The 56,455-nt window shown below is 57.6% G+C and carries 54 protein-coding genes and 1 pseudogene (1 of these 55 cut by a window edge); 30 read left to right on the forward strand and 25 right to left on the reverse strand.

What is annotated here, in order from left to right; all coding sequences use genetic code 11:
- Positions 1-81: 81 nt before the first annotated feature.
- Entirely contained in the window at positions 82-897 is an 816-nt protein-coding gene (locus ABLU87_RS11770) for a helix-turn-helix domain-containing protein (RefSeq protein WP_014227222.1), read from the reverse strand.
- A 252-nt stretch (positions 898-1,149) separates the two neighbouring features.
- On the opposite strand from ABLU87_RS11770, the gene ABLU87_RS11775 reads away from it, so the two are divergent.
- Positions 1,150-2,550 carry an MFS transporter gene (locus tag ABLU87_RS11775; RefSeq protein ID WP_122116748.1) on the forward strand — a complete coding sequence of 467 codons (1,401 nt, stop codon included), beginning with the start codon at positions 1,150-1,152 and terminating at the stop codon, positions 2,548-2,550.
- Between the two features lie 10 nt (positions 2,551-2,560).
- On the forward strand, positions 2,561-4,522 hold the full coding sequence (locus tag ABLU87_RS11780) for a glycoside hydrolase family 127 protein (RefSeq protein ID WP_025106771.1): 1,962 nt from the start codon (positions 2,561-2,563) through the stop codon (positions 4,520-4,522).
- A 113-nt stretch (positions 4,523-4,635) separates the two neighbouring features.
- Here ABLU87_RS11780 and selB read toward each other — a convergent pair whose 3' ends face one another.
- The 5 genes from selB to ABLU87_RS11805 form a co-directional block, all read right to left on the reverse strand.
- On the reverse strand, positions 4,636-6,477 hold the full coding sequence (gene selB, locus ABLU87_RS11785; RefSeq protein ID WP_122116747.1) for a selenocysteine-specific translation elongation factor: 1,842 nt from the start codon (positions 6,475-6,477) through the stop codon (positions 4,636-4,638).
- Entirely contained in the window at positions 6,474-7,862 is a 1,389-nt protein-coding gene (selA, locus tag ABLU87_RS11790) for an L-seryl-tRNA(Sec) selenium transferase (RefSeq protein ID WP_038423854.1), read from the reverse strand. The genes selB and selA overlap by 4 nt, the downstream gene beginning before the upstream one ends.
- Positions 7,863-7,957: 95 nt before the next feature.
- On the reverse strand, positions 7,958-8,566 hold the full coding sequence (locus tag ABLU87_RS11795) for a glutathione S-transferase (RefSeq protein WP_014227226.1): 609 nt from the start codon (positions 8,564-8,566) through the stop codon (positions 7,958-7,960).
- Between the two features lie 91 nt (positions 8,567-8,657).
- The gene (locus ABLU87_RS11800) at positions 8,658-9,794 is read right to left on the reverse strand and encodes an HlyD family secretion protein (RefSeq protein ID WP_004855442.1); all 1,137 of its coding nucleotides are present in this window, start codon (positions 9,792-9,794) and stop codon (positions 8,658-8,660) included.
- Between the two features lie 3 nt (positions 9,795-9,797).
- The gene (locus tag ABLU87_RS11805) at positions 9,798-10,169 is read right to left on the reverse strand and encodes a DUF3302 domain-containing protein (RefSeq protein WP_032692970.1); all 372 of its coding nucleotides are present in this window, start codon (positions 10,167-10,169) and stop codon (positions 9,798-9,800) included.
- 535 nt (positions 10,170-10,704) lie between these two features.
- Here ABLU87_RS11805 and mtlA point away from each other — a divergent pair.
- From mtlA to mtlR, 3 genes are all read left to right on the forward strand, one after another.
- Entirely contained in the window at positions 10,705-12,615 is a 1,911-nt protein-coding gene (mtlA, locus tag ABLU87_RS11810) for a PTS mannitol transporter subunit IICBA (protein WP_004855446.1), read from the forward strand.
- A 127-nt stretch (positions 12,616-12,742) separates the two neighbouring features.
- Positions 12,743-13,891, forward strand: a complete 1,149-nt coding sequence (gene mtlD, locus ABLU87_RS11815) for a mannitol-1-phosphate 5-dehydrogenase (RefSeq protein WP_014839780.1) — start codon at positions 12,743-12,745, stop codon at positions 13,889-13,891.
- Positions 13,888-14,484 carry a mannitol operon repressor MtlR gene (gene mtlR / locus ABLU87_RS11820; protein WP_014227228.1) on the forward strand — a complete coding sequence of 199 codons (597 nt, stop codon included), beginning with the start codon at positions 13,888-13,890 and terminating at the stop codon, positions 14,482-14,484. Before mtlD ends, mtlR begins: the two co-directional genes overlap by 4 nt.
- On the opposite strand, the gene ABLU87_RS11825 is transcribed toward mtlR, so the two are convergent.
- On the reverse strand, positions 14,473-14,697 hold the full coding sequence (locus ABLU87_RS11825; protein ID WP_004855451.1) for a hypothetical protein: 225 nt from the start codon (positions 14,695-14,697) through the stop codon (positions 14,473-14,475). The two genes, mtlR and ABLU87_RS11825, sit on opposite strands and share 12 nt — an antisense overlap.
- A 275-nt stretch (positions 14,698-14,972) precedes the next feature.
- On the opposite strand from ABLU87_RS11825, the gene ABLU87_RS11830 reads away from it, so the two are divergent.
- The 5 genes from ABLU87_RS11830 (at position 14,973) to trmL (ending at position 19,949) form a co-directional block, all read left to right on the forward strand.
- Complete coding sequence (locus tag ABLU87_RS11830) at positions 14,973-15,335, forward strand: YibL family ribosome-associated protein (protein WP_014227229.1); 363 nt, start codon at positions 14,973-14,975, stop codon at positions 15,333-15,335.
- 353 nt (positions 15,336-15,688) lie between these two features.
- A complete protein-coding gene (gene lldP, locus ABLU87_RS11835; protein WP_014227230.1) occupies positions 15,689-17,344 on the forward strand; it encodes an L-lactate permease in 1,656 nt (551 codons plus the stop codon).
- Positions 17,341-18,114 carry a transcriptional regulator LldR gene (gene lldR, locus ABLU87_RS11840; protein ID WP_014227231.1) on the forward strand — a complete coding sequence of 258 codons (774 nt, stop codon included), beginning with the start codon at positions 17,341-17,343 and terminating at the stop codon, positions 18,112-18,114. The genes lldP and lldR overlap by 4 nt, the downstream gene beginning before the upstream one ends.
- Positions 18,114-19,349 carry an FMN-dependent L-lactate dehydrogenase LldD gene (lldD, locus tag ABLU87_RS11845; RefSeq protein ID WP_025106767.1) on the forward strand — a complete coding sequence of 412 codons (1,236 nt, stop codon included), beginning with the start codon at positions 18,114-18,116 and terminating at the stop codon, positions 19,347-19,349. The genes lldR and lldD overlap by 1 nt, the downstream gene beginning before the upstream one ends.
- Before the next feature lie 126 nt (positions 19,350-19,475).
- Positions 19,476-19,949, forward strand: a complete 474-nt coding sequence (gene trmL, locus ABLU87_RS11850) for a tRNA (uridine(34)/cytosine(34)/5-carboxymethylaminomethyluridine(34)-2'-O)-methyltransferase TrmL (protein WP_122116746.1) — start codon at positions 19,476-19,478, stop codon at positions 19,947-19,949.
- Positions 19,950-20,053: 104 nt separating this feature from the next.
- Here the strand turns inward: trmL and cysE are convergent, their stop codons facing one another.
- The 5 genes from cysE to ABLU87_RS11875 form a co-directional block, all read right to left on the reverse strand.
- Positions 20,054-20,875 (reverse strand): serine O-acetyltransferase, encoded by an 822-nt coding sequence (gene cysE / locus ABLU87_RS11855; RefSeq protein ID WP_004106845.1) that lies wholly within the window; start codon positions 20,873-20,875, stop codon positions 20,054-20,056.
- Positions 20,876-20,955: 80 nt separating this feature from the next.
- Entirely contained in the window at positions 20,956-21,972 is a 1,017-nt protein-coding gene (gene gpsA / locus ABLU87_RS11860; protein ID WP_004855462.1) for an NAD(P)H-dependent glycerol-3-phosphate dehydrogenase, read from the reverse strand.
- Positions 21,972-22,439, reverse strand: a complete 468-nt coding sequence (secB, locus tag ABLU87_RS11865; protein ID WP_004106849.1) for a protein-export chaperone SecB — start codon at positions 22,437-22,439, stop codon at positions 21,972-21,974. Before secB ends, gpsA begins: the two co-directional genes overlap by 1 nt.
- A 59-nt stretch (positions 22,440-22,498) precedes the next feature.
- Positions 22,499-22,750, reverse strand: a complete 252-nt coding sequence (grxC, locus tag ABLU87_RS11870; RefSeq protein WP_004106850.1) for a glutaredoxin 3 — start codon at positions 22,748-22,750, stop codon at positions 22,499-22,501.
- 111 nt (positions 22,751-22,861) lie between these two features.
- Positions 22,862-23,293, reverse strand: coding sequence for a rhodanese-like domain-containing protein (locus tag ABLU87_RS11875; protein WP_004126582.1), 432 nt, complete (start codon positions 23,291-23,293; stop codon positions 22,862-22,864).
- Between the two features lie 245 nt (positions 23,294-23,538).
- Between ABLU87_RS11875 and gpmM the strand changes: the two genes are divergently transcribed.
- From gpmM to ABLU87_RS11890, 3 genes are read left to right on the forward strand one after another with little or no spacing between them, the layout of a single operon-like run.
- Positions 23,539-25,083 (forward strand): 2,3-bisphosphoglycerate-independent phosphoglycerate mutase, encoded by a 1,545-nt coding sequence (gpmM, locus tag ABLU87_RS11880; protein WP_014227235.1) that lies wholly within the window; start codon positions 23,539-23,541, stop codon positions 25,081-25,083.
- A gap of 9 nt (positions 25,084-25,092) precedes the next feature.
- Entirely contained in the window at positions 25,093-26,364 is a 1,272-nt protein-coding gene (gene envC, locus ABLU87_RS11885) for a murein hydrolase activator EnvC (RefSeq protein WP_025107808.1), read from the forward strand.
- Between the two features lie 3 nt (positions 26,365-26,367).
- Complete coding sequence (locus tag ABLU87_RS11890) at positions 26,368-27,303, forward strand: divergent polysaccharide deacetylase family protein (protein WP_038423860.1); 936 nt, start codon at positions 26,368-26,370, stop codon at positions 27,301-27,303.
- Here ABLU87_RS11890 and ABLU87_RS11895 read toward each other — a convergent pair.
- The 3 genes from ABLU87_RS11895 to kbl form a co-directional block, all read right to left on the reverse strand.
- Positions 27,300-28,097 carry a glycosyltransferase family 2 protein gene (locus ABLU87_RS11895; protein WP_014227237.1) on the reverse strand — a complete coding sequence of 266 codons (798 nt, stop codon included), beginning with the start codon at positions 28,095-28,097 and terminating at the stop codon, positions 27,300-27,302. The two genes, ABLU87_RS11890 and ABLU87_RS11895, sit on opposite strands and share 4 nt — an antisense overlap.
- A gap of 161 nt (positions 28,098-28,258) precedes the next feature.
- A complete protein-coding gene (gene tdh / locus ABLU87_RS11900) occupies positions 28,259-29,284 on the reverse strand; it encodes an L-threonine 3-dehydrogenase (RefSeq protein ID WP_004855475.1) in 1,026 nt (341 codons plus the stop codon).
- 9 nt (positions 29,285-29,293) lie between these two features.
- Positions 29,294-30,487, reverse strand: a complete 1,194-nt coding sequence (gene kbl, locus ABLU87_RS11905; RefSeq protein WP_014227238.1) for a glycine C-acetyltransferase — start codon at positions 30,485-30,487, stop codon at positions 29,294-29,296.
- Between the two features lie 214 nt (positions 30,488-30,701).
- On the opposite strand from kbl, the gene rfaD reads away from it, so the two are divergent.
- The 5 genes from rfaD (at position 30,702) to ABLU87_RS11930 (ending at position 35,847) form a co-directional block, all read left to right on the forward strand.
- Positions 30,702-31,646 carry an ADP-glyceromanno-heptose 6-epimerase gene (gene rfaD / locus ABLU87_RS11910; protein WP_014227239.1) on the forward strand — a complete coding sequence of 315 codons (945 nt, stop codon included), beginning with the start codon at positions 30,702-30,704 and terminating at the stop codon, positions 31,644-31,646.
- 115 nt (positions 31,647-31,761) lie between these two features.
- On the forward strand, positions 31,762-32,820 hold the full coding sequence (gene rfaF, locus ABLU87_RS11915; protein WP_014227240.1) for an ADP-heptose--LPS heptosyltransferase RfaF: 1,059 nt from the start codon (positions 31,762-31,764) through the stop codon (positions 32,818-32,820).
- Positions 32,821-32,823: 3 nt separating this feature from the next.
- A complete protein-coding gene (rfaC, locus tag ABLU87_RS11920) occupies positions 32,824-33,795 on the forward strand; it encodes a lipopolysaccharide heptosyltransferase RfaC (RefSeq protein ID WP_009652757.1) in 972 nt (323 codons plus the stop codon).
- Positions 33,795-34,703 carry a sugar glycosyltransferase gene (locus tag ABLU87_RS11925; RefSeq protein WP_014227241.1) on the forward strand — a complete coding sequence of 303 codons (909 nt, stop codon included), beginning with the start codon at positions 33,795-33,797 and terminating at the stop codon, positions 34,701-34,703. The genes rfaC and ABLU87_RS11925 overlap by 1 nt, the downstream gene beginning before the upstream one ends.
- The gene (locus ABLU87_RS11930) at positions 34,681-35,847 is read left to right on the forward strand and encodes an O-antigen ligase family protein (RefSeq protein WP_196942126.1); all 1,167 of its coding nucleotides are present in this window, start codon (positions 34,681-34,683) and stop codon (positions 35,845-35,847) included. Before ABLU87_RS11925 ends, ABLU87_RS11930 begins: the two co-directional genes overlap by 23 nt.
- Before the next feature lie 26 nt (positions 35,848-35,873).
- On the opposite strand, the pseudogene ABLU87_RS11935 reads toward ABLU87_RS11930, so the two are convergent.
- Together ABLU87_RS11935 and ABLU87_RS11940 are read right to left on the reverse strand one after the other, a co-directional pair.
- Positions 35,874-36,954, reverse strand: a pseudogene (locus tag ABLU87_RS11935) (glycosyltransferase family 9 protein).
- Positions 36,955-36,975: 21 nt separating this feature from the next.
- Positions 36,976-37,938, reverse strand: coding sequence for a polysaccharide deacetylase family protein (locus tag ABLU87_RS11940; RefSeq protein WP_014227244.1), 963 nt, complete (start codon positions 37,936-37,938; stop codon positions 36,976-36,978).
- 111 nt (positions 37,939-38,049) lie between these two features.
- Between ABLU87_RS11940 and rfaQ the strand changes: the two genes are divergently transcribed.
- The 7 genes from rfaQ (at position 38,050) to coaD (ending at position 44,983) form a co-directional block, all read left to right on the forward strand.
- Positions 38,050-39,126 carry a putative lipopolysaccharide heptosyltransferase III gene (rfaQ, locus tag ABLU87_RS11945; RefSeq protein WP_122116745.1) on the forward strand — a complete coding sequence of 359 codons (1,077 nt, stop codon included), beginning with the start codon at positions 38,050-38,052 and terminating at the stop codon, positions 39,124-39,126.
- On the forward strand, positions 39,123-40,250 hold the full coding sequence (locus ABLU87_RS11950; protein WP_032718809.1) for a glycosyltransferase family 4 protein: 1,128 nt from the start codon (positions 39,123-39,125) through the stop codon (positions 40,248-40,250). Before rfaQ ends, ABLU87_RS11950 begins: the two co-directional genes overlap by 4 nt.
- A 2-nt stretch (positions 40,251-40,252) precedes the next feature.
- On the forward strand, positions 40,253-41,347 hold the full coding sequence (locus ABLU87_RS11955; protein ID WP_032718810.1) for a glycosyltransferase: 1,095 nt from the start codon (positions 40,253-40,255) through the stop codon (positions 41,345-41,347).
- Positions 41,348-41,377: 30 nt separating this feature from the next.
- A complete protein-coding gene (locus tag ABLU87_RS11960) occupies positions 41,378-42,367 on the forward strand; it encodes a glycosyltransferase (RefSeq protein WP_014227248.1) in 990 nt (329 codons plus the stop codon).
- A 92-nt stretch (positions 42,368-42,459) separates the two neighbouring features.
- Positions 42,460-43,734 carry a lipid IV(A) 3-deoxy-D-manno-octulosonic acid transferase gene (gene waaA / locus ABLU87_RS11965; RefSeq protein ID WP_014227249.1) on the forward strand — a complete coding sequence of 425 codons (1,275 nt, stop codon included), beginning with the start codon at positions 42,460-42,462 and terminating at the stop codon, positions 43,732-43,734.
- Positions 43,734-44,504 carry a glycosyltransferase family 2 protein gene (locus ABLU87_RS11970; protein ID WP_014227250.1) on the forward strand — a complete coding sequence of 257 codons (771 nt, stop codon included), beginning with the start codon at positions 43,734-43,736 and terminating at the stop codon, positions 44,502-44,504. The genes waaA and ABLU87_RS11970 overlap by 1 nt, the downstream gene beginning before the upstream one ends.
- 2 nt (positions 44,505-44,506) lie before the next feature.
- A complete protein-coding gene (gene coaD / locus ABLU87_RS11975; RefSeq protein WP_004106901.1) occupies positions 44,507-44,983 on the forward strand; it encodes a pantetheine-phosphate adenylyltransferase in 477 nt (158 codons plus the stop codon).
- 123 nt (positions 44,984-45,106) lie between these two features.
- Here coaD and mutM read toward each other — a convergent pair whose 3' ends face one another.
- From mutM to radC, 4 genes are all read right to left on the reverse strand, one after another.
- Entirely contained in the window at positions 45,107-45,916 is an 810-nt protein-coding gene (mutM, locus tag ABLU87_RS11980) for a bifunctional DNA-formamidopyrimidine glycosylase/DNA-(apurinic or apyrimidinic site) lyase (protein WP_014227251.1), read from the reverse strand.
- A 199-nt stretch (positions 45,917-46,115) separates the two neighbouring features.
- The gene (gene rpmG / locus ABLU87_RS11985) at positions 46,116-46,283 is read right to left on the reverse strand and encodes a 50S ribosomal protein L33 (RefSeq protein ID WP_003024094.1); all 168 of its coding nucleotides are present in this window, start codon (positions 46,281-46,283) and stop codon (positions 46,116-46,118) included.
- A gap of 20 nt (positions 46,284-46,303) precedes the next feature.
- Positions 46,304-46,540 (reverse strand): 50S ribosomal protein L28, encoded by a 237-nt coding sequence (rpmB, locus tag ABLU87_RS11990; RefSeq protein ID WP_002436699.1) that lies wholly within the window; start codon positions 46,538-46,540, stop codon positions 46,304-46,306.
- 216 nt (positions 46,541-46,756) lie between these two features.
- Positions 46,757-47,422 carry a DNA repair protein RadC gene (gene radC, locus ABLU87_RS11995; RefSeq protein WP_004126657.1) on the reverse strand — a complete coding sequence of 222 codons (666 nt, stop codon included), beginning with the start codon at positions 47,420-47,422 and terminating at the stop codon, positions 46,757-46,759.
- Between the two features lie 175 nt (positions 47,423-47,597).
- Here radC and coaBC point away from each other — a divergent pair, with 175 nt between their 5' ends.
- The 3 genes from coaBC (at position 47,598) to slmA (ending at position 50,019) form a co-directional block, all read left to right on the forward strand.
- A complete protein-coding gene (gene coaBC / locus ABLU87_RS12000; RefSeq protein WP_014227252.1) occupies positions 47,598-48,809 on the forward strand; it encodes a bifunctional phosphopantothenoylcysteine decarboxylase/phosphopantothenate--cysteine ligase CoaBC in 1,212 nt (403 codons plus the stop codon).
- Entirely contained in the window at positions 48,787-49,245 is a 459-nt protein-coding gene (dut, locus tag ABLU87_RS12005; protein ID WP_004855506.1) for a dUTP diphosphatase, read from the forward strand. Before coaBC ends, dut begins: the two co-directional genes overlap by 23 nt.
- A gap of 177 nt (positions 49,246-49,422) precedes the next feature.
- Positions 49,423-50,019 (forward strand): nucleoid occlusion factor SlmA, encoded by a 597-nt coding sequence (slmA, locus tag ABLU87_RS12010; protein ID WP_004855507.1) that lies wholly within the window; start codon positions 49,423-49,425, stop codon positions 50,017-50,019.
- A gap of 152 nt (positions 50,020-50,171) precedes the next feature.
- Here slmA and pyrE read toward each other — a convergent pair whose 3' ends face one another.
- Together pyrE and rph are read right to left on the reverse strand one after the other, a co-directional pair.
- Positions 50,172-50,813 carry an orotate phosphoribosyltransferase gene (gene pyrE, locus ABLU87_RS12015; protein WP_004855508.1) on the reverse strand — a complete coding sequence of 214 codons (642 nt, stop codon included), beginning with the start codon at positions 50,811-50,813 and terminating at the stop codon, positions 50,172-50,174.
- Positions 50,814-50,878: 65 nt separating this feature from the next.
- Positions 50,879-51,595, reverse strand: a complete 717-nt coding sequence (gene rph / locus ABLU87_RS12020) for a ribonuclease PH (RefSeq protein ID WP_004106921.1) — start codon at positions 51,593-51,595, stop codon at positions 50,879-50,881.
- Positions 51,596-51,718: 123 nt separating this feature from the next.
- On the opposite strand from rph, the gene ABLU87_RS12025 reads away from it, so the two are divergent.
- Positions 51,719-52,582: a YicC/YloC family endoribonuclease gene (locus ABLU87_RS12025; RefSeq protein WP_004855510.1), complete on the forward strand. Its 864-nt coding sequence runs from the start codon at positions 51,719-51,721 to the stop codon at positions 52,580-52,582.
- Between the two features lie 73 nt (positions 52,583-52,655).
- Here the strand turns inward: ABLU87_RS12025 and ABLU87_RS12030 are convergent, their stop codons facing one another.
- Positions 52,656-53,915, reverse strand: a complete 1,260-nt coding sequence (locus ABLU87_RS12030; RefSeq protein WP_038423864.1) for a chloride channel protein — start codon at positions 53,913-53,915, stop codon at positions 52,656-52,658.
- Positions 53,916-54,189: 274 nt separating this feature from the next.
- On the opposite strand from ABLU87_RS12030, the gene ABLU87_RS12035 reads away from it, so the two are divergent.
- Complete coding sequence (locus ABLU87_RS12035) at positions 54,190-54,807, forward strand: trimeric intracellular cation channel family protein (RefSeq protein WP_014839797.1); 618 nt, start codon at positions 54,190-54,192, stop codon at positions 54,805-54,807.
- Between the two features lie 5 nt (positions 54,808-54,812).
- Here ABLU87_RS12035 and ligB read toward each other — a convergent pair whose 3' ends face one another.
- Positions 54,813-56,455, reverse strand: partial view of an NAD-dependent DNA ligase LigB gene (ligB, locus tag ABLU87_RS12040; protein ID WP_038423865.1) — the 3' portion only. The gene runs 34 nt beyond the window's last position; only the last 1,643 of its 1,677 coding nucleotides appear in the window; its start codon lies off the right edge, out of view; it ends in the stop codon at positions 54,813-54,815.

A 56,455-nucleotide genomic window follows, 5' to 3' on the forward strand; every position in this document is an offset into this window, starting at 1 on the left:
GCCGGAGAAAGTATCGGCAACTAAAAATGGTTGCAGGCGTTCACAGTATCTACGCATCCCCGGCGGGAAAACCCATCAACCCTACGCCGAATTAATATGTTCCTTGCAGTAACGACGCTTCCACGCCGCGGGCGTCAGGCTGGTATGCTTACGGAAAATCTTGCGAAAATAGCCGACATCGTTAAATCCGCATTTCATCGCCACCTCGGTGAGCGACAGGGAATCGCTGATAAGCAGCTTTTCCGCCGCCCTCACCCGCTGACGGTGCAGCGCTTCGGTTAAGGTCAGCCGGAAAACATGGCGATAAATCCGCCCCAGATAATCGGCGTTGCAGTGCAGCTCCTGCGCCAGCGTGGATGCGGAAAGGGGCAAATGAAACCGGGTACGAATGATTTGCTGCGCTCTCCACGCCAGCGCATTGCCGGGGCTGTCGGCGGGCTGTTCGCCCGCTGCCGCCGAAACTTGCTGCAGAATCAGCAGCAGGATCAGCTCCAGCGCCACGCTACGATGAATATTTTCCTGCTCGCGTAAGAATTGGCGGAACAACGAAATAATATACTGCGGCTCGCTGACGCGCGTGTGCTGCGGAATCGACAGCAGCGCCTCAGGCAGCGAAACGTTTTCACCTGAGGTCACTTCAAAATGCAGCCAGTAGAATTTTAAATCTGCCGGAAATTGCCCGATTCCGACGTGTAAACGCCGCGGCCAGAGCAATAAACTTTCCCCGGCGTTGACGCTAAAAATCTCGTTGTTTTCGCGGATCGTTAATGTTCCTTTTTCCACAAAGATTATTTCCCAGGAGTGAAGCTGACGAGCCGGATGGCTGCCGATGCCTCGGGAAATAAACAATCCACCATTTTGCACCTTAATCGGAAGTGACATGGACAATTCAAGCATAGACATTCAATATTCCGCTTTTAATAGCATTAATAACCCCTGTTACCTTTGATTATTCACGATAAAATAGTTGTCTGCTGGATCAAAATCACATTTTTACCATCAGGTCGGAATCGTCCTCTTTTTATACTTTTTCCTTCCCTTGTTGCCCCCAACATTTAGTGCAGAATAAATAACGTAATTTGCAAATAACACAATTAAAGCCCGCACTTCAGCGGGATATTATTCGCACATCATCTCCGGGAGTTATTTATGACTTCGGCTCCGATTACCACAACTGATTTGGCACAGCGTGCCCAGGACGACAAATTATCCCTTCGGGAAAAAATAGGCTACGGATTGGGCGACGCGGGCGGGACGGTGATTACCTGCCTGATCATGAACTTTTTAACTTTTTTCTATACCGATGTCTTCGGCCTGACGCCCGCGCTGGTCGGGACCCTGTTTCTGGCCCTGCGCGTTTTCGACGCCGTTTCCGACCCGATTATGGGCGTGCTGGCCGACCGTACCCAGAGCCGCTGGGGACGCTTTCGTCCCTGGCAGCTGTGGATTGCCGTGCCGATCGGCGTTATCGGCGTCCTGACGTTTACCGTGCCCGACGCCAGCATGGGGGTAAAAATCGCCTGGGCGTTCGGCACCTATCTGCTGCTGTCGGTGAGCTACACCGCGATAAACGTCCCCTACTGCGCGCTGATCAACACGATGACCACGCGTCATAGCGAGGTTATCTCGTGCCAGGCATGGCGCTTTGTCCTGTGCGGCGTGGCGGGATTCTTAGTCTCCGTTGGGCTGCCGTGGATGGTAAAAGCGCTCGGCCAGGGCGATACCGCACAGGGGTATCAGTACGGCGTCGGCGTACTCTGCGCCATCGCGGTAGCGATGTTCCTGTGCTGCTTCTTCTGGGTTCGCGAACGCGTCTCGCTGGATGTCATGAGGAAATTTACCCTGCGCGAGCACATCGCCGGGCTGCGTAAAAACGACCAGCTGCTGCTGATGCTGGTGATGTCATTTCTGCTCATCAACGTCTTCAATATCCGCGGCGGCGGCTACATGTACTTCATCACCTACGTGCTGGGCGGCTCTACCGGCTACACCTCGCTATTCTTCACCATGGTAACCTTCGCCTCGATTGCGGGCTCCGTCATCATCAACCTGCTCTCGCGCCGCTTTGATACCGTTAAACTCTACTACTACACCAACCTGGTGCTGGCCGCGCTGGCCGTGGCGATGTGGTTTTTGCCAACCGGGCAGGCGTACCAGATCCTGTGGCTGGTCGTCATTCTCGGCAACGGCATTATTCTCGGCTTTACCCTGCCGCTGCACTTTTCGCTGATGGCCTTCTCCGACGACTACGGCGAATGGAAAACCGGCGTGCGTTCTTCCGGGATGAACTTCGCCTTTAACCTGTTCTTTATCAAGCTGGCGTGGGCCTCCAGCGCCGGCATTATCAGCCTCGTGTTTATCTACGTGGCCTATCAGCCGGGCGTGGAAAACCAAACGGCATCATCACTGGCGGGTATCGCCTCCATGGAGACCCTGCTGCCCGCCCTGTTCCATCTGCTGCTGGCCCTTTCCATTCGCGCCTGCAAGCTCAACAATCCGATGATGGCGCGCATCGCCAGCGATCTGCGTACGCGTCATGTTCAGCCTTAAGGAGTCCGCCATGTCTGTTATGGAAGTCGATCTGCACAAACTGAAAATCAACGACCCGTTCCTCGGCCAGTACCAGCAGCTGGTGCGCGATGTGGTGATCCCTTATCAGTGGGATGCGCTTAACGACCGTATCGAGGAGGCGGACCCGAGCCATGCGATAGAGAACTTCCGCATCGCCGCCGGGCGACAGGAGGGCGAATTCTACGGCATGGTCTTTCAGGACAGCGACGTGGCGAAATGGCTGGAGGCGGTGGCCTGGTCGCTGTGTCAGAAGCCGGACGCCGGGCTGGAAAAAACCGCCGATGAGGTGATTGAACTGGTCGCGGCCGCCCAATGTGAAGATGGCTATCTGAATACATATTTCACGGTCAAAGCGCCAGAGGAGCGCTGGACCAACCTCGCCGAATGCCACGAACTGTACTGCGCCGGGCACATGATTGAAGCGGGTGTCGCCTTCTTCCAGGCCACCGGCAAACGTCGTCTGCTGGATGTCGTCTGCCGCCTCGCCGACCACATCGATAGCGTGTTTGGCCCCGGAGATAACCAGCTGCACGGCTACCCTGGCCATCCGGAAATCGAGCTGGCGTTAATGCGCCTGTATGACGTCACTCAGGAGCCGCGCTATATCGCGCTGGTGAAGTACTTCGTTGAGGCGCGCGGAACGCAGCCGCATTTTTACGATATCGAATATGAGAAGCGCGGCAAAACCTCCTACTGGAACACCTACGGTCCGGCGTGGATGGTGATGGATAAACCCTACAGCCAGGCGCATCAGCCGATTTCCGAACAACCGGTCGCCATCGGCCACGCGGTGCGTTTCGTCTATCTGATGACCGGCGTTGCCCACCTCGCCCGTTTAAGTCAGGACGAGGGCAAGCGCCGGGATTGCCTGCGCCTGTGGAAAAATATGGCCCGGCGTCAGCTGTATATCACCGGCGGAATCGGTTCGCAGAGCAGCGGGGAGGCCTTCAGCAGCGACTATGACCTGCCAAACGACACGGTCTATGCCGAAAGCTGTGCTTCCATTGGCCTGATGATGTTTGCCCGCCGGATGCTGGAGATGGAAGCCGACAGCCAATATGCCGACGTGATGGAGCGCGCGCTGTATAACACCGTGCTGGGTGGAATGGCGCTCGACGGCAAGCACTTCTTCTACGTCAATCCGCTGGAAGTGCATCCAAAATCCTTAAAATTCAACCATATTTACGATCACGTTAAGCCCGTCCGTCAGCGCTGGTTCGGCTGCGCCTGCTGTCCGCCGAATATCGCACGGGTGCTGACCTCGCTGGGGCACTATATCTACACGCCGCACGGCGACGTCCTGTACATCAACCTGTATGTCGGCAACAGCGTGGAGATCCCGGTGGGCAATGAGGCGCTACGCCTGCGCATCAGCGGCAACTATCCGTGGCAGGAACAGGTGAAGATAGTCATCGATTCATCTTCACCGGTTAATCATACCCTGGCGCTGCGTCTGCCGGACTGGTGCGATAAGCCGCAGGTCACGCTCAACGGCGCGCCGGTTACGCAGGACGTGCGCAAAGGGTATCTGCACATCAGCCATCTCTGGCAGGAGGGCGACACGCTACAGTTAACCCTGCCGATGCCGGTGCGCCGCATTTACGGTAACCCGCTGGTGCGCCACCAGGCAGGCCAGGTCGCCGTCCAGCGCGGTCCGCTGGTTTACTGCCTGGAGCAGGCGGATAACGGCGAGCAATTGCATAACCTGCAGCTGCCGCGCGACGCCCGGTTTAGCACTGTCGAAGGCAAAGGGATTTTTGCCCGCAAGATACTTCTCCAGGCGCCGGGCTATAAGCAAACGGCGGAAGATGCCGAAAACCAGGCCCTATGGCACTATGACCGCGCGCCGTCCTCCCGTCAGCCGCAAGTATTAACCTTTATTCCGTGGTTTAGCTGGGCCAACCGCGGCGAAGGCGAGATGCGCATCTGGGTGAACGAAGCGGAAGCGTAAATGTGAGTGTGAGCATTCCCCGGTGGCGCTGCGCTTACCGGGGCTACAAGGTTTGTGCGTTATCGTAGCCCGGGTAAGGCGTTCACGCCGCGACCCGGGACTACCTGCTTATGCTAAAGGAACAATGCCTTATCGCGCAGAATATGATCGTTGCCGCGACGGCGGGTAAAACCGATGCGGTCGAAATATTCGAGGATCTGAATCGCCAGCTTGCGCCCGACGTTCAGCGTATCGCGGAAATCCGCCGCGCAGGTTGAGCCCCTTTCCAGATCCAGATCGCGGATCATTTTGGCAAACGCCACAATCCGATCGTTGCGATAGTAGCGATCTTTCACGATCGCGGTAATCATCCCCTGCTGCGCCGCCTGGCGTAATACCGCCCGCATTAACGACTCTTCTACGTTGGCTTCCCGCGCCAGATCGCGCACCCACCATGGCTCATCGGCAAACAGCCCGGCAACCCGCTGCCAGATGGCCTGCTGCTCGTCGGTAAAGCCCGCTTTATGCTCCGGCAGATGCAGCCAGCCGTGGTGGCTGTGAACAATGCCGCTTTCGCGCATCTGTTCAATCAACAGCAGTACCAGCGCTTCATCTTCCATCGGCAGCGCAATACGCCGCAGGCGTTCGCGGCCCGGTCCTGGCTCATCGCGATGCTGATCGTGATAGCGCGCCAGGGCATCGAGCAGCTTCCGCTGCCAGCGCGCGGCGAGCGGGGCGCTCAGCAGGCTATTTCCCGCCTGCAGATAGTCAGGGCGGTGAATCAGCGCGTTGAGGCCATCGCGGCTGAGCTGACGCGCCCAGGCGAAATCATCGAGGCGCACCGCATCGCGCTGAAGGTGAATATCCAGCGCCTGGACGTCATCGCCCTGCGCGGCGGCCAGCGCGTGCAGCCACTGTAAATACTCCGGCTTACGCTTGCCCCGGCGCGGCGGATTGAGGGTCACCACTCGCGCACCGGCCAGCGTCAGGCGCGCGGAAATATCACGCAGCACCAGACGGTCGTTATCCGCCAGCCGCAGCGGCGTATCGAGAACCAGCTCCGCCAGCGCGCCTTCGAGCAGCGACACGCGGCCGGTAATATGGCTGGCGGCGTGGTGGATATGCAGCGGCTGCCACTGGCTAAGCGGCGTATGGCACTGCAGTTCAACGATGACCCGCTCAGAGGCTTCCGGCGGCGGTACCGCCAGCAGCCAGTCGCCGCGGTTGAGCTCCTCTTTTTGCGCATCGCCGGCAATATTCAGGGCAATGCGCTGGCCGGCCCAGGCCTGCTCAACCGGCTGATTCTGCGCGTGCAAACCGCGCACGCGCATCGGTTTATCCACGCCGGTCAGCCACAGCGTATCGCCAACGTTGACCTCGCCGGATAACGCGGTCCCGGTAACCACCAGCCCCGCGCCTTTGACGGTAAATGCCCGGTCGATGGCCAGGCGAAAGCGCTGATGCTGCGGGTGTGCGCGCGCGGAGAGCTGCAGGAGATGCTCGCGCAGCTCGGCGATGCCCCGTCCTTCCGTCGCCGCGACGGCAAACAGGGTCGCGCCGGTAAAGCCGAACTCCGCCAGCACCGCGTCGATTTCCGCCTCCACCGCCTCAATCCGCGCCGCTTCTACGCGGTCCGCTTTGGTCAGCGCCACGGTTAGCGTTGGCTGCCCGGTAAGCTGGAGGATCGCCAGATGTTCGCGGGTTTGCGCCATCACGCCATCATCGCAGGCCACCACCAGCAGCGCGTGATCGATACCGCCGACGCCGGCCAGCATATTGGACAAAAACTTTTCGTGGCCGGGAACGTCGATAAAACCCAGCACCCGCCCATCGGGCTGCGGCCAGTAGGCGTAGCCGAGGTCGATAGTCATCCCGCGCGCTTTCTCTTCCGGCAGGCGATCGGCGTTGATACCGGTAATCGCCTGCAGCAGCGTGGTTTTGCCGTGGTCAACGTGTCCGGCGGTGGCAATAATCATCTCAATAACATCTCCATAAACCGGGATTCATCCTCAAGACAGCGCAGATCCAGCCACAGGCGGCCATCGTAGATCCTGCCAATAACCGGCACGGGCAACTGACGCCAGCGTGCCGCCAGAGCTTCCAGCCGACTGCCGCGCCCATCGCGCGGAGTCAACGTCAACGCCGCGCTGGGCAAGCGGTCCACCGGCAGCGAGCCGCTGCCGATCTGCGACAGGCATGGCTCGACCCGCAGGTCAAAATCAGCATAATGTGCAGCCAGCGCGGCCCGCATGCGCTCGCCCTGCAGGCGGATCTCGTCCGCCTGGCGAGTCAGCAGACGCAGGGTCGGCAGTTCAGCGGCCAGCTTTTCCGGATGCAGATAGAGGCGCAGCGTGGCCTCCAGCGCCGCGAGGGTCATTTTATCCGCCCGCAGGGCGCGCTTAAGCGGATGGCTCTGCAAACGCGCGATCAGCGCTTTTTTACCGACGATAATTCCCGCCTGCGGGCCGCCCAGCAGTTTATCGCCGGAGAAGCTCACCAGGCTGACGCCGGCGGCAATCATCTCCTGCGGCATCGGCTCTTTCGGCAGGCCGTACTGGCTTAAATCCACCAGCGAGCCGCTGCCGAGATCGGCCACCACCGGGATATTGAGTTCGCGGCCAATCTCCGCCAGCGCCGCTTCATCGACCGCTTTAGTAAAGCCCTCAATACTGTAGTTGCTGGTGTGCACCTTCATCAGCAGGCCGGTATTGTCATTCACTGCCTGACGATAATCTTTCGCGTGGGTGCGGTTAGTGGTCCCGACTTCATGCAGAACGCAGCCCGCCTGGCGCATCACGTCGGGAATACGAAACGCGCCGCCGATCTCCACCAGCTCGCCGCGCGACACCACCACCTCACTGCCGCCGGCGGTTGCCGCCAGCATCAGCAGCACCGCCGCCGCGTTATTGTTGACGATACAGGCGTCTTCCGCGCCGGTGATCTGGCAGAGCAGGTCGGCCAGCGCGCGATCGCGGTGGCCGCGTCCGGCATCGTCAAGATCGTATTCCAGCGTCACCGGCGCGCGCATCGCCTGGGTCACCGCCTCTATCGCCGCTTCCGCCTGAATCGCCCGCCCAAGGTTGGTGTGCAGCACGGTACCGGTCAGGTTGAACACCGGGCGCAGCGCGCTCTGCTGTCGCTGCGTCAAACGACGCGAGGTCTCCATTAGCCACGCTTCGCACCAGTCCGGCAGCGCCTGGTTCAGGCGGATGTATTCCCGCGCCTCGTCCAGCATCTGACGCAGCTGCGCCACCGTCTGGGCGTGACCGTATTGCATCAACAGCGGTGAAAATGCGGGGTCGCGGAGTAAACGGTCGATAGCCGGAAGCCGGGTATAAAGCGCACGAATTTCGCTAGTCATGAATGAACCTATTTTCCCCCCTCCCGACGGGAGAGGGAGTCAACAAATGAGCAGCAATTGTAATGCCTCCGCGCAAAAACTGTTACCTGTCTGGGTCAACTCACCGGCGGTTCAGTGCGCGCAAAGCTGGCGCGCTGAAAGAGGGAATCCACCAGGCGAACCAGCTTCGGTCGGGTGGCGCACCAGCCCGGCGCGACGCGGCGGAAATTGAGATAAGCAATGGCGCAGGCTGCGGAAATGGTTGCCAGATTAACCTCATCAGGACGTAATGTCCCGTCACTGGCATACCCTTCCAGCGCATCAAGCCCGCGCGCAATTTTTTCACGCTGGCGCAGCAGTTCGCTTTCCGACTGCTGGGCCGCCGGGCGCGTTTTCTCCCGTACCAGCGTTTGCGCAGCCTCCATCACGCCATCAGCCAGCGCTTCAATTTGACGCAATTTCAGCGCAGCCTTCGGCGCCGCAGGCAGCATATCCGGCGCGATGCCGAGCAGCTCCAGATATTGCGCAATAATGGGCGAGTCGTACCAGCATTCACCGTCGTCGGTGACCAGCGCGGGGACTTTTCCCAGCGGATTGTACTGCGCCACGCCGTTGGTCTCGTGGTACGGGAATTCGTTGACGAACTCGAAGGGAATCGCTTTTTCCAGCAGTATGACGGAAATTTTGCGCACAAAGGGACTGGTGTAGCTGCCGATCAGTTTCATTGCCTGCTCCTTTCGCCAACAAAGTAGTAAGTATGGCGCAGGCGCAGGCAAATAGCAGAGAGAGAAATCACCTCATGCCGGACCGACCCCGCTAATGGTCCAGATAAAGATAGTGCATCCAGCTGGTCATCCGCAGCAGCACCTTGCGCATCACCGAAACGTGGGTGAAATGATCGGAGTAGACCGCCACCTGGGCGTAAATGCCGTCAGGCAGGGCGTCTACGGCGGCATCGGGCTCCAGCTCAATGGTCGCCAGCACGCCGTCGGTGCCCGGCGTCACCGTCAGCGCCTGCAGCGTGCCCTGCGCCTGGTATGTTCCCCCCGGTACGACTGGCAGGATGCTCACCAGCTTGCCGCGAAAGACCTGTCCCGGCAGCGCATTGAACACCGCTTCAGCATCGTCGCCCTTCTCCAGCCTGAGCAGCGAATTTTGCCGGAACTGCGCCACAATCAGCCGTTTTTGCTGGGGGATAAAGACCATCACCGGACGCAGCGGCAGCGAGGCGGCATAGGTCCCAGGACGAATTAACACCTGGGTGATATAACCATCGCTGGGCGCGCGCACGGTCGTCTGATCGAGGTTATATTTCGCCTCCGCCAGCTGCGCGCGCAGGCTTACCACCTGCGACTGTTCGCCGTTTATCATGCTGTCGAGCTGGCTCTGAATTTGCGCCTGCTCCGCCACCGATCCTTTCACCATCGCATCCTGGGCGAGGTAGTTTTGCCGGGCATTATCGATATCGCTTTCCGAAAACGGATTGACCCGCGCCTGGCTTCCTTTCAGGTAGCGCTGATAATCCTTATACAGACGGTCGCGCTCCGCCGAAACGCGCGTGGTGTTGGCCTGAGCCTCAGAAAGCTGGGCTTTAAGGGTATTGATACTGTGCAGCGCGGTAACAAGGTCGGCCTGTAGCCGGTCCACCCGCGCCTGATAACGCACCGGATCGATGGTAAACAGCACCTCGCCCTTTTTAACCCGTTGATTGGCTTTATCCGTGACGCTGCTGACCACCCCGGTAACCTGCGGCGTAATAGGAATAGAAATAACCGCTTTTTGCGCGGTAAAGGTATACGGATGGTTGTAGTTCATTAATAAGATAAGCGCGCTAACAATAAATACGCCGCCCAGCGCCGCGGTGGGAACCGTCCATTTATTTACCGGGATCTTAAATATTTTAAATATCGACCAGGCAATCGCCACATAGGTCAAAATAATCAGCAGATCCATAAGTTATTTCTCCACCGAAGGAGGTTGAGCTGACGGTCTGAGACCGGTTATTTGCTGCTCGAGCGCGATAACCCGCTGGCGCAGTTCGCTGATGTCGTCCCCCTCTTCCGCAGCCTCAGACGGCCTCTCGTCCCGCCGATGCTGCATGCCCCAGCCGCGTTCTGGCCGGTAAAGCGTGGCCCAAATCCATAAAAACGGCCAAATGACGTGCAGCGTAAAAAGGCTCACCCAGCCCGCGACGTGAATCGCATCGGCATGCGGGTGATTACGTTTCTTCGCGATCAGGTAAGGAATATCATGGAGAATGATGATTCCATAAAAAATCACCAGAAATACAAAGATCAGAACGCCGAGCGCAAAATAATTGAGAAACATAATTTCCTCGGATTTACGCTAATTATTTTCAGGATGTGTGCCGGGCCGGATGAAAAAAAGGCCGACAAAATGAGCATAATTCACCCGTATCATTTTCGCCATTGACGACTAAAATGTTCTTTAAGCGATTGCGTTACTGAGTGACGTATCAGCAAGCGGAACGCGGCATAACCTGCGCGAGATCACACCGGGCTAAATCCTGGTGAAAATATTTTGTGATGAACATCACAAACAAATAACAAAACGTCAAAGTAAATTTGTGATTTTCATCACATAAAAATGCATTATCCCCCCTTAAAACCCGGTCTGTTGTTTTTTTACACATCCATTTTGTGATGGAGATCACTACAAAAGACCATCACCGCCCTATATTCATGTGATACAAATCACATAAAAATCCACCGACTGGACAGCTTAACGATTCAGTGCCAGATTTCGCACTATCACTCAGGGCCCGGCTACCTCTGCCGCCTTATTAACAACAAGCCTCGGGCTTTCAGCCTGCCGATAGCAAAAACAGAAGAAGGGGTGTTTTATGTCATCCGATATCAAGATCAAAGTGCAAAGCTTTGGTCGTTTCCTCAGCAATATGGTGATGCCAAATATCGGCGCGTTTATCGCGTGGGGTATTATCACCGCACTATTCATTCCGACAGGATGGTTACCGAACGAAACGCTGGCGAAGCTGGTCGGTCCGATGATCACCTATCTGCTGCCGCTGCTGATCGGTTATACCGGCGGTAAGCTGGTTGGCGGCGAGCGCGGCGGCGTGGTCGGCGCGATTACCACCATGGGCGTTATCGTCGGCGCGGATATGCCGATGTTCCTCGGCTCCATGATCGCCGGTCCGCTGGGCGGCTGGGCAATTAAAAAATTCGACGTCTGGGTAGACGGTAAGATCAAATCCGGTTTTGAGATGCTGGTGAATAACTTCTCCGCGGGCATCATCGGTATGATCCTCGCCATTCTGGCGTTCCTCGGCATTGGCCCGGCGGTTGAAGTCCTGTCGAAAATTCTGGCCGCAGGCGTTAACTTCATGGTGGCGCACGAGATGCTGCCGCTGGCCTCTATCTTTGTTGAACCGGCGAAAATCCTGTTCCTCAACAACGCCATTAACCACGGTATTTTCTCGCCGCTGGGTATTCAGCAATCCCACGAGCTGGGCAAATCCATCTTCTTCCTGATTGAAGCTAACCCGGGTCCGGGGATGGGCGTCCTGCTGGCGTATATGTTCTTCGGCCGCGGCAGCGCGAAACAGTCTGCAGGCGGTGCGGCAATCATCCACTTCCTCGGCGGTATTCACGAGATTTACTTCCCGTACGTGCTGATGAACCCGCGTCTGATTCTGGCCGTTATCCTCGGCGGGATGACCGGCGTATTCACCCTGACTATCCTCAACGGCGGGCTAGTCTCTCCGGCTTCTCCGGGTTCTATCCTCGCCGTGCTGGCGATGACGCCGAAAGGCGCTTACTTTGCTAACATCGCGGCGATTATTGCGGCGATGGCCGTCTCCTTCGTGGTCGCAGCCGTGCTGCTGAAAACCAGCAAAGTTAAAGAAGAAGATGATATCGAAGCCGCGACCCGTCGCATGCAGGATATGAAAGCGCAGTCCAAAGGCGGCGCCACGCCGCTGGCCGCTGGCGATGTCGCGAACGACCTGAGCCACGTGCGTAAAATCATCGTCGCCTGCGACGCCGGTATGGGCTCCAGCGCGATGGGCGCAGGCGTGCTGCGTAAAAAAGTGCAGGATGCCGGGCTGAGCAACATCTCCGTGACTAACAGTGCGATCAACAACCTGCCGCCGGATGTTGACCTGGTCATCACCCACCGCGACCTGACCGAGCGTGCGATGCGTCAGGTGCCGCAGGCGCAGCATATTTCGCTGACCAACTTCCTCGACAGCGGCCTGTACACCAGCCTGACCGAACGTCTGGTTTCGGCGCAGCGCCACACGGATAACGAAGAGAAAGTCCGCGACAGCCTGAAAGACAGCTTCGATGCGTCTGACACCAATCTGTTCAAACTCGGCGCGGAAAACATCTTCCTCGGTCGTAAAGCGGCGACCAAAGAAGAAGCGATTCTGTTTGCCGGCGAGCAGCTGGTGAAAGGCGGCTACGTTGAGCCGGAATACGTCCAGGCGATGCTGGACCGTGAAAAGCTGACCTCCACCTATCTGGGTGAGTCCATCGCGGTCCCGCACGGCACTATCGAAGCCAAAGATCGCGTTCTGAAAACCGGCATCGTCTTCTGCCAGTACCCGGAAGGCGTACGCTTCGGCGAAGAAGAGGACGAGGTGGCTCGCCTGGTTATCGGTATTGCCGCGCGTAATAACGAGCATATCCAGGTGATTACCAGCCTGACCAACGCGCTGGACGATGAATCGGTCATTGAGCGTCTGGCAAAAACCACCAGCGTTGAAGAAGTTCTGACGCTGCTGAAAGCGTAATCCGTCACCCGGCGGTGCGCCGGGCAACGCCCCCCTCTCTCCTTACGCGTGGGGAGAGAGGGTTGGGGTGAGGGAAACGCCTGACCCCAGCCCTCTCAGGTAAAAACATTAATTGAAGGTTAATACTATGAAAGCATTACATTTTGGCGCAGGTAATATCGGTCGTGGCTTTATCGGCAAACTGCTGGCGGACGCGGGGATACAGCTGACGTTTGCGGATGTAAATCAGGTCGTGCTCGATGCCCTGAATGCCCGTCATAGCTACCAGGTTCACGTGGTCGGCGAGAATGAGCAGGTCGATACCGTTTCCGGCGTTGACGCCGTCAGCAGCATCGGCGACGAAGTTGTAGAGCTGATTGCCAGCGTGGATCTGGTGACCACCGCCGTCGGCCCGGTCGTGCTGGAACGCATCGCCCCGGCGATTGCCAAAGGCCTGGCCAAACGTAAGGCGCAGGGGATTACCGCCCCGCTGAATATCATCGCCTGCGAGAACATGGTCCGCGGCACCACCCAGCTGAAGGGTCACGTTTTTAACGCCCTCGCCGAAGAAGACAAAGCCTGGGTTGAAGCCAATGTCGGCTTCGTTGATTCCGCCGTTGACCGCATCGTTCCGCCGTCGGCTTCCGCCACTCGCGACCCGCTGGAAGTCACCGTGGAAACCTTCAGCGAGTGGATTGTCGATAAGACCCAGTTCAAAGGCGAACTGCCGAACATCCCAGGTATGGAATTAACCGATAACCTGATGGCATTTGTCGAACGTAAGCTATTCACCTTAAACACCGGACATGCTATAACCGCCTACCTCGGAAAACTGGCGGGTCATCAGACGATTCGCGACGCGATTCTTGATGAGCACATTCGCGCCGTGGTCAAAGGCGCCATGGAAGAGAGCGGCGCGGTGCTGATCAAACGCTATGCCTTTGATGCGCAAAAGCACGCCGCTTACATCCAGAAAATTATCGGTCGTTTTGAGAACCCGTATCTGAAGGATGACGTTGAGCGCGTTGGCCGCCAGCCGCTGCGCAAACTGAGCGCGGGCGACCGCTTAATTAAGCCGCTGCTCGGTACGCTGGAATACGGCCTGCCGCACCGCAATCTGGTGAAAGGGATCGCCGCTGCCATGCACTTCCGCAGCGAAGAAGACCCGCAGGCGCAGGAACTGGCGGCGCTGATTGCCGAGAAAGGCCCCCAGGCCGCGCTGGCGCAGATTTCGGGTCTGGACGCAGCAAGCGAGGTGGTGGCGGAAGCCGTTAACGACTATAACGCCACCAAATGAGGCAAGACCTGGCGCGGTCCGAACCGCGCCCATTACTCATGTCAGATATGCAGGCAATAATGGAAGAAACACAGGCATTTGAAAACCGTGTGCTTGAACGTCTGAATGCTGGCAAAACCGTAAGAAGCTTCCTGATCGCCACCGTTGAACTGCTGACGGAAGCGGTCAATATTCTGGTGCTTCAGGTATTCCGTAAAGACGACTACGCGGTGAAATACGCAGTGGAGCCGTTGCTGGACGGCGACGGGCCGCTTGGCGACCTTTCTGTACGCCTGAAGCTGATTTACGGCCTTGGGGTGATTAGCCGCGCCGAATATGAAGACGCTGAACTGCTGATGGCCCTGCGCGAAGAGCTGAATCACGACGGTAATGAGTATAGCTTTACCGACGATGAGATCCTCGGACCGTTTGGCGAGCTGCACTGCGTCGCCGCCCTGCCGCCCACGCCGCAATTTGATGAGAGCGATGCTGAACTGCTGGCAATGCAAAAGCTGCGCTACCAGCAGGTCGTACGTTCCACAATGATGCTATCTCTGACCGAGCTGATTTCTAAAATCAGCTTAAAAAAAGCCTTTCAAAAATCAACGCTCTGATTCTGGCTCTTGCTGGTCGCACGTCGGCCGATAAAGCTGACGATAATACTCAAGACGCCGCAGAAATAGCGCTTCTTTATCTGCCGGGATATCCGGCGGTATATGCTGCAAACGCGGAGATTTTTTTAGATATTCCATAAAAGCCTGACTTGAAGCCATAAAATCTACGGCTTTATCAATAATGCGCGGTACGCTGTCGCCTATTTTCGCCATCACGCTCTCCTCTTTTGGGGGAATGATCCTATTAAGGATTAGCCAAAAACAGGGTTTCAGATGAGGAAAACGTGCTGAATGGCCGTCAGGCTTCACAGAAATGAATATTCGCCAACTCTGGATTAAAATAATTTTTATGTTCAATAAGTTATAATATGCCGCTGCGGTTGTTATGAGCAAAAAACGGCGACGTTTTGATAAATAACTACCCACAACCCAAGCGACAGCACATACTATAGTCTGATAACGCCCCTTTCTTAATAGATTAAGCCACCATGAAAGAAGTCGAAAAAAACGAAATTAAACGTCTGAGCGATCGTCTCGACGCTATCCACCATCAGCAGGCCGACCTGTCCCTGGTCGACGCCGCAGAAAAATACGCCGAGCTGGAAAAAGAGAAAGCCACCATTGAGACGGAACTCGTTCGCCTGCGTGAGGTTCAGGGCCAGAAGCTGAGCAAAGAAGCGCAAAAGCTGATGAGCATGCCGCATCGCCGCGCCATCACCAAAAAAGAGCAGGCCGATATGGGTAAGCTCAAGAAAAGCGTACGCGGTCTGGTTGTTGTCCACCCGATGACCGCGCTGGGCCGCGAAATGGGCCTCAAAGAGATGACCGGCTTCTCAAAAACCGCGTTCTGATATCTTCATCCCGTGAATCTCCCCGGCTCGCGCTACGCTTAGCCGGGCTACGGGTTCACTGCCCTCTGCGAGAGTGTAGCCCGGACAGATGCGCAGCATCGCCTCCGGGACAGGCTCTGTTTCAAACGTCATTCCCCACTAATTGGCCCTACCAATGTTTTCTTAAATCGTCCAATGGTTCACATATCCATCATTTTTCGTCACAGACATATTGCTCATCAATAACATTTGATTAACCATTCGTTGTCGTTAATCCTACAATCGCAATTTGGCTGGGCCAGTTTTACAAATGATGTGACCTGCTAAGAGCGCAAGACTCAGCACGGCATCATAACGGCCCGATGGAGACCTGCATGAACCTCTGGCAACAAAATTACGATCCGGCCGGCAACATCTGGCTATCGAGTCTTATCGCATCGCTACCGATTCTGTTTTTCTTTTTTGCCCTGATAAAGCTCAAGCTGAAAGGGTACGTTGCCGCGACCTGGACCGTGCTCATTGCGCTCTCCGTCGCTCTGCTGTTCTACAAAATGCCGGTTGACCACGCGCTGGCCTCCGTCATCTACGGCTTCTTCTACGGCCTGTGGCCAATCGCGTGGATTATTATCGCTGCGGTCTTCGTCTATAAAATCTCGGTGAAAACCGGGCAGTTCGACATTATCCGCTCATCGATTTTGTCGATTACCCCGGATCAGCGTCTGCAAATGCTGATTGTCGGTTTCTCCTTCGGCGCGTTCCTCGAAGGGGCCGCCGGTTTTGGCGCGCCGGTCGCCATCACCGCAGCGCTGCTAGTGGGGCTCGGCTTTAACCCGCTGTATGCAGCGGGCCTGTGTCTGATCGTTAACACCGCGCCGGTCGCATTTGGCGCGATGGGCATTCCGATTCTGGTCGCCGGACAGGTGACGGGCCTCGACAGCTTCGAAATCGGCCAGATGGTTGGCCGTCAGCTGCCGTTCCTGACCATCATCGTCCTGTTCTGGATCATGGCGATTATGGACGGCTGGCGCGGCATTAAAGAGACCTGGCCTGCGGTCATGGTCGCCGGCGGCTCCTTTGCTATCGCTCAGTACCTCAGCTCTAACTTCCTCGGCCCGGAGCTGCCGGACATTATCTCTTCGCTGGTATCGCTGGTCTGTCTGACGCTGTTCCTCAAACGCTGGCAGCCGGTACGCATCTTCCGCTTCGGCGATATGGGCGCATCGCAGGTCGATATGAACCTGGCCCGCACGCATTACACCCCGGGACAGGTGATTCGCGCCTGGTCGCCGTTCCTGTTTCTGACCGCGACGGTGACCCTGTGGAGCGTGCCGCCGTTCAAAGCGCTCTTCGCCCCCGGCGGCGCGATGTACGATTTTGTGATTAATATTTCCGTGCCGTTCCTCGACAAGATGGTGGCCCGCATGCCGCCGGTGGTTAGCGAAGCCACGCCGTACGCCGCGGTCTATAAGTTTGACTGGCTCTCCGCCACCGGCACCGCCATCCTGTTCGCCGCGCTGCTTTCCATCGTCTGGCTGCGCATGAAGCCGAAAGACGCGATCTCGACCTTTGGCAGCACGCTGAAAGAGCTGGCGCTGCCGATTTACTCCATCGGCATGGTGCTGGCGTTCGCCTTTATCTCCAACTATTCCGGTCTATCCTCAACGCTGGCGCTTGCGCTGGCGCACACCGGTCATGCGTTTACCTTCTTCTCGCCGTTCCTCGGCTGGCTGGGGGTATTTCTGACCGGTTCGGATACCTCGTCTAACGCGCTGTTTGCCGCGCTGCAGGCCACGGCGGCCCAGCAGATTGGCGTCTCCGATATCCTGCTGGTCGCAGCGAACACCACCGGCGGCGTGACCGGGAAAATGATCTCTCCGCAGTCTATCGCCATCGCCTGTGCGGCGGTCGGTCTGGTAGGTAAGGAGTCCGATCTGTTCCGTTTTACCGTCAAACACAGCCTGATTTTCACCTGTATGGTCGGCGTTATCACCACGCTGCAGGCGTATGTCTTAACCTGGATGATCCCGTGATAGTGATGCCAAAACGCCTTGCCGACGACGTCGCCCGTCGCGTGCGGGCGCTGATTGAAGAACAAAAGCTGGAGGCGGGCATGCGATTGCCCGCCGAACGTCAGCTGGCGGCGCAGCTGGGCGTATCGCGCAATTCGCTGCGCGAAGCGCTGGCGATGCTGGTCAACGAAGGGGTGCTGCTCAGCCGTCGCGGCGGCGGCACCTTCGTGCGCTGGCAGCACGAAGCGTGGTCGGAGCAAAACATCGTTCAACCGCTGAAGACGCTGCTCTCCGACGACCCCGATTACAGCTTTGATATCCTCGAAGCCCGTCACGCCATCGAAGCCAGTACCGCCTGGCATGCGGCGATGCGGGCAACCGATGCCGAAAAAGAGAAAATCCGCCTCTGCTTTGAAGCCACCCAAAGCGAAGACCCTGACCTGGCCTCGCAGGCCGATGTCCGCTTCCATCTGGCGATCGCCGAAGCGTCGCATAACGTGGTGCTGCTGCAAACCATGCGCGGTTTTTTTGACCTTTTACAGTCCTCAGTCAAGGAGAGCCGCCAGCGGATGTATCTCGTCCCGCCGGTCTTCGCTCGCCTGACCGAACAGCACCAGGCGGTCATGGAGGCGATTATCGCCGGTGACCCGGAAGGTGCCAGACAGGCGATGATGGCCCATTTGGGCTTTGTTCACGCCACCATCAAACGCTTTGATGAAGACCAGGCCCGCCAGGCGCGAATTACCCGCCTGCCCGGTGACCATAACGAAAATTCCAGGGAGAACTTGTGATGATTATTTCCGCCGCCAGCGACTACCGCGCCGCCGCACAGCGTATCCTGCCACCGTTCCTGTTCCACTATATCGACGGCGGCGCTTACGCCGAGCACACCCTGCGCCGCAACGTTGAGGACCTGTCCGACGTCGCGCTCCGCCAGCGCATTCTGCGCAATATGTCGGACCTGAGCCTGGAAACCACCTTATTCAACGAGAAGCTGGCGATGCCAACGGCGCTGGCGCCGGTTGGGCTGTGCGGGATGTACGCCCGCCGCGGTGAAGTGCAGGCCGCCGGCGCGGCGGATGAAAAAGGTATTCCGTTTACCCTCTCTACCGTTTCCGTCTGCCCGATTGAAGAGGTCGCCCCGACCATTAAGCGCCCGATGTGGTTCCAGCTGTACGTCCTGCGCGACCGCGGTTTTATGCGCAATGCGCTGGAGCGGGCGAAGGCGGCGGGCTGTTCAACGCTGGTCTTTACCGTCGATATGCCGACCCCCGGCGCGCGCTATCGCGATGCTCACTCCGGGATGAGCGGCCCGAACGCGGCAATGCGCCGCTACTGGCAGGCGGTGACCCATCCGCAGTGGGCATGGGACGTCGGGTTAAACGGCCGTCCGCACGATTTGGGCAACATCTCCGCCTATCTCGGCAAGCCGACCGGTCTGGAGGATTATATCGGCTGGCTGGCGAATAACTTCGATCCTTCGATTTCCTGGAAAGACCTTGAGTGGATCCGCGACTTTTGGGACGGCCCGATGGTGATCAAGGGGATCCTCGATCCGGAAGACGCCCGCGATGCGGTGCGCTTCGGCGCTGACGGGATCGTGGTTTCCAACCACGGCGGCCGCCAGCTCGACGGCGTGCTCTCTTCCGCTCGCGCCCTGCCCGCGATTGCCGACGCGGTTAAAGGCGATATCACAATTCTTGCCGACAGCGGTATTCGCAACGGCCTTGATGTGGTGCGGATGATTGCCCTCGGCGCCGATAGCGTGCTGCTGGGCCGCGCTTATCTGTATGCGCTGGCCACGCACGGCAAACAGGGCGTCGCCAATCTGCTGAACCTGATAGAGAAAGAGATGAAGGTGGCGATGACGCTGACCGGCGCGAAAACCATCGGCGAAATCAGCCGTGAATCTTTAGTCCAGAACGCCGATGCGCTGCGGACCTTTGATGCGATCAAAGCAGGAAACGCGGCGGTTATCCCTGACCCTCTCCCACAGGGAGAGGGAACCGTCCGGCAGGCGGGTTAACGTCCTCATCAGGCCATCCGGCTCACAGGCCGGCGCCGGTTTTCTCCCGCTCTCTTTCCGGGAGAGGAGCAGGGTGAGGGTTAACCAAATATCTGCTATTCTGCCCCCCGCAATTAAGGGGGCAGCATGCTTAACATCGTCTTATTCGAACCAGAAATCCCGCCAAATACCGGGAATATCATCCGCCTGTGCGCCAACACCGGCTTCAATCTGCATATTATCGAACCCATGGGTTTTGCCTGGGACGATAAGCGTCTTCGCCGCGCAGGTCTGGATTACCACGAGTTTGCCGCCGTCCAGCGCCATGGTGATTACGCCGCCTTTATTGAAAGTGCAAAGCCGCAGCGCCTGTTCGCCCTGACGACCAAAGGCACGCTGGCGCACAGCGCGGTAAGCTATCAGGACGGCGATTTTCTGCTGTTTGGCCCGGAAACCCGCGGACTGCCGGGCAGCATTCTTGATGCTCTGCCGGCAGAACAAAAAATCCGTATTCCGATGATGCCGGACAGCCGCAGCATGAACCTGTCAAATGCGGTGTCGGTGGTGGTCTATGAAGCCTGGCGCCAGCTGGGCTATCCCGGCGCGGTGCTGCGCAGCTGAGCTCGCTTTCTCCCGGAGGCGGCGCGTAGCGCCTGTCCGGGCTACCAGACAGCGCTCGGTTTTGTAGCCCGGACAGATGCGCAGCATCGCCTCCGGGAAATCAATCAAATACCGTCGCCGTACTCGAAGGTATGGTGTATGCCGTTAAAGTGCTGATCCATATCCATCGCGGGCTTATCGCTCTCCGGCTTGCCCACAATGCGGGCGGGAACGCCTGCGGCGGTAGTATGCGGCGGCACCGGCTGTAGCACCACCGAACCCGCGCCGATTTTTGCCCCGCGTCCAACTTCGATATTGCCGAGGATTTTCGCCCCGGCGCCAATCATCACCCCTTCGCGAATTTTCGGATGACGATCGCCGCTGGTTTTACCGGTACCGCCCAGGGTCACGGATTGCAGAATCGATACGTCGTCTTCAATCACCGCCGTTTCGCCGACGACGATGCCGGTGGCGTGGTCCAGCATGATCCCGCGGCCAATCTTCGCCGCCGGGTGGATATCCACCTGGAACGATACGGAAACCTGATTTTGCAGGAAGATCGCCAGCGCCCGACGCCCCTGATTCCACAGCCAGTGGCCGATACGATAGGCCTGCAGCGCGTGGAATCCTTTCAGATAGAGCAGCGGGGTGGAGTATTTATCCACCGCCGGGTCGCGCGTTCGCACCGCCTGAATATCGCAGGCGGCGGAGGCAATCATTTCCGGGTCGGCGGCGTAGGCCTCTTCCACCACTTCACGAATCGCGATGGCGGGCATGATCGGAGAAGCCAGTTTATTCGCCAGCATATAGCTCAGGGCGCTGCCGAGATTTTCGTGCTTGAGTAGCGTGGCGTGGTAAAAACTGGCGAGCATTGGCTCACAGTCAGCTAAAGCCCGAGCTTCGGCTTTAATATTATTCCAGACGATATCCAGTTCTTCACACGGCATTGCTGACTCCAGACGATATAATAATGACCGGCCAGTTCTTTGCTGGCCGGGTCATTCAGGTGATCCAGGTTCCATCGCAGTTAGTTGCTACGCTCGTCCTTGCGTGCACGACCTAATAAGGTCAATGCTGCCTCGCGCGCAATTTTTCCGCAATACAATACCTGATAAATTTCCTCGGTTATTGGCATTTCGACGCCTAAACGCTGCGCCAGAACGCGAACCTCTTTGGTATTGCGATAGCCTTCAACCACCTGGCCAATCTTCTCCTGCGCGCTTTGCACATCCATGCCCTGACCGAGCATCATGCCGAAGCGGCGGTTACGCGACTGGTTATCGGTGCAGGTGAGCACCAGATCGCCTAAGCCCGCCATCCCCATAAAGGTCTCCGGATCGGCGCCCAGGGCCTCCCCGAGGCGCGACATCTCAACCAGCCCGCGGGTAATCAGCGCGGTACGCGCGTTGGCGCCAAAGCCAATGCCGTCAGACATGCCGGCGCCGATAGCGATGACGTTTTTCACCGCCCCGCCGAGCTGCACGCCGATAAAGTCCGGGTTGATATAGACGCGGAAGCTCTTGCCGCAGTGCAGCAGGCTTTGCAAATCGTCAGCGAACTGCGGATCCGTCGACGCCAGCGAGATCGCCGTCGGCAGGCCTGCCGCCAGCTCTTTCGCGAAGGTCGGGCCGGAAATCACCGCCAGGGGGATAGCGTCGCCCAGCGCTTCACGGGCCACGTCCTGCAGCAGGCGCCCGGTTTCCGCTTCCAGACCTTTCGTCGCCCATACCAGGCGAGCGTCGGGGCGCATCAGCGGTTTAATCTGCCGCAGCACCTGGCCGAAAACGTGGCTCGGCACGACGACGAGGATATCGCGGCTGGCCGCCAGCGCGGTCGCCAGATCGCTTTCCAGATGCAGCGTGTCGGGGAAAGGAACGTCAGGAAGAAATGCGGCGTTGCAGCGGTCGTGCTGCAGCGTCGCAATATGTTTCGGGTCATGGCCCCACAGCACAACGTGGTGGCCATTTCTTGCCAGGGTGATGGCAAGAGCGGTGCCGTAAGAGCCGGCACCGATCACAGTCATTGCAGCGTTAAGCGCGTTCATCAGGCATCCTGATGTTGTTCAGCACCTTCGCCAGCCTGCTGCTGCAGATAGTTCATAAACAGCGCATCGAAGTTCACTGGCGCAAGGTTCAGTTGCGGGAAGGTGCCGCGGGAAACCAGGCTGGTGATGCACTCACGCGCGTACGGGAACAGAATGTTCGGGCAGTATGCGCCGAGGCAGTGCGCCATCTGGGTGCCGTCGATGCCTTCGATGGAGAAAATACCGCCCTGCTGTACTTCGCACAGGAATGCGGTTTCTTCGCCCAGAGAGGCGGTTACGGTCACGCGCAGCACCACTTCATACACGCCTTCAGCCAGCTGGCTGGAAGCGGTATCCAGATCAAGTTTAACTTCCGGCTGCCAATCTTTCTGGAAAACTTGCGGCGCGTTCGGCGCTTCAAAAGAAATATCTTTGGTGTAGATGCGCTGAATCTGGAAAGTCATTTCGGTGCTGTTTTGTTCTGACATAGTAAAACCCTTTCGTGTTGTCCTTAAGTACGCCCGTCCAATGGGGATGAGCGCAAAAATTAGCGCAGGAGGGGATCGAGTCCACCACGTGAATCAAGCGCGTACAAGTCGTCACAGCCGCCAATGTGCTGCGCATCAATAAAAATCTGCGGAACCGTCGTTCGACCGCTGCGCTGAATCATCTCTTCACGCTTCGCAGCATCGCCATCGATAGGCAACTCGTTGAACGTCACGCCCTTGCTGTTCAGCAGCGCTTTTGCACGTACGCAGAACGGGCAGGTCGCTTTGGTATAGATATCAATATTGGCCATGACTTCACTCCTGTTTTTACCCCCGAGAGTTTTACGCCGCAGGCGTTGTTTTCCCGCTGACGAATAGCCGCCGCAGGGAAAACCGCGCTACGCCATAAAGACGCGGGTAAATTATTTACCGCGTACCAGCGGAAGGTTCTCGCCGCTCCAGCCAGCGATGCCTTCTTTCAGTACGAAGACCTTTTCAAAACCGGCTTTGTTCAGCGCGCTGGCGGGTTCTTGCGCCTGCATACCTGAGCCGTCTACCACTATAATGGGTTGTGCTTTGTGCTTTTCCAACTCGCCGACGTTATTTGCTTTGATATCGCTCGGCAGCAGGTTAATAGAACCCGCAATGTGGCCTTTACGGAAATCGTCACGCTGACGCAGATCGACAACCACGGCATCTTCTTTGTTGATCAGGCGCGTCGCTTCACCGCGGGTGATGACTTTAACTTTCGACATCAGCCCTTTAAAGGTGGTGAACAGCACCGCCACCAGCAGCGCGACCCACGCGATGCTCAGGACGGGGTGACGGCTGATGAATTGCATAATTTCTTGCATGGGGGGTTACAACTCCCGACTAAGTGATAAAAAAACCAGGGAAGGAGTATACCTGTGCATTGCGGCAAATACAGCCAGTGAGCGCGATGTAATGTATTTTCTGCGGCCCGTCACGAAAAAAAACCGCTCTCGCCGCGGCAATGCGCTCTGGCCGCCCTCTTTCTTTGATCTTTTACGGTGATTTGATCGATTCAGCTGTAGTAAAATTACGCAAATTTTCTGTCTTTGAGCATGAGGTTGTCGCAATGTCGGTTTCTAAAAAACCTATGGTACTGGTGATTCTGGATGGCTATGGCTACCGTGAAGACCAGCAGGATAACGCTATTTACAGCGCCAAAACCCCTGTTATGGACGCACTGTGGGCGAAACGTCCGCATACCCTGATTGATGCTTCAGGCCTGGAAGTCGGTCTGCCGGATCGTCAAATGGGCAACTCCGAAGTGGGCCACGTCAACCTCGGCGCGGGCCGTATCGTGTATCAGGATCTCACCCGCCTGGACGTTGAAATCAAAGAACGTACCTTCTTCGCCAACCCGGTACTGACCGGCGCGGTCGATAAAGCCGTTGCCGCAGGCAAAGCCGTGCATATCATGGGCCTGATGTCTCCGGGCGGCGTCCACAGCCACGAAGACCACATCATGGCGATGGTTGAGCTGGCAGCCGAACGCGGCGCGGATAAAATCTATCTGCACGCCTTCCTCGACGGCCGCGATACTCCGCCGCGCAGCGCTGAAAAGACGCTGGCGAAATTCGAAGACAAATTTGCCGCGCTGGGCAAAGGCCGCGTCGCCTCGATCGTTGGCCGCTACTACGCCATGGACCGCGACAACCGTTGGGACCGCGTTGAGCAGGCTTACGATCTGATGACCCTGGCAAAAGGCGAGTTCCAGGCCGATACCGCAGTTGCGGGCCTGCAGGCCGCTTATGCGCGCGATGAAAACGATGAGTTCGTGAAAGCGACCGTTATTCGCGCTGAAGGCCAGGCCGATGCGGCGATGGAAGACGGCGATGCGCTGATTTTCATGAACTTCCGCGCCGACCGCGCGCGCGAAATTACCCGCGCCTTCGTTAACGCCGATTTCGACGGCTTCGCCCGTAAGAAAGTGGTGAACCTCGATTTCGTCATGCTGACCGAGTACGCCGCGGACATTAAAGTCGCCTGCGCTTATCCGCCGGCATCTCTGGTGAACACCTTCGGCGAATGGATGGCGAAGAACGACAAAACCCAGCTGCGCATCTCCGAAACTGAAAAATACGCTCACGTGACCTTCTTCTTCAACGGCGGCGTTGAAGAGCCGTTCAAAGGCGAAGAGCGCATTCTGATCAATTCACCGAAGGTCGCCACCTACGATCTGCAGCCGGAAATGAGCTCCGCTGAGCTGACCGAAAAACTGGTTGCCGCCATCAAGGGCGGTCAGTTCGACACCATCATCTGTAACTACCCGAATGGCGATATGGTTGGCCACACCGGCGTAATGGAAGCCGCCGTTAAAGCGGTCGAAGCGCTGGATGACTGCATCGACCAGGTGAGCAAAGCCGTTGAATCCGTTGGCGGACAGCTGCTGATCACCGCAGACCACGGCAACGCCGAGCAGATGCGCGATCCGGCCACCGGCCAGGCGCACACCGCGCACACCAACCTGCCGGTTCCGCTGATTTACGTTGGCGATAAAAACGTCAAAGCGGTCAACGGCGGTAAACTTTCCGACATCGCGCCGACCATGCTGACGCTGATGGGAATGGAAATCCCGCAAGAGATGACTGGCAAGCCGCTGTTCATCGTGGAATAATCCTTCCCCATGAGGGGAAAGGCGACGTATTCAACTACATGGATCGCAACGGCAGTTCGATCCGTCTTTTACGCCAGCGCGCTTAGCGCTGGCGTATTGCTGTGCGCCGCATCTGCTCACGCCGACGATCGCGACCAGCTTAAATCCATTCAGGCCGATATCGCCGCTAAACAGCGGGCGATTAAGCAGCAGCAGCAGCAGCGCGCTTCCCTGGTCGCCCAGCTAAAAGCGCAGGAGGAGGCCATCTCCGCCGCCGCGCGCAAGCTGCGCGAAACCCAGGAAACGCTGAACCAGCTGAATAAGCAGATCGACGAAATGAACGCCGCGCTGGCCAAGCTGGAGCGTCAGCGCGCCTCGCAGGAGCGTAACCTTTCCGCGCAGCTCGACGCCGCGTTTCGTCAGGGGCCGCATACCGGCATCCAGATGATCCTCAGCGGCGAAGAGGGGCAGCGTAATCAGCGCCTGCAGGCCTACTTTGGCTATCTGAACCAGGCGCGCCAGGAAACCATCGCCCAGCTGAAGAAAACCCGCGAAGACGTGGCGGTGCAAAAATCGATGCTGGAAGAGAAACAGAGCCAGCAGCAAACCCTGGTGTACGAACAGCGCGCCCAGCAGAGCAAGCTGGAGCAGGCGCGCAACGAGCGTAAAAAGACCCTCGCCAGCCTGGAATCCTCCATTCAGCAAGGCCAGCAGCAGCTCAGCGAGATGCGGGCTAACGAATCACGTCTGCGCGGCCGTATCGCCCAGGCGGCGGCGGCGGCCAAAGCGCGGGCGGATCGCGAAGCCCGCGAAGCGCAGGATGTGCGCGATCGCCAGCAGGAAGCCTCGCGTAAAGGCACCACCTACAAACCTACCGAAAGCGAACGCTCGCTGATGTCCCGCACCGGCGGACTTGGCTCACCGCGCGGCCAGGCATTCTGGCCGGTTCGCGGCTCAATTCTCCATCGCTATGGCGAACAGCTGCAAGGTGAACTACGTTGGAAGGGGATGGTTATCGCTGCGTCTGAAGGCACCGAGGTCAAAGCCGTTGCCGATGGTCGGGTTATTCTCGCCGACTGGCTGCAGGGCTATGGCCTGGTGGTGGTCGTTGAACACGGCAAAGGCGACATGAGTCTTTACGGCTATAACCAAAGCGCGCTGGTCAGCGTCGGCACTCAGGTCCGGGCGGGCCAGCCGATCGCTCTCGTAGGCAGCAGCGGCGGTCAGGGCCGTCCGTCGCTCTATTTCGAAATTCGCCGCCAGGGTCAGGCGGTCAATCCACAGCCGTGGTTGGGAAGATAAGTTTTGCTTCAATTTCGCAGAATTGCACTCGCGGTAACCGGTACGCTGGTTATGGCGTCGCCGGTTTTTGCCGGCAAACTCTCCATTGTTATCGACGACTTTGGCTATCGTCCACAAACGGAAAACCAGGTGCTGGCGCTGCCAGCGACGATCTCCGTTGCCGTCCTTCCTAATGCGCCCCACGCCCGAGAAATGGCGACCAGAGCGCATAATCTCGGCCACGAGGTGCTCATCCACCTGCCAATGGCGCCGCTCAGCAAACAGCCGCTGGAAAAAGACACCCTCCGCCCGGAGATGAACAGCAGCGAGATAGAGCGCATTATCCGCGAAGCCTACGGTAAGGTTCCGTACGCCGTGGGGCTGAATAACCATATGGGCAGCGCCATGACGTCGAATCTCTTCGGCATGCAGAAGGTGATGCAGGCGCTCGAGCGCTACAATCTCTACTTCCTCGATAGCGTCACCATCGGCAATACCCAGGCCATGCGCGCGGCGCAGGGCACCGGCGTAAAGGTGATTAAGCGTAAGGTTTTCCTCGACGATACCCAAAACGAAGCGGATATCCGCTATCAGTTCAACCGCGCTATCGCTTTGGCGCGGCGCAACGGCTCCGCCATTGCTATCGGCCACCCGCACCCGACGACGGTGCGCGTGCTGCAGCAGGTGGTGTATAACCTGCCGCCGGATATCACTCTGGTTCGCCCGAGCAGCCTGCTCAACGAGCCGCAGGTGGATACCTCAACGCCGAACACAGCGCCGCCGTCCGTTCAGCCGCCGCGCAATCCGTTCCGCGGCGTGAAACAGTGCAAATCTAAGCGCCCGCCGGAGCCGGTCAACGCCAGCCGCTTCTTTACCATTCTTAGCGAAAGCATCACTCAGAGCACGCTGGTGCAGTATTACCAGCTAAAGTGGCAGGGCTGGGATAAGCCCACAAACTAAATCATCCGGGAATCCGTGTGCTTATCCGCCGCGGATTCCGGCTTGTCCTGATGGGCATACCAGGCTTTAAAGTATTTAAGAAAGCTGTAACAGGTCGCGTAAAGCCCGGTGACCACGCCAACCTTGCCCTTTCGCCACGCTCCGCTGAACAGATACCACTTAAAGAAAGCGCCAATCGCGCTGATCGCTCCGCGCGCAAGAGACGGCCTGATTTTCTGGTGTTTAACCAGCCGCGTGGTGTAGCTATTGAGCTTACTAAACACTTCATGCAGGGAGTAGAAGGTATCGTGGCGCACGAATCCCGGTAGCCGGGCAGAGTGCGTAAAGCCAACCACCTGATCGTCTACCGGCCGATCGTTGAACCTGGCGACGGAGCGATTAAACAAGCGAACCGGGAAATCCGGCGATGATACCGGATAAATGGTGCGCACCTCTTCACCCAGCACGAACCAGTAGCGCGGCAGACGCCATGCGCAGGCGGGGTCCGGCTCATCGCCGGCCTTGAGCGCCAGAATTGCCGCCACCACCTCGTCGTCAAGGATCTCATCGCTGTCCACACACAGCACCCAGTCGTGGCGGGCCAGGGAGGTCGCATAATTCATCTGCGTACCGTGAGCGGTATAAGGATGATGGTGAACGGAGAGACCGAACTGTTGGCAAATCTGCAGCGTAGCATCCGTACTGCCTGAATCGACGACGATAAATTCATCAGCCACCCTGAGCAGCGGCGGTAACACCTCCCGTAATAAGCGGGATGAATTACAGGTCAATAAGCATACAGAAAGTTTAAGCATAATCTTTATAGGGTTAAACCATGGTTAAACTGACTGTATAAACGAATAGGCGAGAAAGCGATTTAGAAAAAGTGCGGAGTGGATTAAGTATCACAAAATTGTAGGATAACTCTCAAAAAAGCGCCCGTGGGCGCTTTTTTACCATCCTGACCGGGGCGGAATTAATCCCAGCTGAGAATGACTTTGCCAGACTGGCCGGAGCGCATCGCGTCAAAGCCCTGCTGGAAATCATCAATGCCAAAGCGGTGGGTGATGATCGGCGACAGATCGAGCCCGGACTGGATGAGCGCGGCCATCTTGTACCAGGTTTCGAACATTTCGCGACCATAAATCCCTTTGATAAACAGCCCCTTGAAGATCACCTTGGTCCAGTCGATAGACATATCCGACGGCGGAATACCCAGCATGGCAATACGCCCGCCGTGGTTCATGGTATCGAGCATGGTGCGGAACGCCGGCGGCGCGCCGGACATCTCCAGACCCACGTCGAAACCCTCGGTCATGCCCAGCTCGGCCATCACATCGTTAAGGTTCTCTTTCGCCACGTTCACCGCCCGGGTGACGCCCATTTTGCGCGCCAGCTCCAGGCGATATTCGTTAACGTCGGTAATCACGACGTTGCGCGCGCCAACGTGTTTCGCCACCGCGGCGGCCATCACGCCGATCGGGCCGGCGCCGGAAACCAGCACATCTTCACCGACGAGGTCGAATGAAAGCGCGGTATGCACGGCGTTGCCAAACGGATCGAAAATCGACGCCAGATCGTCAGAGATATTGTCGGGGATTTTAAAGGCGTTAAACGCCGGGATCACCAGATATTCGGCAAAACAGCCCGGACGGTTGACGCCGACGCCCGTCGTATTGCGGCACAAATGCGTACGCCCGGCGCGGCAGTTACGGCAGTGGCCGCAGGTGATATGCCCTTCGCCGGAAACGCGGTCGCCCAGCTTAAAGCCGCGAACCTCCTGACCGATACCCACCACTTCGCCGACGTATTCATGCCCCACCACCATCGGAACCGGAATGGTCTTTTGCGACCACTCGTCCCAGTTGTAGATATGCACGTCGGTACCGCAAATCGCGGTCTTGCGAATTTTAATCAGCAGATCGTTGTGGCCGACTTCCGGTTCCGGTACGTCGGTCATCCAGATGCCTTCTTCCGCCTTTAGTTTGGATAACGCTTTCATCTCACACCCTCAGGCAATGACGCCCAGTTGTTTACCGATGCGGGTAAAGGCTTCCACCGCACGTTCAATTTGTTCAGGGGTATGCGCCGCAGACATCTGGGTACGGATACGCGCCTGGCCTTTTGGTACCACCGGGTAGAAGAATCCGGTGACGTAAATACCTTCTTTTTGCAGCTCGCGCGCGAACTGCTGCGCCACGGTGGCTTCACCGAGCATCACCGGGATAATGGCGTGATCGGCACCCGCAAGGGTAAACCCTGCCGCGGTCATTTTTTCACGGAACAGGCGCGCGTTAGCCCACAGACGATCGCGCAGCTCGCTGCCCGCTTCCACCATCTCCAGCACTTTGATGGAGGCGGCGACAATCGCCGGCGCCAGCGAGTTGGAGAACAGATACGGACGCGAGCGCTGGCGCAGCCACTCGACGACTTCTTTACGCGCGGCGGTATAGCCGCCGGACGCGCCGCCCAGCGCTTTACCCAGCGTACCGGTGATAATGTCGACGCGGCCCATCACGTCGCAGTACTCATGGGAGCCGCGGCCGTTTTCACCCACAAAACCCACGGCGTGCGAATCATCGACCATCACCAGCGCGTCGTATTTATCCGCCAGATCGCAGACGCCCTTCAGGTTGGCGATCACCCCGTCCATGGAGAACACGCCGTCGGTGGCGATCAGCACATGGCGCGCGCCGGCTTCACGCGCCTCTTTCAGACGGGCTTCCAGCTCCTGCATATCGTTGTTGGCATAGCGGAAGCGCTTCGCTTTACACAGGCGCACGCCGTCGATGATCGACGCGTGGTTCAGGGCATCGGAGATAATCGCGTCCTCTGCGCCGAGCAGGGTTTCAAACAGGCCGCCGTTGGCGTCGAAGCAGGAGGAGTACAGAATCGCATCCTCCATACCGAGAAAATCGGCCAGCTTCTTCTCAAGCGCTTTGTGGCTGTCCTGGGTACCGCAGATAAAGCGCACGGAGGCCATGCCGAAGCCGTGGCTGTCCATCCCGCTTTTCGCGGCGGCAATTAGTTCCGGGTGGTTCGCGAGGCCGAGATAGTTATTGGCGCAGAAGTTAATCACCTGGCTGCCGCCGACGGTGATATCCGCCTGCTGCGCCGAAGTGATAATCCGTTCTTCTTTAAACAACCCTTCCGCGCGCGCGGTATCCAGGTCATTGGTTAACTGTTTGTAGAAATCCCCACGCATTGCAACTCTCCAGATTCGGCAAAATTTGGCACATATTACCTAAAGCTATACGCTGATACGAGATGATGCATTACTGCATGAATTATTTGCAGCATAAATCACGAGTCCCTCTCTACCTTATCGGCGAATGGCTGAAGCCTTTCCGATGTAGTGATATGATAGGAGTATTCATGTCCGGATTGTCTCTGGACTACCAACTTCAAAGGTTACAGTTATGATCATCGTTACCGGCGGCGCAGGCTTTATCGGCAGCAATATCGTTAAAGCGCTGAATGACCAGGGTATTACCGACATTCTGGTCGTAGATAATCTGAAAGACGGGACCAAATTCATCAATCTGGTGGATTTGAACATTGCCGACTACATGGATAAAGAAGACTTTCTGATCCAGATTATGGCGGGCGAAGAGTTCGGCGATATCGACGCTATTTTCCATGAAGGCGCCTGCTCTTCCACCACGGAGTGGGACGGCAAGTACATGATGGATAACAACTATCAGTATTCCAAAGAGGTACTGCACTACTGTCTGGAGCGTGAAATCCCGTTCCTGTACGCCTCTTCCGCAGCGACCTACGGCGGCCGCACCAGCGACTTTATTGAATCCCGCGAATACGAGCAGCCGCTCAACGTTTACGGCTACTCCAAGTTTCTGTTTGATGAATACGTCCGTCAGATCCTGCCGGAAGCGAACTCGCAGATTGTCGGCTTCCGCTATTTCAACGTCTACGGGCCGCGCGAAGGCCATAAAGGCAGCATGGCCAGCGTCGCTTTCCATCTGAACACCCAGTTGAATAATGGCGAAAGTCCGAAACTGTTCGAAGGCAGCGACGGCTTCAAGCGCGACTTCGTCTACGTCGGCGACGTCGCGGCGGTGAACCTGTGGTTCTGGGAAAACGGCGTTTCCGGCATCTTCAACCTCGGCACCGGGCGCGCGGAGTCTTTCCAGGCCGTTGCAGACGCAACGCTGGCTTATCACCAGAAAGGCAGCATCGAGTACATTCCGTTCCCGGATAAACTCAAAGGCCGCTATCAGGCGTTTACCCAGGCGGATCTGACTAACCTGCGCGCAGCGGGCTACGATAAACCGTTTAAGACCGTTGCCGAAGGCGTAACGGAATATATGGCCTGGCTCAATCGCGACAATCATGCGAATTCATAAAATCATTCGAGCGGTATCAAGGCGGCAACTCAGTGATTCTCCGGGAGCTGACTAAAATCAGTGACCGGAGGGAACGCAGGCAGCCAACGCAGAGACAGCTTGAAGGATGGAATGAATGAAAATATTGGTGGTTGGCCCGTCATGGGTGGGCGACATGATGATGTCGCAAAGTCTTTACCGTACGCTCAGGGCGCGCTATCCCCAGGCGATAATCGACGTGATGGCGCCCGCATGGTGCCGTCCGCTGCTATCGCGCATGCCGGAAGTCAACGAAGCGATCCCGATGCCGCTCGGCCACGGCGCGCTGGAAATCGGTGAACGGCGTAAGCTTGGGCACAGCCTGCGCGAACGTCGCTACGATCGCGCTTTCGTGCTGCCCAACTCGTTTAAATCGGCCCTCGTGCCGTTCTTTGCGGGAATACCGCATCGCACAGGCTGGCTCGGCGAGATGCGCTACGGCCTGCTGAACGATGCCCGTAAGCTGGATAAAGACGCCTGGCCGCTGATGGTCGAACGCTACGTCGGTCTCGCATACGATAAAGGCGTGATGCGCTGCGCGAAAGATCTGCCGCAGCCGCTGCTCTGGCCGCAGCTGCAGGTGCATGAAGGCGAAAAATCGCAGGCCTGCAGCGCGTTTAATCTCTCAGCCGAGCGCCCGATTATCGGCTTCTGCCCCGGCGCAGAGTTCGGCCCGGCAAAACGCTGGCCGCACTATCACTACGCCGAGCTGGCGAAACAGCTGATCGACGAAGGCTTTCAGATCGTACTGTTTGGCTCCGCGAAAGACCACGAAGCGGGCAATGAAATCCTCGCCGCGCTCACGACCGAACAGCAGGCATGGTGCCGCAATCTGGCCGGCGAAACCCAGCTTGAGCAGGCCGTTATTCTGATCGCCGCCTGTAAAGCGGTAGTCAGCAACGATTCCGGCCTGATGCACGTCGCCGCGGCGCTGGACCGTCCGCTGGTGGCGCTCTACGGGCCCAGCAGCCCGGACTTCACTCCACCGCTGTCGCACAAAGCGCGCGTGATCCGCCTGATCAGCGGCTACCACAAAGTGCGTAAAGGCGACGCCGCCGAAGGCTATCATCAGAGTTTGATCGACATTACGCCGCAGCGCGTACTGGAAGAATTAAACGACCTGCTGCTGGAAAAAACGGAACAAGAGGAAGCCTGACGGATGCGGGTACTGATCGTAAAAACCTCGTCCATGGGCGACGTGCTGCACACGCTGCCCGCGCTGAGCGACGCCGCGCTGGCCTTTCCCGGCATTCGTTTCGACTGGGTGGTTGAAGAAGGCTTCGCGCAGATCCCTTCCTGGCATGAGAGCGTCGACCGGGTCATCCCGGTGGCGATTCGCCGCTGGCGTAAGGCGTGGTTTTCCGCGCCGATCAAAGCCGAGCGCAAGGCGTTCCGCGAGGCCGTGCGCGCGGAAAAGTACGACGCTATCATCGATGCCCAGGGGCTGGTGAAGAGCGCCGCGCTGGTCACCCGACTGGCCCGCGGCGTGAAGCACGGTATGGACTGGCAGACCGCCCGCGAGCCGCTGGCGAGCCTGTTTTACAACCGGCGTCACCATATCGCTAAACAGCAGCACGCCGTTGAGCGCACCCGCGAGCTGTTTGCGAAAAGCCTCGGCTACGCGAAGCCGGAAACCCAGGGCGACTACGCGATCGCCCGCCATTTTTTGCGTCAGGCTGACCCGTCCGCTGCGCCGTATCTGGTGTTCCTTCACGCCACGACGCGCGATGATAAACACTGGCCGGAAGAGAACTGGCGGGCGCTTATCGCCCTGCTTGCCGACAGCGGCATACGCATCAAACTGCCGTGGGGCGCCCCCCATGAAGAGGCGCGGGCCGGACGCCTGGCGGAAGGGCACGATTTTGTCGACGTCCTGCCGCGCATGAGCCTGGAGCAGGTAGCCCAGGTGCTGGCCGGCGCGCGCGGGGTCGTTTCCGTCGACACGGGGCTGAGCCACCTCACCGCCGCGCTCGATAAACCGAACTTCACGCTGTACGGCCCGACCGATCCGGGGCTAATTGGCGGCTATGGTAAAAATCAGCACGTGGTGCGCCCGGAAAGCGGCAGCAGCACGGGCGATATTCCCGCGTCCCGGGTTCGGCAACTGTTGAAATCTCAGGAACTGGCTTAATGGGTTCATTATTTAAGCAGATCTATCGCTACACGCATCGACGCGCCTTTCGCCATAACGAAAATCTCTGGCCGTTTACCCATATCACGCGCGCGGCGAGCGGCGAAATCCGCACCCTGAAATACAAAGGGAAAGCGGTTCCGCTGGTCAATCTCAGCGAACTGAAGGATAGCGCTCAGGGCGAGGTGCTGCTGACCGCCACCGGCCCCTCTACGCGCCGCATCGATTTTACGCTGCTGCCGAAAAGTATTCCGGTGATGGGGGTGAACGGCGCCTGGCATCTCTCTGATAAAATTAACTTTTCGCTCTATACCATCGTGGATATGGAGTTTTACGATAAAAAACCGGACGTGATCCGTTCGGTGATTAGCCAGGCTGACATTGTGCTCTTCACCACCATGCACGGTATCGCCAAAATCCTCGACCGCCACGGCGCAGAGCTTCGCTGTCGTTTGGCATTAATTGAAGACGCCTGTTATAAAATTTATCAGCCTAAAGTCGCCAAAAACGCGATACAGCAGGCCTGGCGCGGCGTCCCCGCGCTACGCTTTCATCCGCAAAGGCAGGATATTTGCTTTAGCACCGACATTCGTCACGGCATTTTCGATGCCGGAACCGTGGTCTACTGGGCACTGCAAATTCTGATGTGGCTGGGATTTAAAACCATTCTGATAAGCGGGCTGGATATGAGTAATTTCAACCAGCCGCGATTCTACGAAACGGAACAGGATAAACTCCCCTCCTGGCTGGCAAATAAGGTGGATGACCTGGTCATGCCGTCCTTTTCGCACGCTGCCAACGTGCTGCAACAAAACCATATTCGGGTCGTCAACTTCTCGTTAGAAAGCGCGGTTCCGGAAACGATTTTCGAAAAGGTTTCTTTTGATGAGTACTTTAAAAATAAGTAATTACGCCAGACAGGGCTACACCGTTTTCTTCACTTTGTTTCTGTTTTTTAGCGCTATTTTCTGCGTATCAACCCGGACAAATAACCTCCTTCATTTATCTATTTTGCTCTTTTTGCTTTCACTGCTTAACAAAGACAATCGTCAGGCAATAGCGGAAAGCATCCGCCAGCGGTGGCCGGTTTATAGCCTGCTGGTCGTATTCTGCGTGTACTATGCGCTGAGCAATATTTGGGGGCAGACGCCACAGCATATCGATTCCCCTCTGACCCACGGCACCTATTTAATTTTCTATCTTCTGCTGCTGACAACGCTACTTGGCCATCCCCGGACCCGACATCTGGCGCTGCTGAGCGTCGTGGCCGGGATCACAGTGCTCTCCGTCTGGACGATGGCGATCGACTTCACTCTGGTCCTCAAGGAACGCCTGGTTTCGCCGGAGAATCCCGGCCCGACCAACGTGATCGACCTGGCGGGCTATTGCGGTATCGGTATCCTTATTTGCGCGATGCTGCTGAAGGAGAAAGGCAGCCACCTGCTGTATGTGCCGATAGCCATCATGCTGGTGATGCTGTTTCTGACCCAAAGCCGCGGCCCGATTATCGCGCTGCTGGTGGCGTTTGTTTGCACCCTGCACCTGCACGTCTTTACCCGCCGCAACCTTCTGATTGTCGCCGCGTTAGCGTTGGTTCTGGGCGCGCTTTTCTTCTTTACGCCAACGGGAGACCTGCTGCTGGCGCGCTTTGAAGAGCTGGGCACCCAAAGCGGATTGCGCTTGAGTATCTGGCACCATACGGTCCAGGAAGTGGCCAGCCAGCCGTGGCTGGGTCGGGGCTTTGACTACGAGCTGAACTTTACCAACTACAGCGGCGAGCATATCACTACCACCCACAGCGTCTATCTTGGCGCACTGTTGAAAGGCGGCATAATCGGCCTGGCGCTGCTGCTGGCGGTGATTGCCGGAGGGTTATGGCAGGCATGGCGCAAACAGCAGGATGGCCGCTACGGGCTGGCGATTTTTATCTATGCGCTGATTTTTATGGCCTCGCAGGGCATGTTTATCATCAGCAACCCTCGCGAAAGCTGGCCGCTGTTTTGGCTGCCGCTGGGCATCGCGCTGAGCGGCAGCCTGAAGGCGAAACGCTAAGAGAAGGGCCCGCAGCGGGCCCTTTTTTATGCCTGCTGGCGAGCGGCGATCAGGGCATCCGCCTGCGCTTTGATCGCCGGCCAGACCGCGTCAATGGTCATGTCGGCGACGTTAGTCTCTTCGCAGACAATCTGTCTGGCCTTGTCATAACCCGGCGCCCAAATGGTATAGCCCGGCAAACCGGTATCTTTGAGTTTACGTTTGTTGTAAACCGCCACCATGGGCTTGTCGAACGCGCGAGCAATATGCACGATGGCGGTATCCGCCGTAATCACCAGATCGCAGTGGCGAACAATCTCAACCGCTGAATTAATATTGCTATCTGGCAGATGCAGCGCCGTTTCCAGATTAAGCTGACGAATTTTCTCGCTATGCCCGACCATCACGACGCTAATTTTATAAGGGAGCGTATATAAGCGTTCAATCAGAGCAGAAACCTGATGACGGCAAAAGTCTTTATCCGTTGAGGCGGTAAACGGGTTTATGGCAATACAGAGCTGACTCCCCTTGTGCTGAGCCAGCAGTGTTTTGACTCTTTCCCGCTCAAAAGCATCGCCGGGCAGATGATAGTGGTAATGAGGGTGTTCTATGCCAAATAGCCTGGCGACGGCTTTATAGCGCGGAAATATGGCTGCTGCTATCCAGAAAAGGGATAGAGTGATCGTAAAGCTTATATTCTTGTTTATTAAAACCGATAACGCAGCCAGGGCGTAAATCAGCCAGCAGTTTAAAACGCTCGTAGGTTTTCACGTCATCAAAATCAACGACCGCGTCAAATCCTGCCGCACGCAGTGCGTTTAACGGCATCCGCGGCTGATATAAATAAACCTGCTCAAGAAAATCCGCACCGGCAAGCATCTGCTTACAAACCGGCCCGGTAAGAACCGAAACCTTATAGCCCCGGTCAGCTAAAAGCTTTGCGCAGCCGGTCGTTACGACCATATCCCCAACTTTGTCATCCAGGCGCAATAATAAAACATGCTGAATCTTCGCGGAATTAAAGGGCTGGCGTGCGCTTTTATTTCTGTAACGATAGTTAATTAAATTAAACTTAATTTCGCGGAAGAAGGCATTTTTCTTCCGCGTAAACTGCTTCACGATACGCATACGGTACCTGGTTGTGATCTTTTATCGCTGTGTGAGTTTCTGTTGGTAGTACTCCGCCAACGTCATTCCCTTCACCTGCGGCGCCAGCCAGCTGAAAAAAGCGTCCAGATCGGCATATAAGCGCTCGATATCCTGCTCGTTTTTAAACGTTGGGCTGCCGCCGGGCATGTACTCTGAAGAGTGGAGCATATATTCGACGTAGTCATTACCCTGAGTCAACGTTTGTTCGACCACTTTTTTCATCGTCTCAACGTTGCCGCCCATCGGACGCAGCCAGTGTACCGACGGCGAGCGTACTTTGCCGCGCAGGCGATCGTAGCCCTGCTTCAGGCTATTCATCCACGCGGAATGCTTGTACTGAATGCTCATCGGCACTTCCAGCAGCGATGATTGCCCTTCACGACGGATATCATTCTCGTCAAGAAAATAGGCGTGCTGCGGGAAATCACGGTAATCGGTACCGCCGTCGCCCTGCGGCGCGCCTTTCGCCGTCTTCCAGTTCACCCTCGGGGTAACCGAGCAATCCACCAGATAGCCATACTCCACCAGCAGACGCGCGTAGCGCTCGTCAAACGCCCAGCGCCCGGCGCGATGGCTGACCATTTTGGTCTGGAAGGTATCCTCCAGCAGACGGGTCATATAGTCGACTTTTGCCCGCATCGCCGCATCGCTGTACTCGATCAAATACGGTTTATGTCGCCAGTCGTCATCGGTGAGCGGATCGGTCGGCGGGCTGTTCCACGCGTGGAGATGCATACCGATTTCCGCGGTTCCCCGGGCGATCGCATCTTTGGCAAATTCGATATAAACCGGGTCGATGGCCATTTCATAGTTGGTCAACCAGACCGGTTTAAAACCATACTTTTCGCAAAGCTGCTGAAAACGCGGTAGATAGCGCGCATTCTCGGTGGTGATGCTGTCATGTTTTTGCCAGAGGTTATCACCCTCTGTATCAATCGTGATGAGAAATGCGGGTTTGTGCACGAAAACGTCCTCAGGCCATACGTATCGGGTCATGGTAGAGCAAGACAAGGCTTCTCTCAATCTATCTGATCCCCTAGAATCGGAGCCCTGCCCCTGAATGAAGAATAGAGAATGACGCCTGAAACCCGCACTTCCGGCCGCGTGAACCCGGCGCGAATCCTGGTTATTAAGCTTCGCCATCATGGCGATATGTTATTGATAACGCCGCTTATTCACGCGCTTAAGCAGCAATATCCCGCCGCCAGCGTGGATGTGCTGCTTTATGAAGAAACCCGGGATATGCTCGCAGCGAATACGGATATCCGCCACATTTACGGCATTGACCGGCGCTGGAAAAAACAGGGCGCCGGCCATCAGCTGAAGATGGAGTGGCAGCTGATTCGCACGCTCCGCCAGCAGCGCTACGATATGGTGCTCAATCTTGCCGATCAGTGGCCCAGCGCGATCATCACCAAACTGACCGGGGCGGCCATCCGTATCGGCTTTGACTTTCCGAAGCGTCGCCACCCGGCCTGGCGTTTTTGCCATACCGCCCTCGCCTCAACCGAGCGGCATAACCAGCTGCATACCGTGCAGCAGAATCTGTCGATTCTGGCGCCGCTTGGGCTGGATATTGCTGACGCGCCGGCGACGATGGGCTACAGCGAGCAGGACTGGCGCGCCAGCCGCGCGCTGCTGCCGGCAGGATTTCAGGATAACTATATCGTCATTCAGCCAACCTCCCGCTGGTTCTTTAAGTGCTGGCGCGAAGGGCGGATGAGCGCCCTGATAAACGCGCTTTCTGAAGCAGGCTACCCGGTCGTGCTGACCTCCGGCCCTGACGCCAGAGAGAAGCAGATGATCGACACCATTATGGCGGGCTGCCCCAATGCTCGCCTGCACTCCCTCGCCGGGCTGCTCACCCTGCGCCAGCTGGCGTCCGTCATCGACCATGCCCGCCTGTTTATCGGCGTTGACTCCGTGCCGATGCATATGGCCGCCGCGCTCGGTACGCCGCTGGTGGCGCTATTCGGCCCCTCCAAGCTCACCTTCTGGCATCCATGGCAGGCGCAGGGCGAGGTGATTTGGGCGGGTGATTTCGGATCGATTCCCGATCCTGACGACATTGATACCAACACCAACGAACGCTTTCTCGATTTAATCCCCACCGACGCGGTTATCGCGGCGGCGAAAAAGGTACTGGCATGAGTAAATTCAGGCTGGCTCTGGTACGCCAGAAGTATCGCCCGGACGGCGGCGCGGAGCGGTTTGTCTCCCGCGCGCTGGAAGCCCTCGACGACAGCGATCTTGAACTGAACGTCATCACCCGCGAATGGCAGGGGCCGGTGAAGCCCGAGTGGAACATCCACATCTGCAATCCGCGCAAATGGGGGCGGATCAGCCGCGAGCGAGGATTTGCCGACGCCGCCCGCCAGCTATGGCAGCGCGAAGCCTTCGATCTCGTGCAAAGCCACGAGCGTATCCCCGGCTGCGACCTGTACCGCGCCGGAGACGGCGTGCACCGCCGCTGGCTGCAGCAGCGCTCGCGCATTTTGCCCGGCTGGAAAAGCCGCCTGCTGTTTGCCGACCGCTACCATCGCTATGTGATGCAGGCCGAGCGCGACATGTACCAGGACGCGCACCTGCGCGGCGTTATCTGCAACGCGGAGATGATTAAACGCGAGATTATTGAAGACTTCGGCCTGCCGGCGGAAAAAATCCACGTTATCTATAACGCTATCGATAACCAGCGTTTTCTGCCGCCGACGGAAGAAGCCTTTGTCGCGCTGCGCGCCAAATGGAATCTGCCGCGCCAGGCGACCTGCCTGATCTACGTCGGCTCCGGCTTTGAGCGCAAGGGGCTGGATGCGGCGATCCGCGCCATCGCGCCGACCAACCGCTACCTGCTGGTGGTGGGCAAAGATAAAGAGCAGGGCCGCTATCAGCAGCTGGCGAAAACGCTGAACTGCGAGGAGCGGGTGCGCTTCTTCGGCATGCAGTCGGAAACCCTGCCGTTCTATCAGATGGCCGACGGCCTGCTGCTGCCGACGCTGTACGATCCGTTTCCCAACGTCATTCTCGAAGCGATGGCCTGCGGCCTGCCGGTGATTACGACTACCGGCTGCGGCGGCGCGGAGTTTATTGTTCAGGGCAGCAATGGCTACGTTTGCGATGCGCTGGATATCCCGGCCCTGCAGGAGTCGGTTAGCGCCCTTCCCGCCCGGGCGTTAGGCTCTGCGCAAGGCGAACGCGCCCGCGAGCGCATCATGACCTGCACCAGCGAACGTCTCTCGGCGCAGCTGCTCTCCCTCTATCAGGATTTGGTGAAATAACGATGCGCATACTGTTTGTTATCGACGGCCTGCCCGGCGGCGGCGCGGAAAAAGTCGTGCTGACGCTGGCAGCGCATTTTCTTAGCCAGGGTGAACAGGTATCACTTTTTTCCCTGCGCGACGTCTGCGATTATCCGCTGCCGGAAGGGCTGGATTATCAGGTCATCGCCGATCGCTGCCGCAAGCCGTGGCGCAAGCTGACGGAGCTGTCCCGGCGCGCGCGCCAGCTTGATGCGGCAATCGAGAAAGCAGAACAGCAGGGCCGTTTCGATCTGGTGCTCTCGAATCTGCATAAAACCGACCGCATTGTCTCCCGCAGCCGCCTGCTGAACGGGCGCAACGTCTGGTTTTGCCTGCACGGCGTGTTCTCCGCTTCCTATCTCGGACACCGCAGCGGTTTTGACCGCTGGCTGAAACAGCAGAAAATCGGGCGCGTTTACCAGGGACGCAACGTCGTCGCCGTCTCCGATGCGGTAGGTCAAGACCTGGTCGAGCAGTTCGCTATTCGCCCGGCCCAGCTTCAAACCATCTATAACCCGTTTGATATCCCCGCGCTGCGCGCCGCGGCCGAAGAGCCCAGCCAGCGCCCCGACGGCGACTATATTATCCACGTGGGCCGCTTTCATCCCGGTAAACGCCACGACCGCCTGATTGAGGCCTATGCGCAAAGCGGTATCGATGCGCCGCTGGTGCTGCTGGGGCAGGGAAAACCGGAACAAGAGCAGCGCCTGCGCCAGCTGGCGCAGCAGCTACAGGTTGCCGATCGCGTCCTGTTTAAGGGCTTCCAGAAAAACCCGCTGCCGTGGATTAAAGGCGCGCGGATGCTGGTCCTCAGCTCCGATAGCGAAGGCTTTGGCAACGTGGTGGTTGAGGCGCTGCTGCTGGATACGCCGGTCGCCAGCACCCGCTGCCCGGGCGGCGTGACCGAGATCCTCACCGGCGAGCTGTCGCGTGGCCTGGCGGATCTCAACAGCCCGGCGCTGGCTCAGACGATGCAAAGCATTTACCATAGCCCGCCGGCCATCGACGCAGCGGCGCTGGAGAAGTTCAGCGTGGCATCGATTTGTCAGCAGTATCGTCAGCTGCGCAGCGCCTGACGCCGTTATTCAACCAGGATCGAATGAGTTATGAGTCAAACGCCTTTACTAAGCATCGTAGCCGCCGTCTATAACGGCGAAAAATTCCTTGCGCAATTCTTTGAGTGCCTTGAGCAACAGCAGCTGGAAAGCTATGAACTGATCCTGGTGAACGACGGGTCGACGGACGGTAGCCTTGCGGTTATCGACCAGTGGAAAGAGCGCCTGCAAAACGTGCTCGTGCTGGAGCAGGAAAACCAGGGCGTGTCGGTGGCGCGCAATACCGGCCTCGCCGCGGCGACGGGTAAGTACCTGACCTTCCCGGATATCGACGATAAGCTTTACCCGGGCATGTACCGTACGCTTCTGGAGATGGCGGAAAAGGGCAATCTAGACGTCGCCACCTGCAACGGCCGCTACGTCTACGAGACGAAAAAAGATATCCATCCTATTTTCCCGCTGGACCGGCTGCAGTCGACCGGCGTTTTGCCCGGCCACGTCTGGTTAAAGCAGGCGCTGGATTCTCGTAAGTTCCTGCATGTCACCTGGCTGAATATCTACCGCCGGGAGTTTATCGCCAGCCACCGCTTCCACTTTGAGCCTGGCCTGCGCCATCAGGATATTCCCTGGACCACCGAAGTGCTGCTGGCGGCAGAACGCGTGCAGTACACCAGCGAGCAGTTCTACGATTACTATATTCACTCGGAATCGGTGTCGCATAAGCCGGACAACGACGACACGCTGATGCGTTCAGCGCGCCACTATATGAAGATTCTTGAGATGCTGGACGCCATCAACCAGCGTTATCCGGACAAGGTTCGCGATATTTCCGCCTGCCGCTGGCAGATCGCCAAAGAGGGGCTGGGAATTATTCATACCTTCGATAGCATGAAAGATGAGTCAAAAAAGCATATTATCATTAAAGAGTTCTTTGACCGCGGTATCTGGCGCCTGATCTGGAAAAACGCCCGTACGTTCCGTCTACGCTGGCGTCTTGGACGCCGCTATCTGCGCATCAAGCGCTATCGCGACGCGGCTTAATACTGAATCCCTTAGTTTCCGCCAAAGAGATAGCTTTACGCGGGTTAAATGCTTAGAATTTGCCCGCAAAAACATAAATACGGATAAATCGCTTGGAATTGCTTTATACCGCCCTACTTTACCTCATTCAGCCGCTGGTGTGGCTGCGACTGCTGTTACGCAGCCGTAAGGCCCCTGCCTATCGTAAACGCTGGAAGGAACGTTATGGCTTCTGCCAGAACAAGGTAGAACCGGGTGGCATCCTGCTGCATTCCGTTTCCGTAGGTGAAACGCTGGCGGCGATTCCGCTGGTGCGCGCGCTACGCCACCGTTACCCCTATCTGCCGATCACCGTCACCACCATGACGCCAACCGGCTCTGAACGCGCCATGTCCGCTTTCGGCAAAGACGTGCATCACGTCTATCTGCCTTACGATCTGCCCGGCGCGATGAACCGTTTCTTCAATACCGTTCAGCCGAAGCTGGTTATCGTCATGGAAACCGAACTGTGGCCGAACATGGTCGCCACGCTGCACAAGCGTAAAATCCCGCTGGTAATCGCCAACGCTCGCCTCTCCGAACGCTCGGCGAAAGGCTATGCCAAACTGGGGAAATTTATGCGTCGGCTGCTGAGCCGCATTACCCTTATCGCCGCGCAGAATGAAGAAGACGCCAGCCGCTTTATCGCTCTTGGCCTGAAACGCAATCAGCTGGCGGTCACCGGCAGCCTGAAGTTTGATATTTCGGTCACGCCGGAGCTGGCGGCTCGCGCCATCACCCTGCGCCGCCAGTGGGCGCCGCACCGCCAGGTATGGATTGCCACCAGCACCCACGACGGCGAAGAACAAATTATTCTTCAGGCGCATAAGCAGCTGCTGGAGCGTTTCCCCAACCTGCTGCTGATCCTTGTCCCTCGCCATCCGGAGCGCTTCGGCGACGCCCGCGAGATGGTGCAGAAAGCGGGAATGAGCTACACCCTGCGCAGCACCGGCGAAATCCCGTCGAACAGTACCCAGGTGGTGATTGGCGATACCATGGGCGAGCTGATGCTGCTGTACGGTATTGCCGACCTCGCGTTTGTCGGCGGTAGCCTGGTGGAGCGCGGCGGCCATAACCCGCTGGAGCCCGCCGCCCATGCGATACCGGTACTGATGGGTCCGCACACGTTCAACTTCAAAGATATCTGCGCCAAGCTGCAGCAGGACGATGGACTGATTACCGTCACCGACGCCGACTCGCTGGTAACGCAGGTGTCTAACCTGCTGACCGATGAAGATTACCGTCTGTGGTACGGTCGCCATGCGGTGGAAGTTCTGCACCAAAACCAGGGCGCGCTCTCCCGTCTGCTACAGTTATTGCAACCCTATCTGCCGCAGCGGAGCCACTAATGTCGCCTCGACTCTCGGTCGTGATGATCGCCAAAAACGCGGCGGATCTGCTGCCTGATTGTCTGGCGTCGGTAAGCTGGGCCGATGAGATAGTGCTGCTGGATTCCGGCAGCAGCGACAACACCGTCGAACTCGCCCGTAGCCAGGGCGTTCAGGTGCATGTCAATCGCGACTGGCAGGGCTACGGTATTCAGCGCCAGCGCGCTCAGGCCTACGCCACCGGCGACTACGTGCTGATGATCGATACCGACGAGCGCGTCACTCCGGAGCTTGCGCAGTCTATCCGCAGCGTGCTGGCCGCGCCGCAAACCGGCGCGATATACAGCATCGCCCGGCGCAACTATTTCCTTGGCCGCTTTATGCGCCACAGCGGCTGGTACCCCGACCGCGTGATGCGCCTGTACGAACGCGACCGTTACCGCTATAACGATAATCTGGTCCACGAATCTCTCGACGCCCAGGGCGCGCGGGTTATCGAACTCGCGGGCGACCTGCTGCATCTGACCTGCCGTGATTTCTCCGGCTTTCAGCAAAAGCAGCTGGCCTACGCCGCCGCCTGGGCGCAGGAGCGCCATCAGAGAGGCAAAAAGACCTCGCTGGCCGCTATCTTCGGCCATACGCTGGGCGCCTTTGTGAAAACGCTGCTGCTGCGCGGGGGCATTCTGGATGGGAAACAAGGTTGGCTGCTGGCGGTGGTCAACGCGCAATACACGTTTAATAAATACACCGAGCTGTGGGCCCTGAGCCGCGGCTACTCGGAGAAAGTGTGATTATGAGCACAAAAGCGATCTATCCGGGAACCTTCGACCCTATCACCAACGGCCATATCGATATCGTCACCCGCGCGGCCAGCATGTTCGATAAGGTGCTGCTGGCTATCGCCGCCAGCCCGAGCAAAAAGCCGATGTTCACTCTCGACGAGCGCATCGCGCTGGCCACCCAGGCAACGGCGCATCTGGTCAACGTTGAGGTTATTGGCTTCAGCGATTTAATGGCCAATTTTGCCCGCGCGCAGCAGGCGAACATTTTAATTCGCGGCCTGCGGGCGGTGGCGGATTTTGAATATGAGATGCAGCTGGCGCATATGAACCGTCATTTGATGCCGACGCTGGAGAGCGTGTTTCTGATGCCGTGCAAAGAGTGGTCGTTTATCTCCTCTTCGCTGGTGAAAGAAGTGGCGCGCCACCAGGGCGACGTATCTCACTTTCTGCCGGCAAACGTTCACCAGGCGCTGCTGAAGAAGCTGTAATCCTGCGCCATCGGGGCTCTTCCCGGAGGCGATGCTGCGCATCTGTCCGGGCTACCGGACCAAGCGCAGCCCTGTAGCCCGGCTAAGCGCAGCGCAAGCCGGGTTCACGGCAACCCCCGCACTTTACTTCTGACACTGGCGACAATAAAACGTCGCCCGCTGGGCGTGTTTACTGCCGATAACCGGCGTCCCGCAAATGCGGCACGGCTCGCCCTTGCGGCCATACACCTGCAGCTCCTGGGCAAAGTAGCCCGGTTTACCGTCGCTTTGCAGGAAATCTTTCAGCGTCGTCCCGCCCTGTTCGATGGAGCGCAGCAGGACCAGCTTAATCACTTTCACCAGCTGCTCGCACTCCTCGCGCGACAGTGAAGAGGCCAGCCTGTCGGGGTGAATGCCCGCCGAAAAGAGCGATTCGCTGGCGTAGATATTGCCCACCCCGACCACCAGCTTATTATCCATTAGCCAGGGCTTAATCGCGGTTTTTTTCTTCGCGCACTTCGCCTGCAGATAATCGGCGTTGAACTCATCGCTCAGCGGCTCCGGCCCCAGATGCGCCAGCACCGGATGCCCTTCCAGCGCTTTGGTCCACAGCCAGGCGCCAAAACGACGCGGGTCGGTATAGCGCAGCACCTTGCCGTTACTCATCACCAGGTCCACGTGATCGTGTTTTTCCGCGGGCAGCTCTTCGCTCAGGATACGCAGGCTTCCCGACATCCCAAGGTGGACGATAATCCAGCCGTCGGGCAGTTCCAGCAGCAGATATTTAGCGCGGCGGCGTACGCTGAGCACCGGAACGTCGCTCAGACGATAGATCTCTTCGGAGACCGGCCAACGCAGGCGCCCGTTGCGCACAACGGCGTGCAGGATGGTGGCTCCCACCAGGTGCGGCTCAATGCCGCGGCGGCTGGTTTCTACTTCAGGTAATTCAGGCATTCTTTTCTCGAACAAAAACGGCAGGATGCACTATCTTACCGCGTTCAGCGACGAGGTTCAGGGCAATTATTGTTCAGCATGCTCTTCCGCCTGGCGCAGGGGGTAAACGTTCGCCAGCGCCAACGGTGTAGACGGTAGCGTAGTCTTGATAACAAAAAACCCCGCCGAGGCGGGGTTTTTCTTTACAAGGAATCTAAAATTATTTGATTTTAGCTTCTTTGTATAAAACGTGCTGACGGACAACTGGATCGAACTTTTTCAGTTCCAGTTTTTCCGGCTTAGTACGTTTGTTCTTCGTGGTGGTATAGAAGTGACCAGTACCAGCAGAAGAAACCAGCTTGATTTTCTCACGAATACCTTTAGCCATGACTTATTTCCTCTAAGTACTTAGTACTTTTCGCCACGGGCACGCAGTTCGGACAGAACTGTATCGATGCCTTTCTTATCAATAACACGCATACCTTTAGCAGATACGCGCAGGGTGACAAAACGCTTCTCGCTCTCAACCCAGAAACGGTGAGAGTGCAGGTTCGGCAGGAAACGGCGTTTAGTCGCGTTCAGTGCGTGGGAACGGTTGTTACCGGTCACCGGACGCTTGCCAGTAACTTGGCAGACTCGGGACATGTCTATTCTCCAAAAATCAAATTAGCTCGAGCTTCGTATGGGGTATTGGCGCCTCGTCAGGCTTTACAGCCCGGTCATCGCAGTTCTAAGCGAACTCTCGATTGCCAGGCCCAAATGCCAAACCCGAGATTCTCAAAGGTGGCGTAGTATACGCTGACTCGGCGATGTGCTCAAGTCCCGAACAGACAAAGATCCCGATGGATCGCGCGATCGGGGCTAAATCCAGCCGCGTTCAGCAAAAGATACGTACGCTCCGCGGCCAATAACAAGGTGATCCAGCACACGTATATCCATGAATCGACAACATTTTATCACTCTTTCGGTAATCAACCTGTCGGCCTTGCTCGGCTCAGGACTACCGGATGGATGATTATGTGCCAGGATCACCGCGGCGGCGTTCACTTTGATGGCTTCGCGTACGATTTCTCGCGGATGCACCTCAACGTGGCTAAGAGTACCAGAAAAAAGGCGGCTATGTTTCAATACCCGGTTCTGATTATCTAAAAAGATCACCATGAAGATCTCACGCTCTTCGTCGGCCAGCTGGCTTTGCAGAAATTCCCGCGTCATCGACGGGGTAACCAGAGAGGGTTCTTCCGTCATTCGCAGGCTAAAATAGCGTCGCGCCAGTTCAGCAATCCCTTTTAGCTGTGCATATTTCGCCAGACCAATGCCTTCCACCTCAGCAAACTGCGACTCCTCCGCCGATAGCAGGCCGTACAGCGAGCCAAAACGCTGTAGCAGCTCCCGCGAAAATGTCATCACGTCCTGCGTGCGGGTACCGGTACGTAAAAATAGCGCCAACAGCTCAATATCCGACAAAACTTCGATACCGTAGCGCTGCATCTTTTCCCTCGGCATGAGGGATTCTTGTATTTCCATCGCGGCATCTCCTTCCCACTGCGCGCTATCCTGGCACAGCCTTTTTGCGCCGCCGAGATGCAAGTTTTATCCCTGCGTAGCGCCTCGCAAAGTGTATCTCCGCGAGGCACACGATGCCGTCAGGATTGTGATAAGATGCGCGAATTCTGGTGTACCGCAACAGGAAAAAATCATGATGAGTCTGGCTGGTAAAAAGATCGTTCTTGGCGTGAGCGGCGGCATTGCTGCCTATAAAACGCCGGAACTGGTGCGCCGCCTGCGTGACCGCGGCGCGGATGTCCGCGTCGCCATGACGGAAGCCGCAAAAGCCTTCATTACGCCATTAAGTCTACAGGCGGTATCCGGTTATCCGGTTTCCGACAGCCTGCTCGACCCGGCCGCCGAAGCGGCGATGGGCCATATTGAGCTGGGGAAATGGGCCGACCTGGTCATTCTTGCCCCCGCCACCGCCGACCTAATCGCTCGCGTCGCGGCAGGGATGGCCAACGATCTCGTTTCGACGATTTGTCTCGCTACGCCGTCGCCGGTCGCCGTCGTGCCCGCCATGAATCAGCAGATGTATCGCGCCGCCGCCACCCAGCATAATCTGGACGTCATTGCCGCCCGCGGTCTGCTGGTCTGGGGCCCGGACAGCGGCAGCCAGGCCTGCGGCGATGTTGGCCCGGGGCGGATGCTGGACCCGCTGACCATTGTGGATATGGCCGCGCAGCATTTCTCGCCTGTCAAAGATTTGCAACATCTGAACATCATGATTACCGCGGGCCCCACCCGCGAGCCGCTGGATCCGGTGCGTTATATCACCAATCACAGTTCTGGTAAGATGGGCTTCGCGATTGCCGCCGCCGCCGCGCGCCGCGGGGCGAACGTCACGCTGGTGAGCGGCCCGGTTTCGCTGCCTACGCCGCCGTTTGTACACAGAATTGATGTCACCACCGCGCTGGAAATGGAAGCCGCGGTGCAAAACAGCGCGCCTCAGCAGCATATTTTTATTGGTTGTGCGGCGGTCGCTGACTACCGTGCGGTCGCCATCGCCGAAGAAAAAATCAAAAAACAAGGTGATGAATTAACCCTGAAAATGGTTAAAAATCCGGATATCGTCGCAGGGGTCGCCGCGCTTAAGGCCAACCGCCCTTACGTCGTTGGGTTTGCCGCCGAAACAAATAATGTGGAAGAATACGCACGGCAAAAGCGAGCCCGCAAAAATCTTGATCTGATTTGCGCCAATGATGTTTCTCAGCCAAATCAGGGATTTAATAGCGACAGCAATGCATTACACCTTTTCTGGCAGGAGGGAGATAAGCGCTTACCACTTGAGCGCAAGGAACTCCTGGGCCAATTATTACTCGACGAGATCGTTACCCGTTATGATGAAAAAAATCGACGTTAAGATTCTGGACCCGCGTGTTGGTCAGCAATTTCCGCTGCCGACCTATGCCACCTCCGGCTCCGCCGGACTTGACCTGCGAGCCTGTCTCGATGACGCCGTAGAGCTGGCTCCTGGCGCAACGACCCTCGTGCCAACCGGCCTGGCGATTCATATTGCCGATCCCTCTCTGGCGGCGGTGATTCTGCCGCGCTCCGGACTGGGCCATAAGCACGGCGTCGTACTGGGTAACCTGGTCGGTCTGATTGATTCTGACTATCAGGGCCAGCTGATGGTTTCCGTCTGGAACCGTAGCCAGCAGAGCTTCAGCATCGAACCCGGCGAGCGTATCGCGCAAATGGTGTTTGTGCCCGTTGTGCAGGCAGAATTTAACCTGGTGGAAGATTTTGACGCCACCGATCGCGGCGAAGGCGGCTTCGGTCACTCAGGGCGTCAATAAGCCCGGCGATAGACAAAACTCTTTCGGGGCGCTGCCGGCAAAAGGGCTGCCTGAAGGATGAAGTGGAACCAGCATCGCAAAGCGCACTAATGCAATAACATCACCGCAGGCAACAGCTTGCGGTCGCTTTGTGGGTGCCTGCCTGACAAGTGCTTTTTTTCAGGGGTATTTTAAAACATGGCAGAAAAACAAACTGCGAAAAGGAATCGTCGCGAAGAAATACTTCAATCTCTGGCGCTAATGCTTGAATCCAGCGATGGAAGTCAGCGCATTACCACAGCGAAACTGGCGGCGTCCGTTGGCGTATCCGAAGCGGCTCTGTATCGGCACTTCCCGAGCAAGACCCGCATGTTTGACAGCCTGATTGAATTTATCGAAGACAGCCTGATTACGCGCATCAATTTGATTTTAAAAGATGAAAAAGACACCTCAGCGCGCCTGCGTCTGATTGTGCTGTTGATTCTTGGGTTTGGCGAGCGTAATCCTGGGCTGACAAGAATTCTGACCGGCCATGCGCTGATGTTTGAACAGGACCGGCTTCAGGACCGCATCAATCAGCTGTTCGAGCGCATTGAAGTTCAGCTGCGTCAGGTGTTGCGTGAAAAGAAAATGCGCGAAGGCGAAGGCTATACCGTCGATGAAGCCCTGCTGGCCAGCCAGCTGTTGGCATTCTGCGAAGGGATGCTATCGCGCTTTGTGCGCAGCGAGTTTAAATATCGCCCGACGGACGATTTTGACGCCCGCTGGCCGCTGGTCGCCGCCCAGCTGAAATAATTCTCGCCGGTCTCTGTGCAGCCCGAAGGGCTGCATCTCTTCCCGCAGGAATGCCCGGCATTATCCGCATTGATACCCAGGCGCTCTTCTCGCCGCGGCTGGCCGTTTTGCCAGCAATCGACCCGACAGACCGTTGCCCGCCGGGCAGATGTTTATACGCCGTACGCTTCGCGATAGGCGCGAACGGCAGTCAGGTGTTCAGCCATTTCCGGCTTCTCTTCCAGATAGCTAATCAGGTCTTTCAGCGTCACGATGGAAATTACTTTACAGCCGTAGTCGCGCTCAACTTCCTGAATCGCGGAGATTTCGCCGCGTCCGCGTTCCTGACGATCCAGAGAGATCAGTACGCCGGCCAGCTCAGCGCCGTTGGCCTGAATAATTTCCATCGATTCCCGAATCGCGGTGCCTGCGGTAATAACATCATCCACCAGCATGACGCGGCCCTGCAGCGCGCTCCCCACGAGATTTCCGCCCTCGCCGTGGGTCTTTGCCTCTTTGCGGTTAAAGCAGTAAGGCAGATCGCGGTCATGATGTTCCGCCAGCGCGACCGCCGTGGTCGTGGCGATAGGGATGCCTTTATAGGCCGGGCCGAACAGCAGGTCAAAATCAATCCCGGAATCCACCAGCGCTTCGGCGTAAAAACGGCCTAACAGAGCCAGATCGCGCCCGGTATTAAACAGGCCGGCGTTGAAGAAATAGGGGCTCTTGCGCCCGGATTTCAGCGTAAACTCGCCAAACTTAAGTACCTGCTTGTTAAGCGCAAACTCAATAAACTGGCGCTGATACGGTTTCATGGATTCGCTCCTCATCTTACTTTTCTACGGACAAAAAAAAGGCGACTTCTCAGTCGCCTTAAAAACTAGTTTTGCAACGCCGCTTTCTGCGTCGTGACAATGGATTCGATACCCCCCCGGGCCAATGCCAGCAGGGTGAGGAGTTCTTCATGGGTGAACGGCTCGCCTTCCGCCGTACCCTGCACCTCAATGATGCGGCCATCTTCGGTCATCACCACGTTCATATCGGTTTCCGCCGCGGAATCTTCAACGTATTCCAGATCGCAAATCGCTTCGCCATTCACGATGCCTACGGAGACCGCCGCCACCATTCCTTTCATCGGGTTGGTTTTCAGCTTACCGGCCGCGACCAGCTTATTCAGCGCATCGGCCAGCGCCACGCAGGCTCCGGTGATAGACGCGGTACGGGTGCCGCCGTCTGCCTGCAGCACATCGCAGTCCAGAGTGATGGTGAACTCACCCAGCGCTTTCAGGTCAACCGCAGCGCGCAGCGCACGCGCGATCAGGCGCTGGATTTCCATGGTGCGTCCGCCCTGCTTACCTTTTGCGGCTTCACGCGCGTTACGCGTATGGGTAGAACGCGGCAGCATGCCGTATTCGGCGGTGATCCACCCCTGGCCCTGGCCTTTCAGAAAGCGCGGCACGCCTTCATCAATAGAAGCGGTGCACAATACTTTCGTGTCACCAAATTCGACCAGCACGGAGCCTTCTGCGTGTTTTGTGTAGTTACGGGTCAGGGTTACTGGGCGCACTTGATTAGCGCTACGGCCTGCTGGACGCATGATGTTCTCCGGCTTGAAACGAATGTGGCTGCGCATTATACGGATAATGCGCGCTTATTCCTATCCTGATAAGGCCTCGAAAGCTATAATCCACCCCACTCTCCTTTAAAAACAGGAACGTCTATGATCCGCAGTATGACCGCCTACGCCCGGCGTGAAATCAAGGGTGAATGGGGTAGCGCCGCGTGGGAACTGCGCTCGGTAAACCAACGATATCTGGAAACCTACTTCCGCCTGCCGGAGCAGTTCCGTAGCCTGGAGCCCGTGGTGCGTGAACGTATTCGCTCCCGTCTGACCCGCGGTAAAGTCGAATGTACCCTGCGTTTTGAGCAGGACCCGAGCGCGCAGGGTGAGCTGATCCTTAACGAAAAACTGGCAAAGCAGCTGGTTAACGCCGCCAACTGGGTCAAAATGCAGAGCGACGAAGGCGAAATCAATCCGGTAGATATTCTGCGCTGGCCTGGCGTGATGTCGGCCCATGAACAGGATCTGGACGCCATTGCCGCCGAAATTCTGGGCGCGTTAAACGGTGCGCTGGATGACTTTATCATCGCCCGCGAAACCGAAGGACAGGCGCTGAAAGCGCTGATCGAACAGCGTCTCGACGGCGTGACGGCCGAGGTGGCTAAAGTACGTGCCCATATGCCGGAAATTTTGCAGTGGCAGCGCGAACGTCTGGTTGCCAAGCTGGAAGATGCGGAAGTGCAGCTGGAAAACAACCGCCTCGAGCAGGAGCTGGTGCTGATGGCGCAGCGTATAGACGTCGCCGAAGAGCTGGATCGTCTGGAAGCGCACGTGAAAGAGACGTGGAATATCCTGAAGAAGAAAGAAGCGGTCGGTCGCCGCCTCGACTTTATGATGCAGGAGTTCAACCGCGAGTCGAACACCCTGGCGTCTAAATCAATCAATGCCGAAGTGACGAACTCCGCCATTGAGCTGAAAGTGCTGATCGAACAAATGCGCGAGCAGATTCAGAACATCGAGTAACGGTTTTTCGCTCGCCAACCCACGCACGGACAAAAGGCCATGGTAAATCATGGCCTTTTATTTTCGCTGCGTTTCAGAAGGCGTAGTTCTTATCCAATATCCGGCAGGTTAAAAATGCCCCTGCGGCGCACAGCAGCGTGGGGGCCAGATAGCTGTGATCCATGTGGGTGAACTCCATCACCAGCGCGACCGCCGTGAGCGGCATCTGCATGGATGCAGCGAGAAACGCCGCCGCGCCGACGAGAGCAAAACTGCCGTAATCTCCGCCGGGAAGCAGCTGTTGCCAGAGCATACACAGCAGCAGGCTGGTCAGGCCGCCGACCGCCAGCCCCGGCGTCAGCAGGCCGCCCTCCGCGCCGCCGCGCAGCACCGCCAGAATCACCACCATTTTCAGCGCCAGCAGCATCGCCGCCCCGGGGAAACCCAGGTCATCGCTGAGAGCCAACTGCATAGGCCCTTTACCGTTTCCCGGAAGCTGGGGGAAATAGAGGCTGAGGACGGCAAGCAGGGAAAACGCCAGCAGACAGAAAACCGGCATCTGCCAGTTGCTTCGAACGCCCGAGCGGGCCGTGCTGGTCGCTTTGCGAAAGAGCCAGGCCCCGGCGCCAAGAATGGGGCCGGCGATAATCGCCCACCAGAGAAATGAATGCGGCAGGATGTCGGAAGTAAAATGGTATTGCGATTCCTCGCCTAACCCGAGCGTTGCCGTCCACGCGGCAATCGCCGAGGTGATAATCGCCGCCAGCGTTTTTTCCCAGCTAAACGACAGCAGCATTACCTCAAGGCTGAATAACGCACCGGCCAGCGGAACGTTATACACCGCCGCCAGGCCCGCACCGGCGCCGCAGGCAACCAGCGTTCGGGTTTCATCCGCCATCAGTCCCAGCTTACGCGCCACCATCCCTGCCCCCAGCGCGCCCATTTCCCGCGGAGCCACCTCGCGGCCAAGCGGAGAGCCCAGCGCCACGGTGACGATCTGCAACAGGGCATGAATCGTTGTGGTACCCGCAGGCATTGCCACCGAAGGATTCGCCACCGCTGACGCTATTGAGACTCGCTTCTGCCCATAGCGTCCAAGGAGCCACCAGCCGAATCCTGCGATGGCTCCCCCCGCGACGATTGCCGAGAAGCGACGAGGCCAGGATGAATCCGTGACGCCCTGTAGAAATGACTCCGCGCTCACGATCTGCCCGGGGCTGTAGCCAAAGGCCAGGTGCTGAATCGCATGTAAAATCAGCGCCAGAACCATGCCTGAGAGGCCGGCAAGCAGCCCCGTCAGCACAACGGCAATCAGGCGGGTGAGATAGTTTTTATTGCCAGCTGCTGCAGTCATTTTCTCAGGCCCTGAAGGAGGAAAATAAAAGGATAAAGGTCGAGAGTTAAACAACAGGTATTCATCGCGTTTTCAATATCGATACGCATCGACGGCTTTCACATTACTTTTTATAATCACTAAAAATGAATAAATGACAAATGAACCGTTAAATTCAGCCGATTTAAACCGATCGTGCATTAGTTTAATCAGGTTAAATTCATTCACTTTAGAAAATCTCAATCGTGATCTTGCGCACAAATCGTTAACCTTCCGCCATCACCGTGGGGGATTTATGCTGCTTCATATTCTTTATCTGATTGGGATTACGGCGGAAGCCATGACCGGCGCGCTGGCTGCCGGGCGCCGCCGTATGGATACGTTTGGCGTCATTATCATTGCCACCGCGACGGCTCTCGGAGGCGGTTCAGTGCGCGATATTCTGCTCGGCCACTATCCTCTGGGCTGGGTGCAGCACCCCGAGTACGTCATTATTGTCGCCATTGCTGCGGTCCTGACCACGATTGCCGCGCCGGTGATGCCGCATCTGCGCCGTCTGTTTCTGGTGCTTGATGCGCTCGGCCTGATCGTGTTCTCTATCATTGGCGCCCAGATCGCGCTGGATATGGGCCAGGGCCCGGTCATCGCCTCCATTGCCGCCGTCATCACCGGCGTTTTTGGCGGCGTGCTGCGCGATATGTTCTGCAAGCGTATCCCGCTGGTGTTCCAGAAAGAGCTTTACGCCGGGGTGTCATTCGCCGCCGCGATTTTATACATCGCGCTTCAGCATTACGTCAGCAGCCACGATGTGGTGGTGATCTCCACCCTGCTGTTCGGCTTTACCGCCCGCATGCTGGCGCTGCGCTGGAAGCTGGGCCTGCCGGTATTTAACTACAACCATAGCGCACATTAATGCTTTCAGAATCCCGGAACGCGTTGCCCGCTTAGCCACTTCGCCAGTGCGGCAACATCCGGGTGATGTAAGAACGTCACCAGCTGCCGCGCTCTTTCCGCCCCGATCCCCGGCAGGCGCCGCCACTGCTCTTCGTTTCGCTCCTGCATCCGTTGCCAGTCATCCTCCTTCAGCCGGGCAAACGCCGTCTTCGGTATAGGGACTCCCATCGCCTGGATCCAGCGTAGAAAAGGCCGTTCGCGCGCAAGATTGAACTGATGCCACAGCCTCTGCCCGCGCTGCGTCGAGACCCCCGGTATAGCTTGCAGCCGCTCCGGCGTAAACGCCAGCCATGAAAAGAGATGCTCCATGCTGCGCGCGTCATGCAGGGCCCGCCATAGCGCTTCTCCCACGCCGTCAATATCGAGAACCGATCGGGATGAGAGCCAGACCAGCCGCGAAAGAAACTGTTCCGCACACTCGGGCGTGACAAAATAGCAGGTTAAGGCATTGAAACGCGCCGCCGGTGGCTGGGGTTTATTACGCTGAGCCGTGCGCCAGACGACCGAATCGATGCGCGGTATTCCCTGCCCGGCAAGGCTGATTTGCAGCTGGTCGCCAATACCGATATCCAGATTGTACCAGCGGGATACCGAACCGACGCTCACCCGCTGCACGCGCTTATCGTCCAGCATCTGCGGCTCCAGATGCGCCACCACGGCTATTTTACCGCTGCGCCCGACGCTAAAGCTGATACGGCGAACCTCCATGACGCGTGAGGCGGGCGGGTATTTCCAGGCGATGACCCAATCGCCCTGACCCGGAACCCAGAAGCGTCCGGGAGATGCTTTTTCCCGCCGCACTACGACGCCATCGCTGGCAAAAGGCAGCGGTGAAGTGAACCAGCGCTGGCGCCACTGTTGAACCTGTTGCGCATCCGCGACAGGGTGCGAAAAAAGCGCGCTGTAAAGAAAGCCGCCCTGCCGCAGCAGCGCCAGCCGCTGTTTCATATCCTGCGGCCCATCGGGCCATGCCCAGATAAAGAGACCCAGTTGATTAAGATCCGCCGCAGCCTGCTGGCGCATCATCATGCCGGCAACTTTTGCCCGCGCGTTCATGCCGCCCATCTGTTTTTGCACGTGCCCCTCGCGGAGCAGGAACAGCTCACCCTGTAGAACGCTATTCGCCAGTACGCCGTCAGAGACTTTAGGCACGGAGGGGATCTGCAAGACCCTGGCCGTCCAGTCTTCCCCGGCCAGGCCATTACCCCGGCTTATCGCCTGGGTCAGACGCCCCTGCCGATACACGAGCGTGACCGCGACGCCATCGACTTTAGGCTGTACCCACAGGCCGGATTGACCGCGCATCCAGCGCGCCACGTCGGCTTGATTTGCCAGTTTACGCACGCCGGTGTGCGCCACCGGATGTCTGGCCTCCCCTTTTAGGGGAGGAGACGCATCGTGAGCGGGAGCCTCGCCGGTGAAGCAGCGCCGCCAGTAAGCCAGCCGCTCCGCAAGCTGATCATAGACCTCATCGCTTACCGTACTGCTCCCCTGCTGCCAGTAGGCGTTTTTCCATTCCGTTATCTGCTGGCTGAGACGTTCAATCTCCCGATCGGCCCTGGCCTGCGGCCATTCGGGGCAGGCTGCCTGCCCGTATCCCACCAGCA

The sequence above is a fragment of the Klebsiella sp. CB_Kp196 genome (genome assembly GCF_040061575.1).
Taxonomy (GTDB): Bacteria; Pseudomonadota; Gammaproteobacteria; order Enterobacterales; family Enterobacteriaceae; genus Klebsiella; species Klebsiella michiganensis.

Excerpts from the sequence above, each read along its gene's own strand:
- dut (WP_004855506.1), top strand. The coding sequence starts at position 48,787 with ATGATGAAAAAAATCGACGTTAAGATTCTGGACCCGCGTGTTGGTCAG.
- ABLU87_RS11875 (WP_004126582.1), bottom strand. The coding sequence starts at position 23,293 with ATGCAAGAAATTATGCAATTCATCAGCCGTCACCCCGTCCTGAGCATC.
- ABLU87_RS11960 (WP_014227248.1), top strand. The coding sequence starts at position 41,378 with ATGAGTCAAACGCCTTTACTAAGCATCGTAGCCGCCGTCTATAACGGC.
- gpsA (WP_004855462.1), bottom strand. The coding sequence starts at position 21,972 with ATGAACGCGCTTAACGCTGCAATGACTGTGATCGGTGCCGGCTCTTAC.
- ABLU87_RS11800 (WP_004855442.1), bottom strand. The coding sequence starts at position 9,794 with ATGGATCTGCTGATTATTTTGACCTATGTGGCGATTGCCTGGTCGATA.
- envC (WP_025107808.1), top strand. The coding sequence starts at position 25,093 with ATGAGGGGAAAGGCGACGTATTCAACTACATGGATCGCAACGGCAGTT.
- ABLU87_RS11795 (WP_014227226.1), bottom strand. The coding sequence starts at position 8,566 with ATGAAACTGATCGGCAGCTACACCAGTCCCTTTGTGCGCAAAATTTCC.
- lldP (WP_014227230.1), top strand. The coding sequence starts at position 15,689 with ATGAACCTCTGGCAACAAAATTACGATCCGGCCGGCAACATCTGGCTA.
- ABLU87_RS11925 (WP_014227241.1), top strand. The coding sequence starts at position 33,795 with ATGGGTTCATTATTTAAGCAGATCTATCGCTACACGCATCGACGCGCC.
- ABLU87_RS11775 (WP_122116748.1), top strand. The coding sequence starts at position 1,150 with ATGACTTCGGCTCCGATTACCACAACTGATTTGGCACAGCGTGCCCAG.
- gpmM (WP_014227235.1), top strand. The coding sequence starts at position 23,539 with ATGTCGGTTTCTAAAAAACCTATGGTACTGGTGATTCTGGATGGCTAT.
- slmA (WP_004855507.1), top strand. The coding sequence starts at position 49,423 with ATGGCAGAAAAACAAACTGCGAAAAGGAATCGTCGCGAAGAAATACTT.
- trmL (WP_122116746.1), top strand. The coding sequence starts at position 19,476 with ATGCTTAACATCGTCTTATTCGAACCAGAAATCCCGCCAAATACCGGG.
- rpmB (WP_002436699.1), bottom strand. The coding sequence starts at position 46,540 with ATGTCCCGAGTCTGCCAAGTTACTGGCAAGCGTCCGGTGACCGGTAAC.
- ABLU87_RS12025 (WP_004855510.1), top strand. The coding sequence starts at position 51,719 with ATGATCCGCAGTATGACCGCCTACGCCCGGCGTGAAATCAAGGGTGAA.
- cysE (WP_004106845.1), bottom strand. The coding sequence starts at position 20,875 with ATGCCGTGTGAAGAACTGGATATCGTCTGGAATAATATTAAAGCCGAA.
- selA (WP_038423854.1), bottom strand. The coding sequence starts at position 7,862 with ATGACTAGCGAAATTCGTGCGCTTTATACCCGGCTTCCGGCTATCGAC.
- rfaF (WP_014227240.1), top strand. The coding sequence starts at position 31,762 with ATGAAAATATTGGTGGTTGGCCCGTCATGGGTGGGCGACATGATGATG.
- pyrE (WP_004855508.1), bottom strand. The coding sequence starts at position 50,813 with ATGAAACCGTATCAGCGCCAGTTTATTGAGTTTGCGCTTAACAAGCAG.
- rpmG (WP_003024094.1), bottom strand. The coding sequence starts at position 46,283 with ATGGCTAAAGGTATTCGTGAGAAAATCAAGCTGGTTTCTTCTGCTGGT.
- lldD (WP_025106767.1), top strand. The coding sequence starts at position 18,114 with ATGATTATTTCCGCCGCCAGCGACTACCGCGCCGCCGCACAGCGTATC.
- mutM (WP_014227251.1), bottom strand. The coding sequence starts at position 45,916 with ATGCCTGAATTACCTGAAGTAGAAACCAGCCGCCGCGGCATTGAGCCG.
- ABLU87_RS11825 (WP_004855451.1), bottom strand. The coding sequence starts at position 14,697 with ATGGCGAAAATAGGCGACAGCGTACCGCGCATTATTGATAAAGCCGTA.
- radC (WP_004126657.1), bottom strand. The coding sequence starts at position 47,422 with ATGGAAATACAAGAATCCCTCATGCCGAGGGAAAAGATGCAGCGCTAC.
- ABLU87_RS11930 (WP_196942126.1), top strand. The coding sequence starts at position 34,681 with ATGAGTACTTTAAAAATAAGTAATTACGCCAGACAGGGCTACACCGTT.
- ABLU87_RS11895 (WP_014227237.1), bottom strand. The coding sequence starts at position 28,097 with ATGCTTAAACTTTCTGTATGCTTATTGACCTGTAATTCATCCCGCTTA.
- ABLU87_RS11805 (WP_032692970.1), bottom strand. The coding sequence starts at position 10,169 with ATGTTTCTCAATTATTTTGCGCTCGGCGTTCTGATCTTTGTATTTCTG.
- rph (WP_004106921.1), bottom strand. The coding sequence starts at position 51,595 with ATGCGTCCAGCAGGCCGTAGCGCTAATCAAGTGCGCCCAGTAACCCTG.
- ABLU87_RS11780 (WP_025106771.1), top strand. The coding sequence starts at position 2,561 with ATGTCTGTTATGGAAGTCGATCTGCACAAACTGAAAATCAACGACCCG.
- rfaD (WP_014227239.1), top strand. The coding sequence starts at position 30,702 with ATGATCATCGTTACCGGCGGCGCAGGCTTTATCGGCAGCAATATCGTT.
- coaBC (WP_014227252.1), top strand. The coding sequence starts at position 47,598 with ATGAGTCTGGCTGGTAAAAAGATCGTTCTTGGCGTGAGCGGCGGCATT.
- selB (WP_122116747.1), bottom strand. The coding sequence starts at position 6,477 with ATGATTATTGCCACCGCCGGACACGTTGACCACGGCAAAACCACGCTG.
- coaD (WP_004106901.1), top strand. The coding sequence starts at position 44,507 with ATGAGCACAAAAGCGATCTATCCGGGAACCTTCGACCCTATCACCAAC.
- mtlR (WP_014227228.1), top strand. The coding sequence starts at position 13,888 with ATGAGGCAAGACCTGGCGCGGTCCGAACCGCGCCCATTACTCATGTCA.
- ABLU87_RS11970 (WP_014227250.1), top strand. The coding sequence starts at position 43,734 with ATGTCGCCTCGACTCTCGGTCGTGATGATCGCCAAAAACGCGGCGGAT.
- secB (WP_004106849.1), bottom strand. The coding sequence starts at position 22,439 with ATGTCAGAACAAAACAGCACCGAAATGACTTTCCAGATTCAGCGCATC.
- mtlA (WP_004855446.1), top strand. The coding sequence starts at position 10,705 with ATGTCATCCGATATCAAGATCAAAGTGCAAAGCTTTGGTCGTTTCCTC.
- ABLU87_RS11955 (WP_032718810.1), top strand. The coding sequence starts at position 40,253 with ATGCGCATACTGTTTGTTATCGACGGCCTGCCCGGCGGCGGCGCGGAA.
- ABLU87_RS12035 (WP_014839797.1), top strand. The coding sequence starts at position 54,190 with ATGCTGCTTCATATTCTTTATCTGATTGGGATTACGGCGGAAGCCATG.
- ABLU87_RS11830 (WP_014227229.1), top strand. The coding sequence starts at position 14,973 with ATGAAAGAAGTCGAAAAAAACGAAATTAAACGTCTGAGCGATCGTCTC.
- ABLU87_RS11770 (WP_014227222.1), bottom strand. The coding sequence starts at position 897 with ATGCTTGAATTGTCCATGTCACTTCCGATTAAGGTGCAAAATGGTGGA.
- mtlD (WP_014839780.1), top strand. The coding sequence starts at position 12,743 with ATGAAAGCATTACATTTTGGCGCAGGTAATATCGGTCGTGGCTTTATC.
- ABLU87_RS11950 (WP_032718809.1), top strand. The coding sequence starts at position 39,123 with ATGAGTAAATTCAGGCTGGCTCTGGTACGCCAGAAGTATCGCCCGGAC.
- tdh (WP_004855475.1), bottom strand. The coding sequence starts at position 29,284 with ATGAAAGCGTTATCCAAACTAAAGGCGGAAGAAGGCATCTGGATGACC.
- rfaC (WP_009652757.1), top strand. The coding sequence starts at position 32,824 with ATGCGGGTACTGATCGTAAAAACCTCGTCCATGGGCGACGTGCTGCAC.
- ABLU87_RS12030 (WP_038423864.1), bottom strand. The coding sequence starts at position 53,915 with ATGACTGCAGCAGCTGGCAATAAAAACTATCTCACCCGCCTGATTGCC.
- kbl (WP_014227238.1), bottom strand. The coding sequence starts at position 30,487 with ATGCGTGGGGATTTCTACAAACAGTTAACCAATGACCTGGATACCGCG.
- rfaQ (WP_122116745.1), top strand. The coding sequence starts at position 38,050 with ATGACGCCTGAAACCCGCACTTCCGGCCGCGTGAACCCGGCGCGAATC.
- grxC (WP_004106850.1), bottom strand. The coding sequence starts at position 22,750 with ATGGCCAATATTGATATCTATACCAAAGCGACCTGCCCGTTCTGCGTA.